Below are 44,677 nucleotides of genomic sequence, written 5' to 3'. Positions count from 1 at the left end.
CCAACCCGATCTTCAACGTCAAGATCGCCTGACCCACACCACCCCAGCACGACCCCACGAGCCGCCCGGCCACCAGCCGGGCGGCTCGACCGCGTTCCAGGGTGTGCGCTGTGGTCGGCAACCGATCGGCGACCATCAGGCACCCACTCTGCTATGAGAACTCCCGGAATACCGCCGACGAGAACAGTGAACCTGGCGGCAGGCCAGGCACCGAACTCCGAAGGGGACTTCCTTGAGCTCGTTCCGCCGCATCGCCCTGGCCGCCGTCATCGTCCCCGTCGCGATCGGCGCGGCCGCGTTCGCCTCCCCGGCCGTAGCGGCCCCGGCGCGGGCGTCGGAGCAGTCCCTGCAGGCCGACATCGTCCGCCTCACCAACGCGCAGCGCACCGCCAAGGGCTGCTCCGCCGCCACGGTCAACGCACAGCTCACCGCCGCCGCCCGCGGCCACAGCAGCTGGATGGCGCAGACCGGCACGTTCTCGCACACCGGCCGCGACGGCTCGAGGTTCACGACCCGCGTCAAGGACGCCGGGTACGCCCGCCCCTCCAGCGAGAACATCGCCATGGGATACCGCTCCGCCAGCGAGGTCGTCAACGGCTGGATGAAGAGCTCCGGCCACCGCGCCAACATCCTCAACTGCAAGTCCAAGACCATCGGCGTCGGCGCCGTCTACAACGCCAAGGGCACCGCCTACTACACCCAGGTGTTCGGCTTCTGAGCCGACCGGAACCGACACAGCGCCCCCGCCGATCCCCCTGCGGCGGGGGCGCTGTGTCGTTTCCGAACGGGGGCGGCCCTCAGGGGCCGCCCCCGTTCGCTCGGAGGTCCGAATGGGCGGTGCGCAGGGCGTCCAGGTGAGCGTCCGCGCCCGGCGGGGACAGCCGGTCCAGCTCCTGCCATGCCTGCTCGAGCGCCCGCTCCAGCCCGGCGTGCTGGTGCCTGAGCTCGGCACGCAGCTTCTCGATGCGGCGGATCCAGCCCGCCGCCGCCTCGTTGCCCCGCTCCGGCCCGGCCTCGGCGATGCCGACGATCGCGGCCAGCGGCCGGCCGCCCTCGGTGACCACAGTGGTCTGCCGGGTGAGGCCGGCGAGCCGGGCCAGCTGCACGAATCGGGTGCGCGCCTCGGCCAGCGACAGCTCCAGCCTCGGGTGCGGAATCGGGGCGGCGGGTTCAGCCATGCCCCCGATGATGCCGGTCACCTGTGACATTTTCCCGGCCGTCGGCCGTCCCCGGCGTCGCGAAGATCGGCTGCCCGTCGATGCTGACGGCGTTCTTCACCCGGCGATACTCCGCGAGATCCTCGTCGGTACGCCGCTCGTGCGCCCGCACCAGCAGGTCACGGTCGCCCTCTAGGGCCATCAACGGCACGGCGTAGCCGCACGAGTCGCTGACCCGGCTGACGTCGACGTCGATGACCGCGCGGACACCGTGCAGGTCCGGCGGCGCCGGGAAGGACCGCACCAGCGCGGCGTGGTCCGGGTCGGTGACCGGCACGGCGCGGCCCCGGCCGTGCAGCCGCACGATGTTCGGGGGCCCCTGGAAGGCGCAGAACATCAGCGTGATCCGCCCGTTCTCCCGAAGGTGGGCGATGGTCTCCGCGCCGCTGCCGTGGTAGTCCAGGTATGCCACCCGGTGCTCGCCGAGCACCACGAACGTGCCCGCCATGCCCTTGGGCGAGACGTTGACGTGCCCGCCCGGTCCCGACGGCGCGGTGGCCACGAAGAACATCGGCTGCGCCTCGATGAAGTCGCGCAGCCGCCCGCCGATCCGCTCATGCACCTTCATGACGGCCATCCTCGCCGATCCGGGCGAGGCCGGCCGGCGCGATTCCCACTCCGCGGTCCGCCGGCCGCCGCACGCGGCCCACGTACGCTCGAGGGCGTGAGCATCGCACCGGCACCGGCCGTGACCCTCGGCAACCGCTTCGCGCGCGAGCTCCCGGAGATGGCGGTCCCCTGGCAGGCCGCGGAGCCGCCCGAGCCGCGGCTGCTCGTGCTCGACGAGCCGCTGGCCGGCGAGCTGGGCCTCGATCCCGCCTGGCTGCGCGGCCCCGACGGCGTCCGCCTGCTGGTCGGCGCGGCCGTCCCCGGCGGCGCCACCCCGGTGGCGCAGGCCTACGCCGGGCACCAGTTCGGCGGGTTCGTCCCGCGGCTGGGCGACGGGCGCGCGCTGCTGCTCGGCGAGCTCGTCGACGGCGGTGGCCGGGTCCTCGACCTGCATCTCAAGGGCTCCGGGCGCACCCCGTTCGCGCGCGGCGGCGACGGCCTGGCCGCGGTCGGCCCGATGCTGCGCGAGTACGTCGTCAGCCGGGCCATGCACGCCCTCGGCATCCCCACCACCCGCTCCCTCGCCGTGGTGGCGACCGGGCGCACGGTGCGCCGCGAGACCCCGCTGCCGGGTGCCGTGCTCGCCCGGGTCGCCGGCAGCCACCTGCGCGTCGGGAGCTTCCAGTACGCCCGGGCCACGGGCGACGCCGACCTGCTGCGCCGCCTCGCCGACCACGCGATCGACCGGCATCACCGGCCCGCGGCCGGGGCCGAGCGCCCGTACCTCGCCCTGTTCGAGGCGGTGGTCGCCGCGCAGGCGGCGCTGGTGGCCCGCTGGATGCTCGTGGGGTTCGTACACGGCGTCATGAACACCGACAACATGACGATCTCGGGCGAGACCATCGACTACGGGCCGTGCGCGTTCATGGAGGCCTTCGATCCGGCCGCGGTCTACAGCTCGATCGACCACGGCGGGCGCTACGCGTACGGCAACCAGCCGGCGGTGGCCGAATGGAACCTCGCCCGGCTCGCCGAGTCCCTCCTGCCACTGCTCGATGACGACCAGGAGCGGGCGGTCGCGCTCGCCACGGAGTCCCTCGGCGGGTTCCGCACCCGGTTCGACGCCGCCCTGTCGTCCGGCAGGCGGGCCAAGCTCGGCCTGCCCGGCGGCCTCGCCGACGCGGTGGTCGGGCCGCTGGTCGAGGAGCTGCTCGCGCTGCTGCACGCGGGCCGGGTCGACCACACCTCGTTCTTCCGCGCACTCGCCGTCGCCGCCCGCGGGGACGCCGGGCCCGCGCGTCGCCTGTTCACCGACTCCGCGGCGGTCGGCGACTGGCTGGCTCGCTGGCTCGCCCTCGGCCCGGACGCCGACGCGATGGACCGGGTCAACCCGGTGTACATCCCCCGCAACCACCTCGTCGAGGACGCCCTGGCCGCCGCGGCCGAGGACGACCTCGAGGAGCTCCGGCGGCTGCTGGGCGCCGTGACGGCCCCCTTCGACGAGCGCACCGGCCTCGAGCGCTACGCCGCTCCCGCGCCGCCGGACTTCGGCGACTACCGGACCTTCTGCGGCACCTGAGGCGGCTCGGCGGTCGGGGAGACCCGCACAGGGTGGCCGAGGGTCGCCGGGTCTGGCCGGCAACCCTCGGCACCGTCGTACCCGGTCGGGCTACGGGCACTCCCTCCAAGCGAAGTGGTACGTGGTGGAGATGCTGCCGTCGGTGGAGTCCATCGTCAGGAAGCTGGCATCCGTCGACGTGCCCTTGGCGACCCGCAGCTCGGTGTTGATGTTGAGGTTGCGCAGCTCCCCGCACGGGTGCCAGACAACCGCGGCGACCGGGACCTCGTCGCTGGCGAACCAGTTGTCGTCCAGCGGCGCCGCGACCGGGTGTACGGAGAAGGTGCTCTGGGTCATGCCCTGGAAGTAGTAGTTGGCCCGCTGTGAGGCGGTGGCGCCCCGCTGCAGCAGCCCGTACCCGCGGTAGTCCACCTTGGTGATGGCGAAGGTGAAGCCCTGCGGGACGTGGACCAACACGTTCAGCTGGCAGTTCTTGCGGCCTTCGGTGGTGGGAATGCCCGGTCCGGCCTGGGCCAGGTATTCGCTGTAGATCGCGGTGAAGGCGGTGTTGTCCGGCGAGACCGCGACGTCGGCCGTACCGGGCCGGCAGCCGGAGCCGGCCATGGCCACCAGGTCGATGACGATGTGGTCTGACGGCGGGTCGTCCAGGATGTTTCCGGCTGAGGCGGGCGACCCCACGATCAACGAGGAGGCTATCAACGCCAGTACGGCTCCCCCACGCACCAACAATTTACGCATGGAACTCCCTTCGATGTGAAACAACGATGCGCACGCGGGTCGATGCTATGGGTCTACATTGAGGTCGGTCAATGGGCCTCGATTTAGTCGCATTGCGCGGTAATTGGATGGCGCCATACAGGCTCTTCGGGCATTTTCGCCAGGTCGCGTAAAGCAGCACAATGCATCTTAAGGATATTTCGGGCGACATGCTCGGTTGAAAGGACCGAAATATCCATGCAATTATCCGCGAATCGTCCCGACTACGGAGCGCCAGGGCCCCTCAACTCGGCGTACGCAGGGATCACTCAAGATCGATCATCGTCGATGCTTGTGCGTGAGGTGCCCGCTGGCTAACATTCCCTGCGGAACGTGGATGTGGCTGTATTGACAGAATAGCCGACACATTTGGCGGACATCTTCCCGGTACATCCGTGTCCGGGCAATTCAGCGATGAGGCACGCGCGATCACCGGCAGAAATTGAGCTGCAATCGAGAGGAATACGATGACCAAAAGCCTCGCCGGCGCGAGACAAGGGATTCTCGCCGTACTCAGTACGGTCCTTGCGCTGTCGCTGTCCACGCCGGCACACGCCGCCGCTCCCGCGGCGGCCGCCACCGTCCCGGACGGGAACATCACGCTCGAGGTGATAGCCGCCAACGGCTCGGGCTGCGCGCCCGGGACCGCCGCGGTGATCGCCAACTCCGACAGGTCGGGCTTCCGGATCAGGTACTACGACTTCGTGGCCGAGGCGGGCGGCAACGCCGACCCGACGGACCGTCGCAAGAACTGCCAGGTCGGCGTCCTCGTGACCGTCCCCGCTGGATGGACCTTCGCCATCGCCGAGGCGGAGTACCGCGGCCGGGCCCGGCTCTACTCCGGCGCGTGGGCGCTGCAGCGCACGAACTACTACTGGCAGGGCTCCTCCACCAGCAGCAGCACCGAGGAGACGTTCGCCGGTCCGCTTCAGGGCTACTGGGAGACCAGGGACGTGGCACCCGTGCTGGTCTACACGCCCTGCTCGGCGCAGAAGGTCCTGAACATCAACACCGAGCTGCGGGTGGACGCCGGCTCGTCGGGCAGCAAGAGCAGCATGTCGATGAGGTCGAGTGAAGGCGACGTCGACACCCTCTTCAACTTCAGCTGGACGCGGTGCTGACACCGTGACCCGCCGCTGAGGCACATCCGATGATCACGAAGGGCTCCGCGGAGCCCTTCGTGATCGTTGCTCCGGCCCGCCCGATCCGATCCACCCTGAACACGTTAGTGAGTCGGGAAGGCGCTGCGCCAGCAGCGTGAGCGAGGCTTCCACGGCGACCGGCGACCGGCGACCGGCGACCGGCGGCCCGCCGAGCCCCGTCAGCGAGGTCGCCTGCGTCAGCGCGGCGACGCGTGCCTCCGGGTCCGGGTCGCCGGAGAACACGCGCGCGAGCCAGGAACCGGTCGCGGCGCCGTCGCCCGCGCGCCGGGCGAGCTCCCCCGACCGGGCCCAGGATGGCCGTGCTCCCACGCCACATCCTCGACGCCGGCGAGAACATCCGCGGACACAGCCATGACACCGGATCATGCCGGCCGCGTGACCGGCCTTCGCCCGGCCCGCCGGGTCGCGAAAGGTCCGACCGTTCCGTCGAGGCACCTGCTTCGCCCCGTTTTTTCACCTTATATGTTGTTGTTAACAGCGTGCACGTGGTTGGTGGCTGTCGGCGCGGCCGGCACCAGCGGGACGACTGCCGGGACTGGGGGTCTTCGTGCGTTGGTTCAATGACCTGTCGATTGCTCTGAAGATCTACGCGGCGGTGCTGGTTGCGGTGGTGGCCGGCAGCGTCGTCGGCGTGGTGGGCCTGCAGAAGCTGGCGGCAACGGCGGCCGCGTCGGAGTACCTCTACAGCCAGACCCTCGTGCCGGTGGCGCAGCTCGGCACGGTTCAGCAGCAGGTACAACGATCGTGGGTGGCGCTGCTCGACACCCTCATCGCCGCCGACTCCACGGACCGGCTCACCGACCTGCAGTCGATGTCCGCCGCCGACGCCGAGACCGACCGGGTGTTCGCCGGGTACACCGCCACGGACATGACCGGGCGCGAGGAGGCGGTGGCACAGTTCCGCGCCTCCCTGGCGACGCTTCGCAAGGTCCGCGACGAGCAGCTGGTGCCGCTGGCCGTGAGCGGCGACGTGCGCGGCTTCCAGCAGGTGGTCGACCAGGTCGCGCGGCCGGCGTTGAACACCGCCACCGCCGCGCTGGAGGACCTCGTGATGATCGAGAGCACGGTGGCGGTCGAGAAGCGCGCGGCGACGGCGGCGGCGTACGAGTCGGCACGCATCCAGATGATCGCGGTGTGGCTGGCGGGGGTGCTGCTGGCCTTCGGGCTGGCGTACCTGATCGTGCGCGGCATCATGACGACCCTGGCGGCGGTGGCGCGGGTGACCATGGCCCTGGCCGCGGGGCACTCGACGGTCAGCACCGGGGTGTCCGGCCGCGACGAGCTGGGCCGGATGGCGATGGCCCTGGACAGCGCCGTGGTACACCGCGACCAGCTCACCGACGAGCTGTCGGCCACGGTGACCGCCCTGCGCGCGGCGAGCGCGGCCAAGAGCGAGTTCCTGGCCAACATGAGCCACGAGCTCCGCACGCCGCTGAACGCCATCATCGGGTTCAGCGACCTCATGCGCACGGAGCCCACCGTCGGCCAGAACAGCATGGTGCCGACCGAGTGGATCCACCACATCCACTCCAGCGGCAGCCACCTGCTCGGGCTGATCAACGAGATCCTCGACCTGGCCAAGGTCGAGTCCGGCCAGGTCGACCTGCACCGGGAGCCGGTGTTCCTGCCGGAGGCCGTCGCCGAGGTCGTCGCGTCGCTGCGCGCGCTCTCGGAACACAAGGAGCTCGAGGTGACCGTGGCGGTCGCCTCGTTGTCGGTGCAGGCGGACCGGATGCGGCTACGGCAGATCGTGACGAACCTGCTCTCCAACGCCATCAAGTTCACCCCCGTCGGCGGGCGGATCTTCCTGGCCGGCCGGCGGGTCGGCGCCGAGGTCGCACTCAGCGTGGCCGACACCGGGCCGGGCATCGCCGCCGAGGATCATCATCGGGTCTTCGAGGAGTTCCAGCAGGCCGGCGAGCAGGGCGCCCGCGCGCAGGGCACCGGGCTCGGCCTGGCGCTCACCCGCCGGCTCGTACACGCACACCGCGGGCGCCTGGAGCTGGAATCCGAACTCGGCCACGGCGCCAAGTTCACGGTCTACCTGCCGGTGGCGCAGTCCTTGGCGACCGGCGCGGGAACCGGCACCTCCGGATCGGGCGCGACCGGGATCCTGATCATGGAGGACGACGACGCCGCCGCCCGCATGCTGTCCGACTACCTCGAATCGGCGGGTTACGACGTACGCGTCGCCGCGAGCGGTGAGCAGGGGCTCGCCATCTCCCGGGCGTACACGCCGGAGGCCGTCCTGCTGGATCTGCAACTGCCCGGCATGGACGGCTGGGAGGTCCTGACCGCGCTGAAGGGCGACGAGCAGCTCCGGCACATCCCCGTGGTCATCATCAGCGTCGGCGGACCGAGGGCGATCGGCATGGCGCTGGGCGCGGTCGACTACTTCGTCAAGCCCCTCAGCCGGCCGGCGCTGCTGAGCTGGCTGGCGCGCCACGGACTCGTCCCGGCGACGACCGACCGGACCCTCGACATCCTCGCGATCGACGACGACCCGCACAGCCTCGAGATCATCGACGCCAGCCTGACCGCGGAGGACATCCGGGTGCTCCGGGCCACGAACGGCACCGAGGGCCTCATCCTCGCCCGCAGCCACCGGCCCGACCTCATCATCTGCGATCTGCTCATGCCCGGCATGGACGGATTCGACGTCGTCGCCGCCCTGCACGGCGACCCGGCCACCAGCGGGATCCCCGTCGTGATCCTGACCGCGCACACCCTCACCACGGCCGACAAGGCCCGGCTCAGCGCCAAGATCATCACTGCCATGCCGCAGGGGCAGGCCACCACCAGCCTGCCGGAGCTGGCCCGGCTCGTCGGAGAACTCACCGGGCGAACGGCCAAGCATCACGAATCCCTGAGCGTGTAGGAACGCCGGTCGCCTTGTCCCGGGTCGGGACATTGACCTACGCTGATCTCCGTCGCGAGCCGGGCAGCCATCGTCGGGCCCATGCGTGTGGGCCGGACGCTTCCTGCCCCCATCCCCGGGGCCTCTCTCGCTCTGAGGTAGCTCATGAAGAGACGACTCGCCATCCTGTGCGTAGCCCTGCTCGCCATCGCCGCCTCGATGGTGGTGTTCTCCACGCCGGCGTCAGCGGCCGTGGGACTCCAGAGCGCGCTGGTCGGCCAGGAGAGCCATGTCGTGATCAACATCGGCAACGAGCCGATCGGCAACACCGACGCCGGACAGTGGACCGGCGCGACAACCGGCGCCATCCAGAAGATGCGCAGCAACGGATTCGAGCACCTGATCATGATCGACGCCCCCAACTGGGGACAGGACTGGCAGTACGTCATGCGGGACAACGCGCAGACCGTGCTGAACGCCGACAGCCTGCACAACACCGTGCTGTCGATACACATGTACGACGTGTTCAGCACGCCCGCGAGCATCACCGGCTATCTCGACCGTTTCCAGGCCGCGGGCTGGCCGCTGGTCATCGGCGAGTCCGGGTGGCAGCGCTCGTCCGGCAACGTCGATCACGAGACGGTACTGGCCGAATCGGTCTCCCGGGGGCTGGGGTACCTGGGCTGGTCCTGTTCCGGGAACACCGACCCGTACCTGGACATGGCGACCGGCTTCGACCCGGCACAGCTGACCACCTGGGGCCAGCGGATCTTCAACGGCGCCAACGGCATCAGGGCCACCGCCCGGGAGGCCACCTCCTAGGGCACCGGGCGGACGATCGCCCACACCACCTTGCCGTCACAGGCCGGCATGGCACCCCAGGCACTGGCCCGGGCGTCCACCACCCGCAGGCCCTCGCCGAACCCCCGCACGGTCGCGCCACGGTCGTCGGCGGCCGGATCGAGCACGCCCGGCAGCCGCGGGTCGCCGTCGCGTACCCCGAGGTAGATGCCGGCACCGCGGCGCGACACCGTGACCGCCATGTCGGTGCCGGTGTGCTCGACCGCGTTCGTCACCAGCGCCGAGATGACCTTCCGGCTGGTGTCCACCAGGTTCGGCAGGCCCCAGGCATCGCAGGCGACGGTGACCAGGTCGCCGGCGGCGCCGGCCGAGGCCGGCTCCGGGCGCAGGCGGCTCAGGTACAGGCGATCGGTCAGCCGCATCCGGCCGGCGACGGCGGCGCGGGCCTGCGCGACGGTGACGAAGATGGGCAGGTGGCGTACGGCGCCGAGTCTGCGCAGCCGGCTGGCCAGCTGCCTGGTCGGCGGCATGGTCAGCACGAGCTGAGCCGACGGCTGCAGGGCGCTCGCCGCCCGGGCGTTGGCGAGCCACACGCCGGCGCTCGCGGCGTCCAGATCGCTGAGATCGTGCAGGTCGACGATGATCGCAGAGGGGCGCTCCGCCATGCACCCCCGCAGCAGGGCGTGTACATCGAGGCACATCCGGCGGCTCCACCGGCCGTGCACCGCGATCTCGATCACCGAATTGTCGGCGGCCCGGGTGACCGACAGGCCCGTTTCGGCCTGCTCGTCCCCGCTGAACACGTACGGAGGCTCGACCTCCATATCGCTTCTTCTCCCCTGATCAATGCCCCGTTTCATGCCTCATCGGGCAGTCTGGAACGTCTGACGGCAGGCGGTCAATAACGGTGGCCGCTTACGCCCGAGCGTCATCCGATAGAGAACCTCGAACTCATGCAGCAGCCAGGATGCAGTGCACCCGGCGCGGTGGCTATCGCCCGCTCGAGACGGCTTCCGCGAAGACGGCGGTCGCGTCCGCGACGTCGACCTCGAGCATCTGCAGGGGCCCGCCGGTCTCGGTCAGGCAGGCGTTGGTCACCCCGCCGGCGAAGAACGGCGCGAAACCGATGTCCTCGATCAGCCGGGTGGCCGCGTCGCGTGCCGCCCGGTGGTCGGTGCAGATGAACTCCGCCAGCAGCGGATCCCGGCCCCGGCGACGCCGGAGCACGCTGGGCGAGCACGTGTTGAACGCCTTGACCCACTGGGCATCGGGTGCCCAGTCCGCCAGCGTCTCGATTCCGCTGTGGCCCTCCGGCACGGCGCGCTCGTACCCATGCTCCCGGGTCCAGATCACCGGGTTGGTCGCGTCCAGCACCGGCTTTCCGGTCATGGCGCCCGCGGTCGCGTCGATCAGCGAGTGCGCGGACGCCCAGTCGGGCGCGAAAAGTACGACATCACCGAAGTCGGCGGCGTCCGTCGCCGTGACGACGCGCATGAGTCCCTGATCGGCCGCGGGCGCGCTGACGACGACGTCGTGACCAGCCTGCTCCCACCACTCGGCCAACGATCCGCCCAGCTCACCACCGCCGATGATTCCGATCCGCATGACGGAATTCTCCCTCCGCGGTAAGCGCGGCGAGAGGCAAACGCTTGAACGGGCGGCGCCGGGCCGTCCGGGGTGGCGTCCCGCGCACCCCGGCCGGCGCCCGCGTCCCTTACGAGTCGAGGTTGATCAGCGTGATCACCAGCAAGAACGGGATGGCCAGCCCGACGATGGCCATCGGCCGCTGCAGCAGGCGCGGGCCCGGCTGCATCGGCGGGCGGCTGGGGCCGTACGGGTTCGGCTGCGGCGGCGCCAGGTTCGCCACCTTGCCGCGCTTGAAGAGGTTGATCAGAACTGCATCAGCACGATGAGGCCCCGGTGCCCGCGGAAGGTGACCGGCGCGGCGGGCACGCTGCCGCACATCCGGCAGGAGGAGACGGCGAGCTGCGCGTCGGGGACCTGCGTCATGGACGGTTGCTCTGAATAGGACACGTTTTCCTCGACTCGATACGGTGGCGAAGCCGCGTCAGGCTACTCGCCGGTCTCCGGCCCGCCGCGGCGGTGGCGACGCCGATTGGGGCGGCCCGGCGCAGGTCCGCGCATTGCCGGGCGATTCCGGCACCACCGCGCGGTAGGTTCTGCACATGCCCCGGCAGCGCCCCGTCACCATCCGCGACGTCGCCGCGCTGGCCGGCGTCTCGGTGGGCACCGCCTCGAAGGCGCTCAACGGCCGCGGCTCGCTGCGCGCGGACACGATCGACCGGGTCCGGCAGGCCGCGGCCGGCCTCGGCTTCCGGCCGAACCCGGCGGCGCGCAGCCTGCACGCCGGGCGCACGTACACGGTCGGCATGATCACCACGGACACCATCGGGCGGTTCAGCATCCCGCTGCTGATCGGCGCGGAGGGCACGCTGGGCGCCGGGCAGATCTCCGTCCTGCTCTGCGACGCACGCGACGACCCGGTCCGCGAACAGCACCACCTCAAGGTCCTGCTCAGCCGCCGCGTCGACGGCATCATCGTCACCGGCCGCCGCACCGGAACCCGCCCGCCGGTCGGCGACACCCTCGGCGTGCCGGTCGTCTACGCCTTCGGGGCATCGGCCGATCCGTGCGACTGCTCGATCGTGCCCGACGAGGCGAGCGGCGCGCGCCAGGCCGTTGAGCACCTGCTCACCACCGGCCGACGGCGCTTCGCGCACGTCACCGGCCCGGAACACCACCAGTCCGCCCGGGTACGGGCGCAGGCGACCGCCGCGCGCCTGGCGGAGGCGGGCACGCCGCTGGTGGCCGCGCCGTTGTTCGGGGAGTGGAGCGAGGCGTGGGGCCGGCAGGCCGTCGGAGTCCTGCTCGCACAGGGCGCCGGGTTCGACGCGGTGATCGGCGGCAACGACCAGATCGCCCGGGGTGTCGCGGACGCGCTGCGTGAGGCGGGCCTCCGGGTGCCGGCGGAGGTGGCGCTGACCGGCTTCGACAACTGGGACGTCATGGCGCTGGCCAGCCGGCCGGCGCTCACCAGCATCGACATGGACCTGGAGGGCCTCGGCCGGGCCGCGGCCGAGCTGCTGCTGAGGGCCATCGACGACGACCCCGCACCCGGGCTGCACACCCACCCGGCGAAGCTGGTCATCCGGAACTCCACCGTCGCGGCGTGACGGCGCCGCCCGGCTCCGGCCAGGGAGACGACAACGGGCCACACCCGGTCTCGGGTGTGGCCCGTCTGGTGCCGCCGGCCTCGTCGTCGGTACGCCGGCCGCCGGCGGCCGTCCGTCGGTCAGTCGGTGCTAGCCGCGGGGCCCGCCGCCACCCTGGTGGGGACGACCGCCGCCACCGCCGTGGTGGTTGTTGTCGTTGTTGTTCCAGCCGCCACCGCCGTGGTTGTTGTCGTTGTCGTTGTTGTTCCAGCCGCCACCGCCGTGGTTGTTGTCGTTGTTCCAGCGCCACCCGACCCACAGGCCCCAGCGGCCCCAACGGGTCCGCTGGCAGTAGAAGTAGTCCCAGCGGTCCCGCCACTCACCGCGACGTCCCGCCCACTGGCACTCACGCCTCGAGCGGAAGGTGCCGATGAAGCGCTCGCGAGGAGCCTTCGTACCCTGCTCGACGCTCTGCGTGGTGGCAGCGGTCCCCTGCGGCGCCGCGGCAGCCGGGGCCGACGGACCGACAGCGATGGTCGCTCCGGCGACCAGGGCCATTCCGGCCATGGTCAGCATTCGTGTTGCCTTACTCATGAAACCACCTTTTCTCGGCAGATCAATTGCTTGATCAACACAAACACAATCGGGCACCCGAATTCGCAGATTACGTCGACGTTAACCCGATTAGGTGATTCCGCGTGTCGGGCCCACGTGGACCGGGAAACCCGAGGGTAATTCCGGGCAATTGGGCCCTATCCGCCGGGCGGACGATCGGTTCTGGCCGACCGGGTTACAAGATCAGACCTTTCGGTTGATAAGAAATCCACAACCGATCGCCACCGCGCGTGCTATTGCGATCGGACAACCTATTCAGAACCCCACCCGCCGCGCCACAGAGGCGAACCAGCAGCGCGACGGCGAACCGGAGGGTCCGCCATTTCCGACGGCGATGTCCTCACCGGGGCGGCGGAATACCGTCAGGTGGTGGCGTGGCAAGCGAAACGAGGCGGCCGAAAATCGACTGCCCGCGATTGTCCCGCCAACGACACGCCGCCGATTTCCGCTCCTAAAACAATATTTGCTCGGCAAACTCGCAAGTCGTACGGATTGCCGGGGGAGGTTCGATCCCGCGGGGCGCCGGTGGTACCGGCGATACCCGATCGCCGCGCAATAAACAGCGATGCGCCGCAAAACGCCGACGACCGCCGGATAACCTCCGGCGGGTCGCCGAAAATGTTCTAATGGCGCGCCGCCGCGGGAGCCTCGAATGAAGGCACTGCCGGCGCCGGTTCAGCTCCTCCGGCCGGGGCGCGGCACCGGGAAGCGGCTAGCCGCCGCCGGCAGCAGCGCCCGGGCTACACCGCCGCGGCTCCCGGGTCCGCTCCGCGTCCGGCACGCGCACCGCGGCGCAGCCCTCGAGCACCAGGCGGCGCAGGCCGTCGTGGCGGAGCAGGCGCAGCGGGTCCCCCTGTTCGTGTACCTGCGGTACAGCGCGCTGAGGCCGGCGAGGAGCACCCAGCGGGCGGCCTCGGGAATCTGCGGTCCACTTCGTACCGTGGTGCCGCGGGGGTCAGGTCAGGGTGCGGCCGTGCCGGACCGCCGGGCCGGGATGCTCCGGGAGATACACCACCTCGGCGATCTGCACCCCGAGTTCGTCGAGCCGACCGAGCACATCGGACAGCGCGGACTGATCGGGCAACTCGCCCCGCAGCACCGTCTGCGGCTGGGCGGACAGCAGCGGAAAGGCGGCGAGCAGCTCGTCGGAGAGATGTCCGGCCACCCGGATCAGGTAGTTGGTCACGGGCCGAGCCTGCCGTGTCCCGGCGCACCGCGCCTCATCCGGTACGGACGAAAGGGGGTTCGTCCCCTGTGGTGGGTTGGGCCGTCCGGGTAGACATCGACATCTGTCCGTTCCGCCCGCACCCTCGATGCGGAGGACGGGGTACGGTTCGCCGGGCACACCCCCGCGTCGATGACCTCAGGAGTGCACAGGATGCGTCGGATTCTCGCCGCTGCCGCCGTGGCGGCGACGCTGTTCGCGGCGTACGCCTGCACGTCGGACGACAGGTCCGAACGCGCGGGCACCCGGATCAGCGTCGGTGTCATCCCGATCGTCGACGTGGCGCCGGTCTACCTCGGCAGGCAGAAGGGCTTCTTCAGCCGCCGGGGCATCGATCTCACGCTGGTGCCCGAGCAGGGCGGCGCGCCGATCGTCAAGGGCGTGCTCGCCGGCCGCTACCAGTTCGGCTTCAGCAACGCGACCTCGCTGATGGCGGCGCAGTCCGAGGGCGCGCCGCTCAAGGCGGTGGCGAACGGGGTCGCCTCGACCGGGCGACCCGGCCGGGACTTCTCCGCCGTCGTCGTCTCCGACGGCAGCCCGATCCGCTCGGCGAAGGACCTGGCGGGCAAGCGGATCGCCGTCAACACCCTGCGGAATCTGGGCGACACCACCGTGCGGCAGTCGGTGCGCCGGGCCGGCGGGAACCCGACCGGCATCCGGTTCGAGGCGATGCCGTTCTCCGAGATGCCGTCCGCGTTGCAGGCCCGGCAGGTCGACGCCGCGTGGGTGGTGGAGCCGCAGCTCTCCGAGGCGCTGACCCAGGGCGGCCAGGTGGTGGCGTCCAACCTCGTCGACACCGCACCGGACCTGACGGTGGCCATGTACTTCACCAGCCGCCCGATCATCGCCGGCGACCCGGACCTGGTCGCCCGCTTCGCCGAGGCGGTGAACGAGTCGCTGCGCTACGCCGTCGGGCACCCGGAGGAGATCCGCGCGACGGTCGGCACGTACACGCAGATCAACGACACGGTGCGGACGGCGATGATCCTGCCGAACTGGCCCAACGACATCAACCGGGCGTCGCTGGAGCGGCTGGCCACGCTCGGCCGCGAGGACGGGATCTTCACCCGGTCGCCCACGCTGGATCAGCTCCTGCCCTGACCGGGCGGGGAAACGCTTCCCCGGGAACGCGCATGTTTCCGCAGATGACGCCCAGAATCCCGTCGCAGGCATCGAGAAAGCGCTTCCCCAGCGGCATACTCCGGGGCACCCCGAACGACCGACCGGCCCTCCCCAGCCGATCCCCCATCGCGGCGAGGGCGGTCCCGTCCCCCGAAGGATCGCCATGCACAGATCCCCGAACCCCGGCACGCGGACGTTGCTCGCCGCGGCACTCACCACCGTCCTGACCGGCGCGCTCTGCTTGGCGGTCGCCGGCACCGCGGCGGCGGCCACGACCGTCGTACAGGCCGAGGCGTACGCCGCGCAGTCCGGCGTGCAGCTCGAATCGACCGGCGACACCGGTGGCGGCCAGAACGCCGCCTACCTGGCAACCGGCGACTGGATGCGCTACGACGGCGTCGACCTCGGCGCGGCCGGCGCGCTGACCGTTGCCGCGCGGGTCTCCTCGGCCGTCGGCACCGGCAGCGTCGAGCTGCGCACCGGGTCGGCGACCGGGCCGCTACTCGCCCAGTTCCCGATCACCGCGACCGGCGGCTGGCAGAACTGGGTCACGCTGACGGCCACGGCCGCGACCCATCCGACCGGCGCGCAGACCGTCTTCGCGGTCATGCGGAACACCGGCCCCGGCGACTTCGTCAACATCAACTGGTTCTCGTTCGGCTCCGGCGGCACCCCGGGCCACGGCTGGGTCCCCATCGACCAGGTCAGGTGGAACGCCCAGCTCGCCGAGTTCCGGGCGATGACGCCGCGGCCGGTGCCCGCAAACTCCGTGCGCGTGCCCGAGTTCAACGCGTCCTGCCTCTACAGCCACTCGAGGCCGGACGACCCGATCGTCTTCCCGGGCATGGCCGGGGCGTCGCACATGCACAGCTTCATCGGCAACGACGGCACCGACGCCAACACCACCACGGACACGTTGCTGCGCAACGCCGGCACGAGCTGCCGGCCGGCCGAGGACCTCTCGGCGTACTGGATTCCCAGCCTCTACGAGCGCGGCCAGGTCGTCGAGCCCAAGGACGTGGTCGTCTACTACGGCTCGCGGCTGACGAACGCGGCCGCCACGGTGCCGTTCCCGCAGGGTTTCCGGATGATCGCCGGTGACGCCCGGCTGCAAGCGCCCACCCCGGCCGGCTCGGTCAACCAGTTCTACTGCGCCGGCGCGGGCGGCGAGATCGGCCGGAGCGCGGACGGCAACTGGCCGCGGTGCGCGCCGGGCGCGACGCTGATGTTCCAGCTCGTCTTCCCGGACTGCTGGGACGGCGTGCACCTGGACAGCCCGACGCACAAGGCGCACGTCGCGTACACCTACGACGGGACCTGCGGCGGGGCCTTCCCGGTCGCCATCCCGTCGATCTCGTTCCTGATCGCGTACCCGACCAGCGGCTCGGCGGACGGCTTCCAGCTCTCCTCCAAGATGGCGTCGTCGATGCACGGCGACGCGTTCCTGGCCTGGGACAACGCCGCACTCGGGCACCGCGTGAAGAACTGCGTCGTCCAGCGGGCCAAGTGCAACACCGCCGGCGACTTCTGATCCGTACGCCGTAAGCGCCGACCGGAGCCGGTCGGCGCTTTGCGGTGCGGTGCTGGCACACTCGAGGCGTGGGCGACGAGGAGCTGGAGAGTCACAGCCTCGTCGACCTCGCCGTCGACCGGCTCAGCCGCGAGATTCTCAGCGGACGCACCGACCCCGGCGAGCGCCTCGTCGAGGAGCAGCTGACCCGCAGGCTGGGCATCAGCCGGGCGCCGCTGCGCGAGGCGTTGCGGCTGCTGGCCCAGCAGGGGCTCGTGGAGCACATCCCGCGGCGGGGCGTCCGGGTCGCGACGCTCTCCGACGACGACGTCCGCGAGCTCTACGAGGTCCGCGACGTCCTCGAGCGGCACGCCGTCGCGTCCATCCCGCCGGGCGCGGACCTCTCCGCGGTGCGGGCCGCGCTCGAGGTGATGCGCAAGGCGACCGAGGCGGGCGACCGGCTGGCGATCGCCGACGCGCACCGGCACTTCCACGTCGCGGTGGTCGCGCTCGGCGGCAACCGTCAGCTGTCCGCGCTGTACGAATCGGTGCTGGTCCGGCTCCAGCTCTACATGGCGGTCAATCTGCGCCGCGAGGCCGAGGTCGCCGAGCCGTCCGACGGCGTGCACCGCCACGAGCGCCTGCTCGCGGCGGTCGCTCAAGGTGACACAAATGCCATCGTTTCGGCACTGAGCGCGCACGGGGCCCGCACCTACCTGCCCTAGATCACGCCGCGACATCTGCCCGTTACCTGACGTGGACTCGACCGAAACAGAACGGTCGACAATCGACAGAATGAACGAAGTCTTCCAGCGCATCCGTGACCGCGGCGACGACGGAGTCTGGATCGGCACCGTCAAAGAGGAGGACCTGCGGGCCCGGGCGGCCGCCGTGCACGCCGATCTCCCCCTGGCCGGGCTCACCTTCGCCGTCAAGGACAACATCGACGTCGCCGGGATGCCGACGACCGCGGCCTGCCCCGACTTCGCCTACGTTCCGGAGCGGACCGCCCCCGTCGTGCAGCGGCTGCTCGACGCCGGCGCGCTGCTGGTCGGCAAGACCAACATGGACCAGTTCGCCACCGGGCTGACCGGAGCCCGGTCGCCGTACGGGACGCCGGAGAGCGTCTTCGGCGGCGGACTGATCTCCGGCGGCTCCAGCTCCGGCTCGGCGGTCGCGGTCGCCGCCGGGCTTGTCGACTTCTCCCTCGGCACCGACACCGCCGGCTCCGGACGGGTGCCCGCGGCACTCAACGGGATCGTCGGCGTCAAGCCGACCCGGGGGCTGCTCAGCACCGCGGGGGTCGTACCGGCCTGCCGCTCGCTCGACTGCGTGTCGATCTTCGCGCCGGACGTCACCCGGGCCGCTGCCGTCCTGCGGGTGGCGCGGGGCCCGGCCGCCGGCGACGCGTGGGGCCGCACCGGCTCGTACCCGCTGCGGAACCCGGCCGAGTTGCGCATCGGCGCGGCCCGCAGCCTCGACTTTTTCGGCGACGCCGGCCAGGAGAAGGCGTTCGCCGCCGGGCTCGACCGGTTCGGCCGCGACGTCCGGGCCGTTGACGTCGAGCCGCTGCTCGAGGCGGGCGACCTGCTCTACCGCGGTCCGTGGGTGGCCGAGCGGCTGGCCGACCTCGGCGACTTCCTGAGCGCGCATCCCGGCTCGGTGCTGCCGGTGACGCGCCAGGTGCTCGAGACCGGCCTGCGGTACACCGCGGCCGACGCCTGGCGGGGCCTGCACCGGCTGCAGGAGCTGAAGGCGTGGACCGGGCGGCTCTTCGAGACCGTGGACGTACTGGTCCTGCCGACCGTGGCGACGACGTACACACACGCCGAGATCGCCGCCGACCCCATCGGCCGGAACCTGAACCTGGGCCGGTACACGCAGTTCGCGAACCTGCTCGACCTCGCCGCGGTGACCGTGCCGAACGGATTCACCGCGGACGGCCGGCCCGCCAGCCTGACGCTGTTCGGCCCGGCCTTCAGCGACGACACCCTCGCCCTGCTCGCCGAGGAGCTGGGCAGGACGCAGGACCTCATGACCGTCGCCGTCGTCGGGCTGCACCTGCGTGGCGAGCCGCGCAACGCCGAACTGACCGACCGCCGGGCGACGCTGATCGGCGCGGCCCGCACGGCGCCCTGCTACCGGCTGTACGCCCTGCCCTCGGGCGCGCCGGGCCTGGTCCGCGACGACACGGGCGCCGCCATCGACATCGAGCTCTGGCAGCTACCGGCCGCGACCGTCGGCAGCCTGCTCGCCGGCATTCCCGCACCCCTGTCGCTCGGCCGGATCGTGCTGGCCGACGGCACCGAGGTGACCGGCTTCCTCTGCGAGGCCTACGCGGTCGCCGCGGCACAGGACATCACCGCCAGCGGCGGCTGGCGGGCACACCGTTCCGCACCGGAAAGGCAGGACACATGACCGCCATCATCGGCCCCGTAAAGGCCACCCCTTATCTATGGCCCTACGACGGCTCGGTTCCGGTCGAGCGCACCGCCTTGATCTGCATCGACTGGCAGACCGACTTCTGCGGCCCCGGCGGCTACGTCGAGTCGATGGGCTACGACATCGCGCTCACCCGGGCCGGCCTGCCGGCCACCGCGCGGCTGCTCGCACACGCCCGCGGCCTGGGCATGCTCGTCGTGCACACCCGCGAGGGCCACGACCCCGACCTGTCCGACCTGCCGGCCAACAAGCGGTGGCGCTCGGCGCAGGTCGGCGCCGAGATCGGCGCGCCGGGACCGTGCGGCCGCATCCTGGTCAAGGGCGAGCCGGGCTGGGAGATCGTGCCCGAGGTCGCCCCGGTGGCCGGCGAGGTGATCGTCGACAAGCCCGGCAAGGGCGCCTTCTACGCGACGAATCTCGACCTCGTCCTGCGTACCCGCGGCATCACGCACCTGATCCTGACCGGGATCACCACCGACGTCTGCGTGCACACGACCATGCGGGAGGCCAACGACCGCGGCTACGAATGCCTGATCCTCTCCGACTGCACCGGCGCCACCGAGGCGTCGAACCACGCCGCCGCGCTGCACATGGTCACCATGCAGGGCGGCGTGTTCGGCTGCGTGTCCACCTCGGACGACGTCATCGCCGCGACGGAGGCCTGAGATGCCGACGGTCGAGGCACAGCCCGCACCCTTCACGTTCGCACCTGAGAGCACCGCGCTGCTGGTCATCGACATGCAGCGGGACTTCCTCGAGCCCGGCGGCTTCGGCGAGAGCCTCGGCAACGACGTCTCCCAGCTGCGCCGCACGATCGCACCGCTCGCGGCCTTCATGACCACCTGGCGGGCCGCCGGCCTGCCGATCATCCACACCAGGGAGGGCCACCTGCCCGACCTGACCGACTGCCCGCCCGCCAAGCTCGAACGCGGCGCGCCCAGCAAGCGCATCGGCGACCCCGGCGCCTTCGGCCGCATCCTCATCCGCGGCGAGTACGGCCACGACATCATCGACGAGCTGCGGCCGGCCCCGGGCGAGGCCGTCGTCGACAAGCCCGGCAAGGGCGCCTTCTACGCCACCGAACTTCAGGAACTGCTCGACAAGGGCGGCATCCGCAGCCTGCTCGTGGCGGGCGTGACGACCGAGGTGTGCGTGCACACCACGGTGCGCGAGGCCAACGACCGCGGCTACGAATGCCTCGTGCTCGCCGACTGCGTCGGCTCCTACTTCCCCGAGTTCCAGCGGGTCGGCCTGCAGATGATCGCCGCACAGGGCGGCATCTTCGGCTGGGTCGCCGATTCCACCTCCGTGCGTCTCTAGGAGCGAGCCATGAAACTTCCCTACTGGGTACGCGGCGACACGAACGCGTTCTTCGGCTTCGGCGTCAACGTACTCGTCAACGTGCTGACCCTGACCGGCCTCTGCATCGGCGTCATCGGGATGGACCCGGCGAACGTCTTCGGCGTCATCCTGCCGGCGCTTGGCATCGCCCTGGTGCTCGGCAACATGTACTACACCTACCTGGCGCGCCGGCTGGCCGCCAAGGAGAACCGCACCGACGTCACGGCGATGCCGTACGGGCCCAGCGTCCCGCACATGTTCATCGTCATCTTCGTCATCATGCTGCCGATCTACCTGCGCACGAAGGACCCGATCCAGGCGTGGACGGCCGGCATCGCCTGGGCGTTCATCATCGGGGTCATCGTGCTGATCGGCGCGTTCGTCGGGCCGTACATCCGTAAGTACACGCCCCGCGCCGCCCTGCTCGGCACGCTCGCCGGCATCTCCATCACCTTCATCTCGATGAACCCGGCCGGGACGATGTGGAGCGCCGCCTGGATCGCCCTGCCGGTCTTCGGCCTGCTGCTGGTCGGCCTGCTCACCGACGTCAAGCTGCCCTTCAATCTCCCGATCGGCCTGGTCGCCCTGCTGGTCGGCAGCGCGATCGGCTGGATCGGCGGCGCCATGTCGGTGCCGGACGTGACGGCGGCCGCCAAGGACATCGCGTTCGCCTTCCCACACCTGAAGGTCGACCTGCTCCTCGACGGCCTGCGCGACATGGCCCCGCTGCTGGCCACGGCGATCCCGCTGGGCGTCTACAACTTCACCGAGGCGATGACCAATGTGGAGAGCGCCGCCAGCGCGGGCGACCGTTACAACCTGCGCAGCGTCCTGCTGGCGGACGGCGGCGGCGCGGTCGTCGGCTCGATGCTCGGCTCGCCGTTCCCGCCGGCCGTGTACGTCGGCCACCCCGGCTGGAAGGCGGCGGGCGGCCGCACCGGCTACTCGATGGCCACCGGCGTCGTCATCGCCCTGCTCTGCTTCTTCGGGATGTTCGGACTGCTGGGCACCCTCTTCCCGACCGCGGCGATCGTCCCGATCCTGCTCTACATCGGCCTGCTCATCGGCGCACAGGCGTTCCAAGCCACCCCGAGGGCGCACGCCGCGGCGGTGGTCGCCGCCCTCATCCCGAACATCGCGAGCTGGGCGACCGGTCAGATGGACAACGTCCTCGCGGCAGCGGGGACCTCGGCCGCCGAGGTGGGCGTCAGCACCCTGGCCGGCGCGGGCGTCGTCTACGACGGGCTGAAGACGCTCGGCGAGGGCGCGATTCTGGCCGGCCTCGTCCTGGGCGCGATCGTCGCCTTCATCATCGACAAGCGCTTCTGGCACGCGGCGATCTTCTCCGGCACCGGAGCGGTGCTGACCTTCGTCGGCCTGATCCACGCGGAGAAGGTGCAGTTCAACGCCGACGGTCCGGTCAGCCTCGGCTACCTGCTGCTGACCGTGGTCTGCGTGCTGTTCGCGCTGACCAGGCCGGAACCCCGGCAGCCGGACGCCGACGAGATCGAGCTGGAGCGCCTGCACGCCGGCGGCGACCAGGCCGCCGCGGAGCCCGAGGGCGGCGTGCCTGAGCCCCGCAAGGAGACCAGCGCGGTCTGACCAGCCCGTCCACCCGGCGGCCCGGCGCGTCACGTGCCGGGCCGCCGAACCCCGCCAGGAGGTGCCATGGAGATCAACCGGCCCGACGTCGTGTCCGAGGTCGCCGCCGCGTTCGCGGACTACGAGGACGCCCTCGTGGCCAACGAGGTGGAGCGCATCGTCGGCTTCTTCGCCGCGGACGCGGTGCGCTTCGGCGTCGCGGACCAGCAGGTCGGCCTGCCCGAGCAGACCGCCTGGCGGCGCGCGCAGCCGCCGCTGCCGCCGGGCCGCCGCCTCAAGGACACGGTCATCACCGCGTACGGCGCGGACGTAGCCGTCGTGACGACGCTGTTCGGCTATCCGGAAACGGACACCCTCGGCCGCCAGTCACAGACCTGGGTACGTCTCCCGCAGGGCTGGCGCATCGTCACCGCGCACGTCAGCCACCCGGCACTTGAGCGAAACGAGACCGCGAATTGATCTCATGACCTACGCCACCGTGCCGATGGGGCTGGCCTCGCGTCGACCCCTCGGAAGGACCACGGATGGCCCCCAAGTCCAGAGCCTTGACCCGAAGCTGGCTGGCGCTCGCCACGGCTGTCATCGCCACGCTTCCAGCGGCAACCCCAGCGCTGGCCGCCACGTCTTCGACCCCCAAGCCGCTTCCGCACGTCGTAGGCGGCTACGTACCCAGCAAGGTCCTCAAGTCCGCGAAGACCACGCTCGGCAACAAGGTCTCCGCCTTCGAGGTGCTGCCCGCCAGCGTCGACCTGCGCCAGTACGCCCCGTCCCCCGGCGACCAGGGCCAGGTCGGTTCCTGCGTCGCCTGGAGCATCGCGTACAGCATCATGGGCTATTACGCGAAGCGCACCGGCGGCGTCGGCGCACCGTACGCCCCGCTCTTCCTGTACATGCGCAACGTCGCCGCGGGCGGCGCGCCGAACGCCGGGCTCAACCCCGACGCCGTGCTGGCCAACGCGCAGTCCGCGGGCGTCGACACCCAGGAGCACTACTGGCAGGGCACCACGAACTGGCAGACCCCGCCCACCCAGGCGCAGATCGACAACGCCCGCAACTACCGGGTGAACGGCTGGAACCGGCTGTTCGTCGGCGGCAACCAGGGCACCGCCGCGCAGACGCTGATCAAGCAGACGCTGGCGTCCGGCAGCCCGGTCGCCCTCGGCATCCCGGTATACCAGGACTTCATGTACCTGCGCAGCCACACCCTCTACAACACGCTGAGCGGCTCGAGCCTCGGCGGCCACATGATGGCCGCGTACGGCTACGACGCGGACGGCGTCTACATTCGCAACTCGTGGGGCACCGGCTGGGGCAACGGCGGCGACGCCAAGCTCTCCTGGGCGTTCATCACCAAGATCGCCAACGGCGCGTACGCGGTGAACGGCATCGCCACCCCGGCCGCACCGATCGCGGTGGCGCCGACCGTCGGCGCACTGTCCACCGCCAAGGCCGCCGCGGGCACCGCCGTCACCATCTCCGGCGCCGGCCTGTCCACCGCCACCGCCGTCCGCTTCGGCGACACCACGGCGACCTTCACCCCGCAGACCGTCAACGGCCTCACCAAGCTGGTCGCCATCGCTCCCGCACACGCCCTGGGCCTCGTCGACGTCACCGTCACGAACCCGGCCGGCACCAGCGCCGTGAGCACCACGAGCAAGTTCACCTACATCCCGCCGGCACCGGCGATCACCGGGCTGCAGCCGAGCAGCGTCAGCATCGTCGGCGGCACGACGGTCACCCTCACCGGCACCAACCTGACCGGGGTCACCGCCGTCAAGCTCGGCACCAAGAGCGCGGCCGCCAAGGCGGTCACGGCGACGTCCCTTACCTTCGTGGCGCCGGTGGCGGCCGCCGGCACCGTCTCGGTCACCGCGACCAACGCGTACGGGACGAGCACGCCCGCCGGCCAGCTCACGTACTTCACCCCGCCGGCACCGGTCGTCGCGTCGATCACGCCGAGCAGCGGGCCGACCTACAAGGCCACGCCCGTGGTGGTCAGGGGCACCGACTTCGGCGGCGCCACCAAGGTGACCCTCGGCGGTACGACGGTGTCGTTCACCAAGGTGTCCGGCACCGAGCTCAAGCTGAACCTGCCGATCCGTCCGGCCGGCAGCCTGGGCCTGCAGATCACGACCCCGGGCGGGGTGAGCACGGTCGGCTCCGCCGCCACGTTCACCTACGTGACGCCGCAGGCTCCCGCGATCACCTCGATCACTCCGAACAGCGGGCTCACCAACGTGAAGACCCCGATCGTGGTGAACGGCGTGAACTTCACCGACTCCACCAAGCTGACCGTCGGCGGGGTGAGCGTCTCGTACACGAAGGTCTCGGCCACCCAGGTCAAGGCGACCCTGCCGGTGCACGCGGCCGGCGCGACCGACATCCGGCTGACCACCCCGGGCGGGCTCTCGGCGACCGGACCCGCCGCCACGTTCACCTACCGGGCCCCGCCGGTTCCGGTGATCAGCAAGCTGAGCGTCACCAAGGCCGTCCTGAAGGCCGCGACGCCCCTGACGATCACCGGTACCGGGCTCACCGGCGCCACCAAGGTGACGGTCGGCGGCAAGACGGCGACCTTCACGAAGGTGTCGGACACCGAGATCAAGATGACCGTGGCGGCGCGCACGGTGGCCAGTGAGGCACCGATCGTGGTGACCACCCCCGGCGGCACGAGCAAGGCGGCTGCCTTCAGCTTCGTGGCGGGCACGGCGTCGATGCGGGTCTCCGCCTACGGCGTGATCTTCATCGGATCCGGCCTGCGCTGAGTTCGCGCAGTGGAGGGGGCCGCCGGACGGCGGCCCCCTCCACTGCGTTCACCGCAGGGTGAGCGGGGTCTCCGACTCCACGCGGGTCAGCTTCGCCGGGTTGCGGACGTAGTAGATGCCGGTGATGCGGGTGTCCTCGACACGGATCGCGAGGATCCCGTCGATCTCGCCTTCCAGGCGCAGGACCAGCGCCGGGTTGCCGTTGACCACCGTGGGTTCGGTGGTGACCGCGGCACCGACCTTGGCGAGGCCGCCGAGGATCAGCCGGCCCACCTTCTCGGCGCCGATGACCGGCCGCAGCGCGGCCTGCTTGACCCCGCCGCCGTCACCCACCAGGACGACCTCGGGGGCGAGCACCTCGAGCAGGCCCTTCAGGTCCCCGGTCTGCACCGCGCACCGGAACGACTCCATGGCCGCCCGGGTCTCGCCCGCGGAGACCGGACCGCGCGGGCGGCGGGCATCGACGTGCCGGCGGGCGCGGTGCGCGATCTGGCGCACGGCCGCCGGGCTCTTGTCGACCGCCGCCGCGATCTCGTCGTAGCCGACGTCGAAGGCCTCGCGCAGCACGAAGACGGCGCGCTCCGTCGGCGACAGCGTCTCGAGCACGAGCATCAGCGCCATCGACACGCTCTCGGCGAGCTCGACGTCCTCGGCCACGTCCGGCGCGGTGAGCAGCGGCTCGGGCAGCCACTGGCCGACGTAGGCCTCCCGGCGGCGCTTCATGGTGCGCAGCCGGTTGAGGGACTGCCGGGTCGTGATCCGTACCAGGTAGGCACGCTGGTCGCGCACCTGGGCGAGGTCGACCTTCACCCACCTCAGCCACGTCTCCTGGAGGACGTCCTCCGCGTCGGCCGCCGATCCGAGCATCTCGTACGCGACGGTGAAGAGCAGGTTGCGATGGGCGACGAACACCTCGGTAGCCGGATCACTCATGCCGGGCTCGCTCACGTCTCTCCTCTCGCAGAACCTAGGCTGTCCGGTCGGCGGTGACCGGGGCCCGCAGCAGTTCCTGTCGCCGGGCGTCCCTGACCGGCCAGGTGTGCGAGCCGGGCCTGCGCGCCTCGTCGGCCAGCTGCTTGACGGGACTCTTGCAGGCGGCCTCCTTCAGCTTCGCGCCGAGCCGGCCGCCCACGTGCAGCCCCATCGCGGTGTCGTCGCGGTGTGCCACCTGAAAGACGCCGGCCCGGCGACCCAGGCTGACACACATGGCGGCGATCCCCCGGCTGAAATCCGCGGGTCGTTCACCCGCGATCCGGCTGAGCACCGTGTCGGCGGCGTGCGATCCCAGCGGCAGCGCGGCCTGGCAGCTCATCCGCAACGGCAGGTCCGATGGGGCGGCCGAGTCGCCGGTCGCGACGATGCGCTCGTCGTCCACACTGGTCAGCGTCTCGTCGGTGAGCAGGCGCCCAACGGCGTCGGTGCTCAGCCCGCTGCGGTCGGCCACATCCGGCACGCCGAAGCCGGCGGCCCAGATCGTCACCGCGCTCGGCAGCTCGCGGCCGTCCACGAGCCGAACGGCATCGCGCGTCACGGCCGTCACCCTCGCGCCGGTCCCGTCGACGACGGTCACACCGAGCCTGTCCAGCCCCTTGGCGACCGAACGCCGCCCCCGCGGGTGCAGGTACGGGCCGAGCACCCCGCCGCAGACCAGGGTCACTGCACGGCCCAACTCCGCCAGCTCGGCGGCCGTCTCGATGCCGAGCGGACCGCCGCCGACGACCGTCACCGGCGCCGACACGGGCGCGGCGTCGAGGACGGCCCGCAGCCGCTGCGCCTCCTCGAGGCCGGCGATCGGGTGGGCGAACTCGGCCGCGCCGGGCACGCCCGGATCGGCGCTGCCGCTGCCCACCGCGTACACCAGGTAGTCGTAGCCGGCCGTGCCGCCGGACGCCAACGCCACGCGGCGCCCGGCCGCGTCGATCCGGGTCACGGTGTCGACCACCAGCCGGACGCCCCCGGCCAGGATCTCCCGGTAGTCGACGACCGCGTCGTCGGACCCGCCCAGCAACTGGTGCAGGCGGATTCGCTCGACGAAGACCGGGCGCGGGTTGATCAGAGTCACGGTCACGTCGTCGCGCTGCGTCAGGCGATTGGCCGCCAGGACGCCGGCGTACCCGCCGCCGACCACGACGACATCGATGTTCGCGCTCATGGTGTCTCCTCAGCTCGCATCGGGTTCGGCATCAAGACACCCCCGGCCCGGCGTTTGTGACACCCGTGAGGCGGGTCACCGCGCGGTCGCGGGCGCTTGCCTTGACGCCGGTGACAGGGCCTAGCGTGCGGACAGACCTACGGACGAGGTGAGCGGGATGCTGATCGGCGAACTGGCCGGACGGGCCGGTACGAGCACACGCACGCTGCGCTACTACGAGCAGCACGGGCTGGTCGAGCCGCGACGCGACGCGAACGGATACCGCCGCTACGACGAGGCGGAACTGCGCGTCGTGCACGAGATCCGGGCCCTGCTCGCCGTCGGCTTCGGGCTGGACGACATCCGGCCCTTCGTGGCCTGCCTGCGCGCCGGCAACACCGCCGGTCACGTCTGCCCCGACTCGGTGGCCGTGCTGCGGCGCAAGCTCGCCGAGGTCGAGACCTACCTGGATCGGCTCGCCGACGTCCGCGACCGGTTGCGCGGCCAGCTCGCCCAGGCCATCGAGGAGCGGGAGATCCGATGCCTGAAGATTCACTGACGGCCGTCACCGACGAGACGTTCGCCGAGCTCGTGCTCGGCAACCGGCTGCCGGTGGTGGTCGACTTCTGGGCCGAGTGGTGCCCGCCGTGCGGGCCGCTGGCCAAGACCCTCGCCGGGCTGGCCGGCGAGTTCACCGGCAAGCTGGTGATCGCGACGCTGAACATGGACGAGAACCCCGTGACGGGCCGCGCCTACCGGGTGATGTCGCTGCCGACCCTGATGTTCTTCCAGCGGGGGGTCGTCGTGCACACCATCGTCGGCTCCCGGCCCAGATCCCAGCTGCGGCAGGCGCTGGCCGGCTCCTTCGAGGCATACGCAAACCGCTGACGCGGTCGAGCCGCCCGGCTGGTTGGCCGGGCGGCTCGTGGGGTCATGCGGGTCGTGCGGGGTGGTGGGTTACTTGATGGTGACGTTGAAGGTCGGGTCGGCGGCGAGCTTCTTGAACGCGGCCAGACTCGAGCTCTTGCTGTTGATGCTGATGTCGCGGTCGCCCTGGTCGTCGTGCTTGGTGTCGAAGTAGACGATCGCCTTGATCGCGGGCCGCTTCTTCAACTCCGGCAGCACACTGTTGAACCCGGCACTCTTATCGACCGGCTTACCCACCCGGTGATACACACCCCACTCGGCGATCATCAACGGCTTACTCGCGTGCTTACGGGTCGCCCAGTCGTAGAACGTCGGACCGTTCGGCGCCTTCCGGTCGAGCAGGTCAGCGAACTGGCCGTAGTGATACGCACCCTTCTCCGCCGACACGTAGGAATCCAGACCGATCCAGTCCACGACGTCGTCACCGGGGTACAGATCCGCCCACCAGGACTGCGCCATCCACTTCTCGTTACCCATGTACGCCATCACATTGATCGCATTGTCGACGCCCTTGGACTCCAGGCGCTTGATCGTGTGGCGGTACATCGCGGCGAAGTCCTTAGCCTCCCAGCCGGAACCCTTCTTCGCGACCACGTCGTTCTCCGGCTCATGGTTGAGCACCAGGAAGAACTTCTCCGGGAAGTCCTTCTTGACCCGGGCAGCGAACGCGTCGATCCGCTTGTCCTGCTCACCCTTGGCAACCTTCGCCCAGTTCGACCCGTAAGCGATCTTCCAGTTCAGCAACAACACCCGCGGCTGGTCCTTGTCCCGCGCCATCGCCTTCTCATCAGCGGTCGGGAACACCTCATCACCCTTGTGATAGGTGTGGTAAATCGAGGCGGTGCGGCCGGAGAGCTTCTCCCAGTCCTTCAACGCCTCATCACGCGGAGCATCGGTGAACCCACCCGCGGCGGCACCCCACAACACGCCACACGAAGGCACCAGGTTCGCATCGGTCACACACTTCCCACCCGCCGACGCCGCCGGGGCGGCCGTGGCGGCGGTCGCACCGGCCAGAGCGGTACCAGCACCCATCGCGATAGCGGCCAGGACGGTCATCGACTTCTGCAACTTGATCCGACGCACTCTGTGGTTTCCCCCCGCATGTTCCAGCCGTTCATCGGCCGGGCATGAGAAGAGATTCCGATCCGCGCGGTGCACCCCCCGGTCCCGAACAGGTGCCGCCGAGTTGCGAACGGTCTGAACACCACGACTTGAGGATTTCGGCGCCGAAAAACCCCGCCGAACGGGTCGTTTCGGACACAGAGCAGGGCACCCGATCGGCACCCGTGCGGGCAGGCGGCGAACGGCGCGACCAGCACATCCGGATGCCGATTGTTAGCGTTGGGCCACCGCAGATACGCGTGCGACTCCCGCCGTCGCCTCCCACCGGCCGAACTACGATTCGGCCCCGGGGCCCCGAGATCCTTGGAGAAGACGCATGAGCGACGTGAGCATCGGCACCGGCAAGGTGGTCGTGAACAGGGCGATGTCGCTGGACGGGTTCATCGCCGGTCCTGGCCACGCGATGGACTGGATCTTCGAGTACCTGACTGCGGATACGTTCCCGGAGGTTATGGCGGCCACGGGTGCCATGCTCATCGGCCGGGGCACGTACGAGGTCGCCAAGCGTATGGCCGACCAGGACACCCCCTACGACGGGGGAGGACAGTTCGTCCTCACCCACGAGCCTCCCGACGAGCCGGACCCCACCGTCACGTTCCTCACCTGTGACGTCGAGGAAGCCGTTGCCACGGCACGCAGCGCCGCGGGCGGCAAGAACCTGGAGATCCTCGGTGCTGACGTGGCCGCCCAGTGCCTGCAGCGCGGGCTCGTCGACGAGATCCTGGTGTATGTCCTCCCGGTGCTGCTCGGCGACGGCGTCCGCTTCTCGCCCCCGAGCCTCGACAGGATCGACCTGGAACCCTTCAGCAACACCCAGTCGGGCGCCGTCACAATGCTCCGCTTCCGGGTGCGAAAGCAGGCGCAGCCCTCCAGCAGTTGACACAGGCACGCAGCGGACACCCCTGACGTCTGGTCGGAGCGCTAGGGCCGGCGCGTCGGCTACCCGACACCGGCCCGGGGCCCGCGGGGTATCAGCACGCGCCGCCCAATGGTCTGTTCTATGGATGCGGACGAGGGGGACGTGTCCTCGCCGCCCGCCCCCGGCGGGGCGGGCGGCGATCAACACCGCGAGAGCCCGCGGGCCAAATGCGGTGAGTAGCGAGCAAAATACGCAGCACCGGTGACGGCGCGTGACCGCCGGGCGTCTGCCATCATGGCCGGATGGTTTTGATCGGCAGGGTCTTCCGGGTCGCCGTCGCAGCGTGCGCCGTCGCCGCTTTCGCCGGGTGTTCGTCGGATGACCCACCCGCGCCCGACGGCAGCACCATCAGCGTGGACGCCATGCGGAACGCCCTGCTCAAGGCCGCCGACGTCGGCCCGACCTGGAAGGCGCCGGGCGAGTCGGCGGCGCCGAACCAGCTGGTCAGCATCTGTGGCGCGGACACGCCGCCGGTGGCCGTCCCGGGCAGCCCGTCGATCGTCTCCGCGCCGCTGTCCGACGAGGGCACGGAGGGGGTGCAGAGCCTCACCCAGCACGCCCTGGTCTACGAGGATTCCATCTCCGCCGCCACCGCCCTCGCCTCGCTGCGCACGGTCGCCGACGCCTGCGCGCCGAGCGTCTCGCGGCCCGCGAAGACCGGCGACCGGGAGGAGCCCGCGTACACGGAGACGGCCTCGACGGCGCCGCTGGAGCAGGGCCCCTGGATCGGCTTCGTTACCGTCCGCAACAAGCAGTACGACAAGGCGCACCCGGCGACCGCCGATGTCGCCGTGGCGGCCCTGGCCCGGGGCAACGTCGTGCTGGTCGACCAGTACGCGATCTACCGCCTCGGCAGGTCCGACGCGAGCGCCAATCCCCAGTTCTCCGCCGACTGGCAGAAGCTGGTCGGGACCACCCTCAACCGGGTCGGTTCGTAACCTCCCGGCGCCGGGGATCGCCCGGCACCGGGACCGGAGGGGCCGTCGTCAGGCGACCGTTTCGAGGTCGCGTTCGGACTCGGCCGGGGCCGGCTCGTCGCGGACGTTCATCAGCTTGCTCGGCCACCAGATCCACCGGCCCAGGTCCAGGTTCAGCGCCGTCACCAGCACCGAGCGCACCACCAGGGTGTCCAGCAGGACGCCGAACGCGACCGCGAAGCCGATCTCCGCGAACGCCACCAGCGGCAGGCTGCCGAGCGCCGCGAACGTCCCGGCCAGCACGAGGCCCGCGGAGGTGATCACACCGCCGGTCGCGGCCAGGCCGATCAGGGCGCCCCGCCGGGTGCCGTGCTGCTGTGCCTCCTCGCGCACCCGGGTCATCAGGAAGATGTTGTAGTCGATGCCGAGGGCGACCAGGAAGACGAAGACGTAGAGCGGGAACGACGTGTCCTCGCCGGCGAAGCCGAAGACGTGCCGGAAGGTGAGCGCGCTGACGCCGAGGGCCGCGCCGAAGGACAGCACGACGGTGGCGATCAGCAGGAGCGGCGCGACGATCGAGCGCAGCAGCAGGCCGAGGATCACCAGCACGACGAGCAGGACCAGCGGAATGATCAGCTGGTTGTCGTGGTCGTTGGCGTTGTTGATGTCCAGCGTCATCGCGGTCAGGCCGCCGACCTGCGCGTCCCCGATCGGATGCACCGCCTCGCGGAGCCGTTCGATGGTGGCCATGGCCTCGCCGCTGTCCGGGGCTGAGGTGAGCAGGCCCTCGATCAGCGCCAGGTCGCCCTTGATCACGGGCTCGCCGGCGTCGCTGATGCCCGGCGTGGCGGTGACCGCCGACCGGATGGCCGACGCCGACGCGGCGTCGCCGATCACCACGACCGGCTGGCCCTGCCCGGCCGGGAAGTGCCGGGCGAGCGCCTCCTCGCCGACCACCGACGACGGCTTGCTCACGAACTGGTCCGCCTGCGAGAGGCCGTTGGCCTCCAACTGGAACAGGCCGAGCGACATGACGCCGAGAGCGGCCGCGGTGCCGATCCAGACGGCCCGCGGGCGGCGGGCGATGCGGGCGCCGAGGCGGGCGTAGATGCCGTTCGCGGTCGGCTCGACGGAGCCGGGCTTGGGGCGTACCGGCCAGAAGAGCCAGCGGCCGAAGATGACAAGCAGCGCGGGCAGCAGGGTGATCATGGCGAGCAGGCCGACGACGATGCCGATCGCGGAGACCGGGCCGAGGCCGCTGGTGGAGTTCACCTCGGCCAGCGTCAGGCAGGACATGCCGATGGCGACCGTGGCGGCACTGGCGATGATGGCCGGCCCGGCCCGGTGCAGGGCGAGCGCCATCGCCTCGTGGCGGTCCTCGTGTCGGCGCAACTCCTCGCGGTAGCGGGCGACGAGCAGCAGGGCGTAGTCGGTGCCCGCGCCGAAGACGAGCACTGTCAGGATGCCCGCGCTCTGCGCGTTGACCACCAGCCCGGCATGCTTGGCCAGCAGATAGATGACGGCCTGCGCGGTGGTGAGCGCGACGCCGGCGCTGATGATCGGCAACAGCCAGAGAACGGGGCTGCGGTAGGTGATCAGCAGGATGATCGCGACGATCGCGAGCGTGGTGTAGAGCAGCGTGCCGTCGATGCCCTCGAACGCCTCGGCGCTGTCGGCGGCATTGGCCGCCGGCCCGGCGAACTGGATGTTCATCCCCTCGGCCGGCGTGCCCGTGGTGGCCCTGAGGTCGTCGACGACGTCGACGATCCGCTCCCAGCCCTCGGCGTCGACCTTGACCGGGACGATGGTCTGCAGGGCCTGGCCGTCCTTCGCCGGCAGCGGGCCGACGACCTCCCCGCTCACCCCGTCGATCCGCCGCATCGCGGCGGCGTCCTGGGTCGCCTTGGCCGTGTCGGCCGGCGTGATGCCGCCGGTGCGTTCGTAGACGATGACCGCCGGGGCGATGTCGTCGGTCTGGAACCGCTTCTGCAGCTCCGAGACCTTGGTGGCCTCGGCGTTACCGGGCAGCCAGGCGGAGTTGTCGTTCTTCTCGACGCCGGTCAGCTTCCCGGCCATCGGGCCGGCGATGGCGAGCACAACCACCCAGAGGCCGAGCACGACCCACTTCGTCCACCGTCCGCAAACGAGCCAAGCCATCTCGCGCCCCCCATGTCGTCCGACCATTCGGGAGCCTAGGCCGTGCTTTAGCACACCGGAAGCGGGTTACCGGCCGCTCAGGGGTATCTCAGGGGTATATCAGGGTCGGAACCGCACGTTCGGCCAGGTGCGCGGCCCCCCGCGGGGCCGATCAGGGCTGGGTGTGTAACCAGCCACAGTCGGAGCAGACGTCGAACCCGCGGAACTGCGCGAGCCGCCGGCGGCCGCAGACCGGGCAGACCACCCGGTAGGTCTCGTGGTGGCCGACGCCGCGGCGGGCCGGGTGCAGAAGCGTGAAGAACATCCGCCGCTGCCAGACCCCGTCCCCGGCGTCGACGGCGACGACGCCCGAGCGGCTGGGCACGTCGACGCGCAGCAGCAGCCGGGTCTCGGCGCCGACGGCGGGCTCGGCCAGCAGCAGCGGCGCGACGTCGGCGGGCTTGACGTCCTCGATCGCGCTGATCGCCACAGCGTCGCCCCGGATGCCCTCGGCGCCGAGCGGGCCGAGGGGCAGGTCGGCACACCAGCCGGGGCGCGGCCCGTGGTCCGACTGCCCGAGCCGGCTCCGCAGGACCGCCCAGAGCCCGAGGTTCTCCGAGCCGATCAGGCCGATCTTGACGTCCGCGCCGCGTCCGTCGTTGAGCCCGACCAGCGTGGGTCCCCACTTGATGGCCCGCCGGGCCGTGCCGACCGCCGGACCGATGCCGGGGAAGAGGACGTCGGCGACACCCTCGGTGAACCGCCAGAGTCCACCTCGGATGTCGCCGAAGATCTCGTCGCCGCGGGCCGCGGCCCACTCGGCGATCCGGCTCGGCTCGGCTCTCGCCGTCAGGGCGGGACGCCGCGGTCGGGTCGTCGGTTCAGCCGGCTCGAACCAGGACGGTGGGTCGCTCGAAGTCTCGCGAGGGCCGAAGCGCATTGAAACATGCTGTCACTGAGCGGCTACGGTGGCCACCCGGCGGCCGTGTCAGAAGGCTCCCGTGTAGAGCAGGCGGTTTGGTGATCCGGAGCCCGGGCTGACCACCACGCCGGTCGTCGAGTTGCCCACGATGGCCGAGTGGACCTCCGCCGGCGACGCCGACGGGTGGGTCTGCAGGTAGAGGGCCGCCGCGCCGGCCACGTGCGGTGCGGCCATCGAGGTGCCGCTGATCGTGTTCGTCGCGGTGTCGCCGGTGCCCCACGATGAGGTGATGCCGATGCCCGGGGCGAAGACGTCCACGCACGTGCCGCGGTTGGCCCAGCTTGCCTTGCGGTCCGCGTTGTCGACAGCCGACACCGTGATCGCCGCCGGGACCCGGGCCGGGGACTGGGTGCAGGCGTCCAGGGCGAACAGGCCCAGGAAGCCGTTGCCCGCCGCGATCGCGTAGCTCACCCCGGAGGCGATCGAGCCGGCCACGGCGCTGTCCAGGGCCGCGTCCGCGCTACCGCCCAGGCTCATGTTGGCCACCGCCGGCTTAGCCGCGTTCGCCGTCACCCAGTCGATGCCGGCGACGACCTGCGCGGTCGTGCCGCTGCCCTCGCAGTTCAGCACCCGTACGGCGACCAGTCGCGCGCTCTTCGCCACGCCGTACGCGGTGCCGCCGACGGTGCCCGCGACGTGCGTGCCGTGGCCGTGGCAGTCGTCCGCCGTGCCGCCGTCGATCGCGTCGAAGCCGCTCACCGCGCGGAGGCCGAAGTCCTGGTGTGTGGTCCGGACGCCGGTGTCGATGATGTACGCGTGCACGTCCGGCGCACCGGTGGAGTACGTGTACGCCGAGTTCAGCGGCCGGTTCCGCTGATCGATGCGGTCGAGCCCGTACGAGGGCGGGTTGTTCTGTGTGTCGCTCGCCCGGTGGATCACGTCGGCCTGCACGTACGCGACCGCCGGGTCGGCGGCCATCCGCCGGGCCTGCCGGGCGCTCATCGTGGCGGCGAAGCCGCGCAGGGCGTGCGAGTACGTCTGGCGCACCCGGGCGCTGTGCCGCCCGGCGAGCGTGCGGGCCTGGCCGGCGACGGCGGCCCGGTCCGGCTTGAGCACGACGACGTAGCTGTCGGGCACGACCTCGGCTCCGGGTGCGACGAGGACGGCCTGTTCGGCGGGCTGTGCACCGGCGGCCTGTGCGGCGCCCGGGATCCCGACGGCGGTGACGATGGCGACGGCGACTGTCCAGCGTGCGGTTCTGCGCATCTGCGTCTCCCCACGTGACGGATTGGCTGCGTGCCGTGACGTTAACAGTTCAATCGACGATTGAGAATGTCTTACGTCCGCGGCCGTACGTCACTCCGCGTCGGCGGGACCCGCCAGCCCGGCCCGCTCGTCACGCTCCGCCCACTGCAGCAGCGGGGCCAGATCGAACGCGGTGTCGTCGATGCCCGCGTGCAGGTCGCCCAGCTCGGCGAAGCGTGCCGGGACGGTCAGCAGGGTGAGGTCGTCCGGCCGCACGGCGTCGATCTCGTCCCAGCGGATCGGCGTGGACACCGTGCCGCGCTGGTTGCCCCGCACCGAGTACGCGCTCGCGATGGTGTGGTCGCGGGCGTTCTGGTTGTAGTCGACGAACAGCGCCTCGGGGTCCCGGTCCTTGCGCCACCACGTCGTCGTCACGTCCCGGGGCGAGCGCCGCTCGACCTCGCGGGCGAACGCCAGCGCCGCCCGGCGTACGTCTCCGAAGCCGTGCTCGGGCGCGATGCGGACGTAGATGTGCAGTCCCCGGCCGCCGGAGGTCTTCGGATAGCCGGTGATGCCGAGCTCGTCGAGCACCTCATGCGCGACGTGCGCAACCCGGCGTACCGTGTCGAAGCCGCAGTCGGGCATCGGGTCCAGGTCGATGCGCCATTCGTCGGGCTTCTCGGTGTCCGCGCGGCGCGAGTTCCACGGGTGGAACTCGACCGTCGACATCTGCACCGCCCAGATGACCTCGCCGAGCTGGGTCACGCACAGCTCGTTCGCGTGCCGGCCGTACCGGGGGAACTCCACCCGGACCGTCTGCAGCCACGGCGGCGCGCCGTGCGGTACCCGCTTCTGGTGCACCTTCTCGCCGGCCAGGCCGTCGGGGAAGCGGTGCAGCATGCACGGCCGCTCGCGCAGCGCCCGGACGATGCCGTCACCCACGCTGAGGTAGTAGTTGACCAGGTCGAGCTTGGTCAGCTTGAGCTCCGGGAAGTACACCCGATCCGGGTTGGAGACCCGGACGGTGTGCTCCCCCGCGGCGACCTCGATCGCGGGCGGCTTGGTGGCCATGGAGTCAACCTAACGGTTCAGACCTCGGCGCGGTGGCGTCCTACCCGCGCGGGCTCGCACTGCTCGGAGGCCGCGCGGCGGCCGCCGCCGAGGTGCTTGACCGCGTACATCGCGTGGTCGGCGGCGCGCAGGGCCTGGTCCGGGTCGTCGCTCGGCGTCGCCAGGTGCACGCCGACACTCGCCCCGATGGTGACCTCGTTGCCGAACACCAGGAACGGCCGCTCGATGGCGATCCGCACCCGGGTGCTCATCGCGTCGGCGTCGGACTGCGCGGTGATGCCGGGCATCAGCACGACGAACTCGTCGCCGCCGACCCGGGCGAGCACGTCGCCCTCGCGGACGCAGGCGCTGAGCCGGTCCGCGACCTGGCGCAGCAACTCGTCGCCGGCCTCGTGACCGTGCGCGTCGTTGACCGGCTTGAACCCGTCGAGGTCGACGAAGAACACGGCCACCGCGTCGCCCTGCAGCGAGGAGCCCAGCGCGTCCTGCATCCGGCGCCGGTTCGGCAGCCCGGTCAGCGCGTCGTGGGTGGCCTCGTGGTGCAGCCGCTCCTGGAACGCCCGGTTCTCGGAGATGTCGCGGGCGTTGATGACGATGCCCATCAGCGCGGGGTTGTGCATCTGGTTGGAGGCGGTGAAGTCGAACCAGGTCGCCTGCCCCGACGCGTTCAGGATGCGGGTCTGCAACCGCAGCACGCCGTCGCGCTCGGTGCGCAGCTTGGCGAAGGCCTCCACCATCCGCGGGCGGTCCTCCTCGTGCACGAGCGCGAAGACCGTCGTGCCCCGCAGCGAACCGGCCGGGAAGTGCAGCAGGGAAGCGGCGCTGGGGCTGGAGTAGGCGACCCGGCCCTCGGCGTCGAGCACGGCCACCATGTCGGGCGCGTGCTGGAACAGCGCCTGGAACCGCTCGTCCGCCCGCCGGCGCTGCACCTGGGTGCGGTACCCGAGGAGCGAGATGCCGACGGCGCCGATGATGAGCATGGCCAGCAGCGTCAGGTTGATGTTCTGGCTACGGGTGTGCACCGGGCCGTCGAACGACGCCATGGTCTGCGTGCGGATGTACGCCCAGCCGCCCGGCAGCGACTCCTCGTCCTTGACCACGACGGAGATCATTTCGGTCTTGCCGACCTGGTACTCGACGAACTCGAACCCGGTGGTGATCCGCGTGACCGCCGAGACGACCGGGGGTGCCACCAGCGTGCCGATCTTCTCGCCCTCGCTGGTGAAGCCGACGCGCCCGGTGGGGTCGACGAAGGTGGTCAGGCTTCCCGTGGTGCGCAGCCGGGCGGTGTACTCCTGCAGCGTCGTGGTTGCGATCTTGTTGTAGCCGATCAGGATCGCCCGCGCCACGCCGGCGACCTGGATCGGCACGGCGAACGCCTGGATCGCGACGGGGGCACCGGCGCTGGCGGAGTCCTTGACGAGCATCACCGAGGAGAAGCCCGGCTTGCCGGCGAGCAGCGACTTGCGCATCGGCGCGTAGCCGGCGTCGGTGGGCGCGGGCAGCACGTGGGTCCGGGTGGCGTTCAGGACCTTACCGTCGAGCGAGGTGATCGCGGCGCCGTACGGGAAGGCACTGGACTTCGCCACGTAGCCCTCGAGGGCCTTGCGGTCGCTCCCGTCGCCGACGCCGAGGTCGAAGCTGTGCGTGTCGGCGAAGGTCTTGAGCTCCTTGGCGGAGAGCAACTGCATCCGCCCGGCCAGGGTGGCGTTGTTCTTGGCGAGGGCATGCGTGTCGGTACGGTGCACCGTGTCGGCGGCCTGAAGCGCCGATCGGTTCACCAAAACGCCGACGATGCCGACGGTCACCAGCAGTAGTACGCTGGTCACCACAGCGATCCAGTTGCGCAGCCGCATCTGTTTGCCTCCTCGCCGGATTCCATCGGGTGATCGAGGGGCCACCTGAAGAATTCAGAGGAGATGTTGAGGCTGCGCAAATGGGGCGCCGCCGAGCGGCGCGGATCGGCTCCCTCAGCGCCGCCACGGCGGGGGCTGACCCTGCAGCCACCACTGCAGCATCTTCGTGACCTGCGGCAACACCAGATATGCCATCACCGGCGTCAGGCACAGCGTCATCAGCAGCGTGCGGACCACCGCGTTCTGCCCCTCGATCAGGTGCCCGAGCGTCACCGTCGCCAGCAGGCTGACCGGGAAGAAACCGAGCCAGATCGTCACCGCCTGCTTCCAGCGCGGCGGCGGCGCCGCCGGCGGGGTCAGGTCGGACACCGTGTGCTCCCGCGGCGGGTCGAACCAGCCCTCGATGCCCGTGCGCCGCTCGACCCGGGTGTGCTCGACCATCCCCTGCGCCGACGACAGCCACCACTGCCGCTGCGGCGACTCCTCCCAGGCGTGCAGCGCCTCGGCGTCGGCGAAGCGGTAGAGCATGTGCCATTCGGTCGAGCCCAGCACCGGCCGCACCCAGCCGACCCCGAGGAAGCCCGGGAAGTCCTCGGCCAGGGTCGCGCCGGCGCGGACCCACGCGAGCATCTCCGCGTTACGCGACGGATCGGCCCTCCGGGTGATCGCGACGGTCACGGCGAGCGGCTGTGATGCGGTTTCCATACCCCCGATCCTTCATGCCGGGCATCACGACTGGGCGGCAAACAGGCCTTCCGAGCTGTGATGAAACGCGCGTACCCGGTCCTCCACCCGGGCACGCAGCGCCAGGAACGCCGGCGTCCGCTTGACCGTCAGTTCGCGGTCCGCGGGCAGGTCGACCAGCAGGTCCGCGGCGACCCGGCCCGGGTCACTGGCCAGCACGACCACCCGCCCGCCCAGGAAGACGGCCTCCTCGACGTCGTGGGTGACCATCAGCACAGTGGTTCCGGTGTCCTGCCAGATCCGGCGGATGAAGACCTGCATGTCCTCCTTCGTCTGCACGTCGAGGGCGCCGAAGGGCTCGTCCAGCAGCAGCACGTCCGGTTCGCAGGCCAGCGCGCGGGCGATCGCCACCCTTTGCCGCTGTCCGCCGGAGAGCTCCTTCGGCAGCTTGCCGCGCAGCGCCGTCAGCCCGGTCTCGGCGAGGTACCAGTCGACCCGCTCCCGCCGTTCGGCCTTGGACAGCTTGAGAAGTTCCAGCCCGAATCCGACGTTCTGGGCGACCGTACGGAAGGGGTAAACGGCGCCGGACTGGAATACCAGGCCGCGGTCCGGTCCCGGGCCGGACACCGGGGTGCCGGCGAGCGCGATGGCGCCGGACGTCGGCGTCGTCAGGCCCGCGATCAGCGACAGCAGCGTCGACTTGCCGGAGCCGCTGGCGCCGACGAGGCAGACGAACTCACCCGCGGCGACGTCGAGCGAGATGTCGTCGAGGGCGGTGAACGCTCCGTACCGCATGCCGACCGAGCTGAGGGTGAGCAGGCTCATCACACCCACCGGCCGATCCGGTCGCGCAGGACGCGGAGCAGGATGTCGATCGCCAGGCCGAGGACCGCGATCACGATCAGGACCGCGAAGATCCGGTCACTGGCCAGGAAGCGCTGGCTGCGGGCGATCCGGTAGCCGAGCCCCTCCGTCGAGTTGATCAGCTCGGCGACGACCACGAAGTTCCAGGCGGCGGCCGCGTTCACGCGTACGGCATCGATCATGCCCGGAAGCGCGTGCGGGACGACCACCTTGCGCAGCACCTCGCCGCGCCGCGCGCCGAGCGTGTATGACACGTCGATCAACGATCTCGGCACCTGGCGGACCGCGTCCGCGGTCATCAGCGTGTTGAAGAAGACCGTGCCGATGAAGAGCAGCATCCACTTGGACGGCTCGCCGATGCCCAGCCAGATGGTCAGCAACGGGATGAAGGCGCTGGCCGGCAGGTAACGCAGCAGCCCGACGATCGGCTCGAACAACGCCTGCCCGGCCTGGAAGCCGCCCATCACCAGGCCGAGCGGCACGGACACGACGATCGCCAGGCCGAAGCCGATCAGGATGCGCTGGACACTGGCCAGGGTGTCGGTCCACAGCTGTCCCGACTGAGCCATCTCCCAGCCCGCGGAGAGGACCGCCGGCACCGAGGGCAGAAACTCCTGCGGTACGACGCCCGAGGCCGCCACCGCCACCCACGCGGCCAGCGGCACCAGCACCGAACAGATCATCAGCGCGGCCCGGGATCGGCGCGGGATCGGCGCCCGCGGCGCCCAGAGCCGGACGGGCCGGCCGGGCCCGCGGCGGGGCAGCTTCGACAGGGCCGGCCGCGCGGGGGCGGTGACGGTACTCATTCCTTCACGGCCCGCACGAACTTGGGCTCGAGCAGCCCGTCGAGCGGCGGCTTCTCGTCGGCGAGGCCGGTGGAGACGAGGAAGTCCCCGATCTGGTCCGCCTGGTAGTCGAGGTTCGCCGCGCTGCCGCCGGAGGCGAACGCGTCCAGGTTCTGCTGCCGCGTGAAGATGGTCGTACCGGCGTCGTAGCTCTTGTAGTCGGCGGGCGTGACGCCGCCGCGCCTTGCCATGATCTCGATGGCCGCGGCGGGGTTGGCCTTGATCCAGGCCATGGTGTCGAACCAGGTCTGCACCATCGCCTGCACCTCGGTGGGGTGGTCCTCGACGAAGCCGGTGCCGAAGACCAGATGGTCCGGGATGGCGCCGGGGAAGTCCGCCGAGGTCGCGATCGCCTTGCTGCCGGGCAGGCCCAGAGCCGTGGTGGTGAAGGGCGCGAAGACGCCGACCGCGTCGACCTTGCCGGCGAGGAAGGCCGCCGCGGCCGCGTCGGTGAGCAACGGCGTGAACTGCACGTCCTTCTCGGTCAGCCCGGCCTTCCGCAGCGCCAGCAGCAGCAGATAGTGGTCGACCGTCCCCTGCTCGGCCGCGACCTTCCGGCCCTTGAGGTCGGCCACGGAGTTGATGCCGGGCCGGGCGATGATCTGGTCGTTGCCGGTCGAGTTGTCGTTGGTCAGCACCACGGTCTGCTTCGCGCCGCCGCTTACCGAGGACAGGGTGTCGTTGAGCGTCTGGCTGTTCGCGTCCAGGTTGCCGGTGCTCAGCGCGGTGAGGCTGTCGGTGTAACTCTCGAAGTACTTGAGGTCGACGGTCACGCCGTTCTTCGCGAAGAGGCCCTGGTCCTGTGCGACCTGCCAGGGGAACCAGCCGGGCCATGCGGAGAAGCCGAGCCGCACGGTGGCCGGCTGGCCCGCCGCGCTCGCGCCGTCGTCGCCGCCGCAGCCGGATGCCAGGAGCACGGCGGCCAGGGCCGCCGCGAGGATCGTCTTTCTCATCGCTTCTTCTCCAGGGGAAGGTGGCCGGATCGGACCAGGCAGCCGAGCGTGTCGCAGATGACCCGGGTGGCCAGCAGGGCGGTGATCTCGGCGGTGTCGTACGCGGGCGCGCACTCCACGACCTCGATCCCGGCGAGCGGGCGGGCGTCCGCGATGATCTGGATGAACTTGAGGACCTCGCGGGGCAGGAAGCCGCCCGGCTCGGGCCAGCCGGTGCCGGGCACGAACGCGGCGTCCAGGCAGTCGACGTCGAAGGAGAGCCAGACCGCCTCGGCGCCATCCCACGCGACCTCGAGCGCCCGCTCGGCGGCCTGCTCGATGCCCATCTCGACGCAGTCGGTGACGGTCATGATCGTGGTGCCGCGCTCGCGGCCGACCTGCACGCCGGGCCGCGGCGCCTGCCACCCGCCGATGCCGATCTGCACCAGGTTCTTCGGCGGCACGTTGGGGATGTCGGTGGCGTGGAACCACGGCGTGGTGTGCATCCGCTCGTCGAGGTCCGTCTCCTGGGTGTCGACGTGCCGGTCGAAGTGGATGATGCCGAGGTTGCCCTGCAGGTGCTGGGCGACGCCGCGCACGGTCGGGTAGCCGATGGAGTGGTCGCCGCCGAGCACGACCGGGAACGCACCGGACTCGTAGACGTGGCCGACGGCCTTGGAGATCTGGTCGAAGGTCTTCTCGATGTTCGCCGGGATGGTGAAGATGTCGCCCAGGTCGGCGATGGTGATCGACTCGCGCAGGTCCACGCCGAGTTCGAACGAGTACGGGCCGTAGAGCGCGGAGATCTTTCGGATGCCCTGCGGCCCGAAACGCGTGCCCGACCGGTACGTGGTCCCGCCGTCGAAGGGTGCGCCGAGCACGGCGACGTCGTACTCGCCGCAGCGGCGCACGTCCTCGAGGTACGGCGCCTTCAGGAAGGTGTTGATCCCGGCGAAGTGCGGCAACTCGCCCCGGGAGAAGGTGGGGATCGTGCGGTCGTTGATGGAGTCGGCGCCCGGCAGGCCGTACTCGAGGCCGCGGGCGATCTCCTCCTGCCACCTGGTGTTCGGCAGCCGGGCCTCGGCGGCGACGGCGAACGCGGCCTCGGGACCGTACCGGTCGTGCAGGGTCGGTTCGGCGGCGGTCTGCTCGACGTGCTGGTGCTGGTGATCGTGCTGGAAACCCACGGGTGCCTCCGTTAGGAGAGAGGCCTGGCCAAAGAGAGCAGCCAGAACCCTTGGCCGTTCTCCCGGGCTTTTATCCCGCCGTGGAGCGCACCCCTGACGGGGAACACCTGCGCCTCTCGGACCAGCCCGCATAGCGGCGGAACCCTAGGCGCGCCCCACCAGTTGGTGAGTCACCTGGCAGTAGAAACCCGCGACGTTGCCTCGGCGTGACCCGGCCGTTACCGCCACGTGTCGCCACCGCCGGGTGTGCCGCGCGCCGTCAGCCGTTGAGGTAGGTGAGCACGGCGAGCACGCGCCGGTTGTCGTCGTCCGACGGCGGCATGCCCAGCTTCGTGAAGATGTTGTTGATGTGCTTGCTGACCGCCTTCTCCGTGACGAAGAGCTTCGCCGCGATCGCCGCGTTCGACCGGCCCTCGGCCATCTCGCCGAGCACCTCGCGTTCGCGGGCGGTCAGCACCGCCAGCGGCTCGCGGCGGGCGAGCAGCTGCGACACCACCTCCGGGTCCATCGCCGTGCCGCCGTCGGCGACCCGGCGCACCGCGTCGACGAACTGGGCCACGTTCGAGATCCGGTCCTTGAGCAGGTAGCCGACGCCGCCGTTGCGGTCGCTCAGCAGCTCCCGGGCGTACAGCGGCTCGACGTGCTGGGAGAGGACCAGGATCGGCAGGCCGGGCACCTCGGTGCGGGCCGCGATCGCCGCCTGCAACCCCTCGTCGGTGAAGGTCGGCGGCAGCCGCACGTCGACGACGGCGACGTCGGGGCGGTGCCTGATCAGGGCCGGCAGCAGCGCCGGGCCGTTGTCCACGGCCTCGACGACCTGGAACTCGAACGCCTCGAGCAGGCGGGTCAGGCCGTCCCGGAGGAGGGCGAGGTCTTCGGCGAGGACAACACGCACGGTAACTCCATTGTCACGACCGTCGGTCCGCCCGGCGGGGAGGACACCGTCATCGTGCCATCGAAGGCGGCCAGGCGGCGATCGATGCCCCGCAGTCCGGTGCCGCGGGCCGCGTCGGCGCCGCCGGCCCCGTCGTCGCTGACGGTTATCGCGAGGCCCCCGTCGGCGTAACGGATCGACACCTCGACCGTCCGGGCCCCGCTGTGCCGGACCACGTTCGCCAGCGCCTCCGCGGTGGCGAAGTAGGCCGCGGACTCCACCGGCGTCTGCGGCCGGCCCGGCAGGTCCACCTCCACCGACACCGACATCGGCAGGCTCAGCGCCAGCGCGCGGACCGCGCCGTCGAGGCCGCGCTCGGCGAGCACCGGCGGGTGGATGCCGCGGACCAGGTTCCGCAGCTCGAGCAGGGCCGTGCCGCTCGCCTCGCGGGCCTCGGCGAGCAGCTTGCGGGCCGCCGCCGGGTTCCGCTCGATCATCTCCTCGGCCAGGCCGATGGTCATGCCCAGCGACACCAGCCGGGCCTGTGCGCCGTCGTGCAGGTCACGCTCGATCCGGCGCAGCTCGGCGGCCTGCGCGTCGACGGTGTCGGCCCGGGTCTCGGTCAGCTGGGCCACCCGCAGGCGCAGCTCGGCGGCCTTCGTCGGGGCCAGGAAGAGCTTGGCGAACTGGGCGTTGACCTCCAGCAGCCAGGGCGCGGCGCCGAGCCCGAGCGCCAGGAACAGCACACCCTGCGGCACCGAGAGCATCGCCTCGCTGAAGTTGGCGATCGGCCAGAAAACCCCGTAGCCGTACCAGTCGATGCTCAGGTAGAGCCAGAGCGGCACCAGCGTGATGCCCTCGAGGCCGTAGAGCGGGATGGCCACGGCGAGCAGGCCGAGGGAGAAGCCGACGAGGGCGCCCGGCACCAGCCAGGCGAGGTCGCGCCACGTGGCCGGGTCGGTGGCGATCCACCGGAATCGCTTCCAGCCGCCGGGCAGCGCCCGCTCCGGCGGCGGCTGGTACGGGCAGGCGATCGCGATACCGGCCCGCCCGGCCAGCCGCCGTTCCAGGTTGGCGCGCATCCGGACGAGATCGGTGACCCACGGCAGCAGGGCGAGGCCGAGGAACGGTACGGGGCTGAGCGCCAGCGCCACCAGCGAGACCGCCAGCAGCGGCAGGTTGGTGATCGCGAGGCCGACCGCGAAGACGCCACCGGCGATGGCCCGCAGGCCGTCACGCACCCAGGATCGCGTCTCCATGTCCCCATTCTCCACGGCCGTCACGTGCACATCTTGATCAACGAAACCGGGGTGCTAGCACCACCA

At 71.0% G+C, this 44,677-nt stretch carries 42 protein-coding genes and 1 riboswitch; of the genes, 19 read left to right on the top strand and 23 right to left on the bottom strand.

Translation table 11 applies throughout. From position 1 onward, the window contains the following. Positions 1-232: 232 nt before the first annotated feature. Positions 233-718 (top strand): CAP domain-containing protein, encoded by a 486-nt coding sequence (locus tag AB0B58_RS37180; RefSeq protein WP_360234144.1) that lies wholly within the window; start codon positions 233-235, stop codon positions 716-718. 79 nt (positions 719-797) lie between these two features. Here the strand turns inward: AB0B58_RS37180 and AB0B58_RS37175 are convergent, their stop codons facing one another. Together AB0B58_RS37175 and AB0B58_RS37170 are read right to left on the bottom strand one after the other, a co-directional pair. Next, entirely contained in the window at positions 798-1,178 is a 381-nt protein-coding gene (locus tag AB0B58_RS37175; RefSeq protein ID WP_360234141.1) for a hypothetical protein, read from the bottom strand. Beyond that, on the bottom strand, positions 1,171-1,785 hold the full coding sequence (locus tag AB0B58_RS37170) for a pyridoxamine 5'-phosphate oxidase family protein (protein WP_360234138.1): 615 nt from the start codon (positions 1,783-1,785) through the stop codon (positions 1,171-1,173). The genes AB0B58_RS37175 and AB0B58_RS37170 overlap by 8 nt, the downstream gene beginning before the upstream one ends. Before the next feature lie 96 nt (positions 1,786-1,881). Between AB0B58_RS37170 and AB0B58_RS37165 the strand changes: the two genes are divergently transcribed. Then, the gene (locus tag AB0B58_RS37165; RefSeq protein WP_360234135.1) at positions 1,882-3,345 is read left to right on the top strand and encodes a protein adenylyltransferase SelO family protein; all 1,464 of its coding nucleotides are present in this window, start codon (positions 1,882-1,884) and stop codon (positions 3,343-3,345) included. Between the two features lie 90 nt (positions 3,346-3,435). On the opposite strand, the gene AB0B58_RS37160 is transcribed toward AB0B58_RS37165, so the two are convergent. Further along, positions 3,436-4,083, bottom strand: a complete 648-nt coding sequence (locus AB0B58_RS37160; RefSeq protein ID WP_360234132.1) for a DUF4360 domain-containing protein — start codon at positions 4,081-4,083, stop codon at positions 3,436-3,438. 485 nt (positions 4,084-4,568) lie between these two features. Here AB0B58_RS37160 and AB0B58_RS37155 point away from each other — a divergent pair, with 485 nt between their 5' ends. The 3 genes from AB0B58_RS37155 to AB0B58_RS37145 all read left to right on the top strand — a co-directional run bounded on the left by AB0B58_RS37155 (position 4,569) and on the right by AB0B58_RS37145 (position 8,943). Next, positions 4,569-5,222 carry a DUF4360 domain-containing protein gene (locus AB0B58_RS37155; protein WP_360234129.1) on the top strand — a complete coding sequence of 218 codons (654 nt, stop codon included), beginning with the start codon at positions 4,569-4,571 and terminating at the stop codon, positions 5,220-5,222. Between the two features lie 589 nt (positions 5,223-5,811). Further along, positions 5,812-8,142, top strand: a complete 2,331-nt coding sequence (locus tag AB0B58_RS37150) for a response regulator (protein WP_360234126.1) — start codon at positions 5,812-5,814, stop codon at positions 8,140-8,142. Between the two features lie 144 nt (positions 8,143-8,286). Beyond that, complete coding sequence (locus tag AB0B58_RS37145) at positions 8,287-8,943, top strand: cellulase family glycosylhydrolase (RefSeq protein ID WP_360234123.1); 657 nt, start codon at positions 8,287-8,289, stop codon at positions 8,941-8,943. Here the strand turns inward: AB0B58_RS37145 and AB0B58_RS37140 are convergent. From AB0B58_RS37140 to AB0B58_RS37130, 3 genes are all read right to left on the bottom strand, one after another. Beyond that, positions 8,940-9,746 carry an ATP-binding protein gene (locus tag AB0B58_RS37140; RefSeq protein ID WP_360234120.1) on the bottom strand — a complete coding sequence of 269 codons (807 nt, stop codon included), beginning with the start codon at positions 9,744-9,746 and terminating at the stop codon, positions 8,940-8,942. The genes AB0B58_RS37145 and AB0B58_RS37140 overlap by 4 nt on opposite strands. A 166-nt stretch (positions 9,747-9,912) precedes the next feature. Then, complete coding sequence (locus AB0B58_RS37135) at positions 9,913-10,527, bottom strand: NAD(P)-binding domain-containing protein (protein ID WP_360234117.1); 615 nt, start codon at positions 10,525-10,527, stop codon at positions 9,913-9,915. Between the two features lie 109 nt (positions 10,528-10,636). Beyond that, a complete protein-coding gene (locus tag AB0B58_RS37130) occupies positions 10,637-10,789 on the bottom strand; it encodes a hypothetical protein (protein ID WP_360234114.1) in 153 nt (50 codons plus the stop codon). A gap of 319 nt (positions 10,790-11,108) precedes the next feature. Between AB0B58_RS37130 and AB0B58_RS37125 the strand changes: the two genes are divergently transcribed. Beyond that, a complete protein-coding gene (locus AB0B58_RS37125; protein ID WP_360234111.1) occupies positions 11,109-12,116 on the top strand; it encodes a LacI family DNA-binding transcriptional regulator in 1,008 nt (335 codons plus the stop codon). Between the two features lie 129 nt (positions 12,117-12,245). Here AB0B58_RS37125 and AB0B58_RS37120 read toward each other — a convergent pair whose 3' ends face one another. Both AB0B58_RS37120 and AB0B58_RS37115 read right to left on the bottom strand, forming a co-directional pair. Next, on the bottom strand, positions 12,246-12,689 hold the full coding sequence (locus AB0B58_RS37120) for a hypothetical protein (protein ID WP_360234108.1): 444 nt from the start codon (positions 12,687-12,689) through the stop codon (positions 12,246-12,248). A 976-nt stretch (positions 12,690-13,665) separates the two neighbouring features. Next, positions 13,666-13,896, bottom strand: a complete 231-nt coding sequence (locus tag AB0B58_RS37115; RefSeq protein ID WP_360234105.1) for a hypothetical protein — start codon at positions 13,894-13,896, stop codon at positions 13,666-13,668. Between the two features lie 192 nt (positions 13,897-14,088). Here AB0B58_RS37115 and AB0B58_RS37110 point away from each other — a divergent pair, with 192 nt between their 5' ends. The 9 genes from AB0B58_RS37110 to AB0B58_RS37070 all read left to right on the top strand — a co-directional run bounded on the left by AB0B58_RS37110 (position 14,089) and on the right by AB0B58_RS37070 (position 24,717). Next, the gene (locus AB0B58_RS37110; RefSeq protein WP_360234101.1) at positions 14,089-15,036 is read left to right on the top strand and encodes an ABC transporter substrate-binding protein; all 948 of its coding nucleotides are present in this window, start codon (positions 14,089-14,091) and stop codon (positions 15,034-15,036) included. A gap of 184 nt (positions 15,037-15,220) precedes the next feature. Continuing rightward, positions 15,221-16,588, top strand: a complete 1,368-nt coding sequence (locus tag AB0B58_RS37105) for a DUF1996 domain-containing protein (protein WP_360234098.1) — start codon at positions 15,221-15,223, stop codon at positions 16,586-16,588. A 68-nt stretch (positions 16,589-16,656) separates the two neighbouring features. Further along, a complete protein-coding gene (locus AB0B58_RS37100) occupies positions 16,657-17,292 on the top strand; it encodes a GntR family transcriptional regulator (RefSeq protein ID WP_360234095.1) in 636 nt (211 codons plus the stop codon). 31 nt (positions 17,293-17,323) lie between these two features. After that, positions 17,324-18,985, top strand: a complete 1,662-nt coding sequence (gene atzF, locus AB0B58_RS37095) for an allophanate hydrolase (protein ID WP_360234092.1) — start codon at positions 17,324-17,326, stop codon at positions 18,983-18,985. Next, entirely contained in the window at positions 18,982-19,674 is a 693-nt protein-coding gene (locus AB0B58_RS37090; protein WP_203709315.1) for a cysteine hydrolase family protein, read from the top strand. Before atzF ends, AB0B58_RS37090 begins: the two co-directional genes overlap by 4 nt. A gap of 1 nt (position 19,675) precedes the next feature. Continuing rightward, a complete protein-coding gene (locus AB0B58_RS37085) occupies positions 19,676-20,329 on the top strand; it encodes an isochorismatase family cysteine hydrolase (protein ID WP_360234088.1) in 654 nt (217 codons plus the stop codon). Positions 20,330-20,338: 9 nt separating this feature from the next. Beyond that, positions 20,339-21,952, top strand: coding sequence for a regulator (locus tag AB0B58_RS37080; protein WP_360234085.1), 1,614 nt, complete (start codon positions 20,339-20,341; stop codon positions 21,950-21,952). A 66-nt stretch (positions 21,953-22,018) separates the two neighbouring features. Beyond that, the gene (locus AB0B58_RS37075) at positions 22,019-22,411 is read left to right on the top strand and encodes an AtzH-like domain-containing protein (RefSeq protein WP_360234082.1); all 393 of its coding nucleotides are present in this window, start codon (positions 22,019-22,021) and stop codon (positions 22,409-22,411) included. Positions 22,412-22,476: 65 nt separating this feature from the next. Continuing rightward, a complete protein-coding gene (locus tag AB0B58_RS37070) occupies positions 22,477-24,717 on the top strand; it encodes an IPT/TIG domain-containing protein (protein ID WP_360234080.1) in 2,241 nt (746 codons plus the stop codon). Positions 24,718-24,765: 48 nt separating this feature from the next. Here the strand turns inward: AB0B58_RS37070 and AB0B58_RS37065 are convergent, their stop codons facing one another. Then, entirely contained in the window at positions 24,766-25,650 is an 885-nt protein-coding gene (locus AB0B58_RS37065) for an RNA polymerase sigma-70 factor (RefSeq protein ID WP_360234077.1), read from the bottom strand. A gap of 34 nt (positions 25,651-25,684) precedes the next feature. Further along, a complete protein-coding gene (locus tag AB0B58_RS37060; RefSeq protein WP_360234074.1) occupies positions 25,685-26,869 on the bottom strand; it encodes an FAD-dependent oxidoreductase in 1,185 nt (394 codons plus the stop codon). A gap of 157 nt (positions 26,870-27,026) precedes the next feature. Here AB0B58_RS37060 and AB0B58_RS37055 point away from each other — a divergent pair, with 157 nt between their 5' ends. After that, the gene (locus AB0B58_RS37055; protein WP_360234071.1) at positions 27,027-27,407 is read left to right on the top strand and encodes a MerR family transcriptional regulator; all 381 of its coding nucleotides are present in this window, start codon (positions 27,027-27,029) and stop codon (positions 27,405-27,407) included. Next, positions 27,389-27,736 carry a thioredoxin domain-containing protein gene (locus AB0B58_RS37050; RefSeq protein ID WP_360234068.1) on the top strand — a complete coding sequence of 116 codons (348 nt, stop codon included), beginning with the start codon at positions 27,389-27,391 and terminating at the stop codon, positions 27,734-27,736. Before AB0B58_RS37055 ends, AB0B58_RS37050 begins: the two co-directional genes overlap by 19 nt. 69 nt (positions 27,737-27,805) lie before the next feature. Here the strand turns inward: AB0B58_RS37050 and AB0B58_RS37045 are convergent, their stop codons facing one another. Next, positions 27,806-28,861 carry a glycosyl hydrolase gene (locus tag AB0B58_RS37045; RefSeq protein WP_360234065.1) on the bottom strand — a complete coding sequence of 352 codons (1,056 nt, stop codon included), beginning with the start codon at positions 28,859-28,861 and terminating at the stop codon, positions 27,806-27,808. Positions 28,862-29,216: 355 nt separating this feature from the next. Here AB0B58_RS37045 and AB0B58_RS37040 point away from each other — a divergent pair, with 355 nt between their 5' ends. Both AB0B58_RS37040 and AB0B58_RS37035 read left to right on the top strand, forming a co-directional pair. Further along, entirely contained in the window at positions 29,217-29,780 is a 564-nt protein-coding gene (locus AB0B58_RS37040) for a dihydrofolate reductase family protein (RefSeq protein WP_360234062.1), read from the top strand. A gap of 281 nt (positions 29,781-30,061) precedes the next feature. Further along, complete coding sequence (locus AB0B58_RS37035) at positions 30,062-30,757, top strand: hypothetical protein (RefSeq protein ID WP_360234059.1); 696 nt, start codon at positions 30,062-30,064, stop codon at positions 30,755-30,757. Positions 30,758-30,805: 48 nt separating this feature from the next. On the opposite strand, the gene AB0B58_RS37030 is transcribed toward AB0B58_RS37035, so the two are convergent. From AB0B58_RS37030 to AB0B58_RS36975, 12 genes are all read right to left on the bottom strand, one after another. After that, positions 30,806-32,893, bottom strand: coding sequence for an MMPL family transporter (locus AB0B58_RS37030; RefSeq protein WP_360234056.1), 2,088 nt, complete (start codon positions 32,891-32,893; stop codon positions 30,806-30,808). Positions 32,894-33,044: 151 nt separating this feature from the next. Then, a complete protein-coding gene (locus AB0B58_RS37025; protein ID WP_360234053.1) occupies positions 33,045-33,812 on the bottom strand; it encodes a hypothetical protein in 768 nt (255 codons plus the stop codon). A 48-nt stretch (positions 33,813-33,860) separates the two neighbouring features. After that, entirely contained in the window at positions 33,861-35,060 is a 1,200-nt protein-coding gene (locus tag AB0B58_RS37020) for a S8 family serine peptidase (RefSeq protein WP_360234050.1), read from the bottom strand. 90 nt (positions 35,061-35,150) lie between these two features. Next, positions 35,151-36,110, bottom strand: coding sequence for a non-homologous end-joining DNA ligase (gene ligD / locus AB0B58_RS37015; protein ID WP_360234047.1), 960 nt, complete (start codon positions 36,108-36,110; stop codon positions 35,151-35,153). Between the two features lie 17 nt (positions 36,111-36,127). Next, positions 36,128-37,966: a diguanylate cyclase domain-containing protein gene (locus AB0B58_RS37010; RefSeq protein WP_360234043.1), complete on the bottom strand. Its 1,839-nt coding sequence runs from the start codon at positions 37,964-37,966 to the stop codon at positions 36,128-36,130. Between the two features lie 114 nt (positions 37,967-38,080). Then, positions 38,081-38,671: an antibiotic biosynthesis monooxygenase gene (locus AB0B58_RS37005; RefSeq protein WP_360234040.1), complete on the bottom strand. Its 591-nt coding sequence runs from the start codon at positions 38,669-38,671 to the stop codon at positions 38,081-38,083. A gap of 24 nt (positions 38,672-38,695) precedes the next feature. After that, entirely contained in the window at positions 38,696-39,475 is a 780-nt protein-coding gene (locus tag AB0B58_RS37000) for an ABC transporter ATP-binding protein (RefSeq protein WP_360234037.1), read from the bottom strand. Beyond that, the gene (locus AB0B58_RS36995) at positions 39,475-40,320 is read right to left on the bottom strand and encodes an ABC transporter permease (protein WP_360234034.1); all 846 of its coding nucleotides are present in this window, start codon (positions 40,318-40,320) and stop codon (positions 39,475-39,477) included. The genes AB0B58_RS37000 and AB0B58_RS36995 overlap by 1 nt, the downstream gene beginning before the upstream one ends. Continuing rightward, positions 40,317-41,312 (bottom strand): ABC transporter substrate-binding protein, encoded by a 996-nt coding sequence (locus AB0B58_RS36990; protein ID WP_360234031.1) that lies wholly within the window; start codon positions 41,310-41,312, stop codon positions 40,317-40,319. The genes AB0B58_RS36995 and AB0B58_RS36990 overlap by 4 nt, the downstream gene beginning before the upstream one ends. Next, positions 41,309-42,478: an agmatinase family protein gene (locus AB0B58_RS36985; RefSeq protein ID WP_360234028.1), complete on the bottom strand. Its 1,170-nt coding sequence runs from the start codon at positions 42,476-42,478 to the stop codon at positions 41,309-41,311. The genes AB0B58_RS36990 and AB0B58_RS36985 overlap by 4 nt, the downstream gene beginning before the upstream one ends. 57 nt (positions 42,479-42,535) lie before the next feature. After that, positions 42,536-42,637, bottom strand: a riboswitch (guanidine-I (ykkC/yxkD leader). Positions 42,638-42,737: 100 nt separating this feature from the next. Continuing rightward, complete coding sequence (locus AB0B58_RS36980; RefSeq protein WP_360234025.1) at positions 42,738-43,373, bottom strand: response regulator transcription factor; 636 nt, start codon at positions 43,371-43,373, stop codon at positions 42,738-42,740. Further along, the gene (locus AB0B58_RS36975; RefSeq protein WP_360234022.1) at positions 43,325-44,611 is read right to left on the bottom strand and encodes a sensor domain-containing protein; all 1,287 of its coding nucleotides are present in this window, start codon (positions 44,609-44,611) and stop codon (positions 43,325-43,327) included. The genes AB0B58_RS36980 and AB0B58_RS36975 overlap by 49 nt, the downstream gene beginning before the upstream one ends. Positions 44,612-44,677: the final 66 nt, after the last annotated feature.

Origin of the sequence: Actinoplanes sp. NPDC049118, assembly GCF_040648555.1 — a bacterium.
In the GTDB taxonomy this organism is placed as follows: Bacteria; Actinomycetota; Actinomycetes; order Mycobacteriales; family Micromonosporaceae; genus Actinoplanes.
Note: the sequence above shows the minus strand (reverse complement) of the source record. Positions and strands in the feature narration are given on the sequence as shown.

Coding starts and splice junctions, on each gene's coding strand:
- AB0B58_RS37020 (WP_360234050.1), bottom strand. CDS start 35,060: ATGCGCAGAACCGCACGCTGGACAGTCGCCGTCGCCATCGTCACCGCC.
- AB0B58_RS37085 (WP_360234088.1), top strand. CDS start 19,676: ATGCCGACGGTCGAGGCACAGCCCGCACCCTTCACGTTCGCACCTGAG.
- AB0B58_RS37070 (WP_360234080.1), top strand. CDS start 22,477: ATGGCCCCCAAGTCCAGAGCCTTGACCCGAAGCTGGCTGGCGCTCGCC.
- AB0B58_RS37000 (WP_360234037.1), bottom strand. CDS start 39,475: ATGAGCCTGCTCACCCTCAGCTCGGTCGGCATGCGGTACGGAGCGTTC.
- AB0B58_RS37090 (WP_203709315.1), top strand. CDS start 18,982: ATGACCGCCATCATCGGCCCCGTAAAGGCCACCCCTTATCTATGGCCC.
- AB0B58_RS37105 (WP_360234098.1), top strand. CDS start 15,221: ATGCACAGATCCCCGAACCCCGGCACGCGGACGTTGCTCGCCGCGGCA.
- AB0B58_RS36990 (WP_360234031.1), bottom strand. CDS start 41,312: ATGAGAAAGACGATCCTCGCGGCGGCCCTGGCCGCCGTGCTCCTGGCA.
- AB0B58_RS37065 (WP_360234077.1), bottom strand. CDS start 25,650: ATGAGTGATCCGGCTACCGAGGTGTTCGTCGCCCATCGCAACCTGCTC.
- AB0B58_RS37060 (WP_360234074.1), bottom strand. CDS start 26,869: ATGAGCGCGAACATCGATGTCGTCGTGGTCGGCGGCGGGTACGCCGGC.
- AB0B58_RS37120 (WP_360234108.1), bottom strand. CDS start 12,689: ATGAGTAAGGCAACACGAATGCTGACCATGGCCGGAATGGCCCTGGTC.
- AB0B58_RS37050 (WP_360234068.1), top strand. CDS start 27,389: ATGCCTGAAGATTCACTGACGGCCGTCACCGACGAGACGTTCGCCGAG.
- AB0B58_RS37025 (WP_360234053.1), bottom strand. CDS start 33,812: ATGCGCTTCGGCCCTCGCGAGACTTCGAGCGACCCACCGTCCTGGTTC.
- AB0B58_RS37110 (WP_360234101.1), top strand. CDS start 14,089: ATGCGTCGGATTCTCGCCGCTGCCGCCGTGGCGGCGACGCTGTTCGCG.
- AB0B58_RS37005 (WP_360234040.1), bottom strand. CDS start 38,671: ATGGAAACCGCATCACAGCCGCTCGCCGTGACCGTCGCGATCACCCGG.
- AB0B58_RS37125 (WP_360234111.1), top strand. CDS start 11,109: ATGCCCCGGCAGCGCCCCGTCACCATCCGCGACGTCGCCGCGCTGGCC.
- AB0B58_RS37035 (WP_360234059.1), top strand. CDS start 30,062: ATGGTTTTGATCGGCAGGGTCTTCCGGGTCGCCGTCGCAGCGTGCGCC.
- AB0B58_RS37175 (WP_360234141.1), bottom strand. CDS start 1,178: ATGGCTGAACCCGCCGCCCCGATTCCGCACCCGAGGCTGGAGCTGTCG.
- AB0B58_RS37080 (WP_360234085.1), top strand. CDS start 20,339: ATGAAACTTCCCTACTGGGTACGCGGCGACACGAACGCGTTCTTCGGC.
- AB0B58_RS37140 (WP_360234120.1), bottom strand. CDS start 9,746: ATGGAGGTCGAGCCTCCGTACGTGTTCAGCGGGGACGAGCAGGCCGAA.
- AB0B58_RS37010 (WP_360234043.1), bottom strand. CDS start 37,966: ATGCGGCTGCGCAACTGGATCGCTGTGGTGACCAGCGTACTACTGCTG.
- AB0B58_RS37040 (WP_360234062.1), top strand. CDS start 29,217: ATGAGCGACGTGAGCATCGGCACCGGCAAGGTGGTCGTGAACAGGGCG.
- AB0B58_RS37160 (WP_360234132.1), bottom strand. CDS start 4,083: ATGCGTAAATTGTTGGTGCGTGGGGGAGCCGTACTGGCGTTGATAGCC.
- AB0B58_RS37055 (WP_360234071.1), top strand. CDS start 27,027: ATGCTGATCGGCGAACTGGCCGGACGGGCCGGTACGAGCACACGCACG.
- AB0B58_RS37030 (WP_360234056.1), bottom strand. CDS start 32,893: ATGGCTTGGCTCGTTTGCGGACGGTGGACGAAGTGGGTCGTGCTCGGC.
- AB0B58_RS37145 (WP_360234123.1), top strand. CDS start 8,287: ATGAAGAGACGACTCGCCATCCTGTGCGTAGCCCTGCTCGCCATCGCC.
- AB0B58_RS37170 (WP_360234138.1), bottom strand. CDS start 1,785: ATGAAGGTGCATGAGCGGATCGGCGGGCGGCTGCGCGACTTCATCGAG.
- AB0B58_RS37155 (WP_360234129.1), top strand. CDS start 4,569: ATGACCAAAAGCCTCGCCGGCGCGAGACAAGGGATTCTCGCCGTACTC.
- ligD (WP_360234047.1), bottom strand. CDS start 36,110: ATGGCCACCAAGCCGCCCGCGATCGAGGTCGCCGCGGGGGAGCACACC.
- AB0B58_RS37075 (WP_360234082.1), top strand. CDS start 22,019: ATGGAGATCAACCGGCCCGACGTCGTGTCCGAGGTCGCCGCCGCGTTC.
- AB0B58_RS37135 (WP_360234117.1), bottom strand. CDS start 10,527: ATGCGGATCGGAATCATCGGCGGTGGTGAGCTGGGCGGATCGTTGGCC.
- AB0B58_RS36995 (WP_360234034.1), bottom strand. CDS start 40,320: ATGAGTACCGTCACCGCCCCCGCGCGGCCGGCCCTGTCGAAGCTGCCC.
- AB0B58_RS36975 (WP_360234022.1), bottom strand. CDS start 44,611: ATGGAGACGCGATCCTGGGTGCGTGACGGCCTGCGGGCCATCGCCGGT.